This is a genomic window from Streptomyces callyspongiae, assembly GCF_047200695.1.
GTDB lineage: Bacteria > Actinomycetota > Actinomycetes > Streptomycetales > Streptomycetaceae > Streptomyces.
This window is the reverse complement of the sequence record NZ_JBJZOM010000001.1, coordinates 280927-337670: the sequence shown is the minus strand read 5'-3', so window position 1 is coordinate 337670 and position 56744 is coordinate 280927. Positions and strand designations below refer to the sequence as shown.

At 72.9% G+C, this 56744-nt stretch carries 50 protein-coding genes, 1 tRNA gene and 2 pseudogenes (2 of these 53 only partly in view); 30 read left to right on the top strand and 23 right to left on the bottom strand.

The features are described from left to right. Positions 1 to 849 carry the 5' portion of a sigma-70 family RNA polymerase sigma factor gene (locus ACL06G_RS01650; RefSeq protein WP_412787957.1) on the bottom strand. 90 nt of this gene lie to the left of the window's left edge, so only the first 849 of its 939 coding nucleotides appear in the window; it begins with the start codon at positions 847 to 849; its stop codon lies off the left edge, out of view. A 10-nt stretch (positions 850 to 859) separates the two neighbouring features. Then, the gene (locus tag ACL06G_RS01645; RefSeq protein ID WP_412835231.1) at positions 860 to 2050 is read right to left on the bottom strand and encodes an NAD(P)/FAD-dependent oxidoreductase; all 1191 of its coding nucleotides are present in this window, start codon (positions 2048 to 2050) and stop codon (positions 860 to 862) included. A 70-nt stretch (positions 2051 to 2120) separates the two neighbouring features. Here ACL06G_RS01645 and ACL06G_RS01640 point away from each other — a divergent pair, with 70 nt between their 5' ends. The 3 genes and pseudogenes from ACL06G_RS01640 to ACL06G_RS01630 all read left to right on the top strand — a co-directional run bounded on the left by ACL06G_RS01640 (position 2121) and on the right by ACL06G_RS01630 (position 4343). Then, positions 2121 to 2744, top strand: a complete 624-nt coding sequence (locus ACL06G_RS01640; protein ID WP_412835230.1) for a 2'-5' RNA ligase family protein — start codon at positions 2121 to 2123, stop codon at positions 2742 to 2744. A gap of 166 nt (positions 2745 to 2910) precedes the next feature. Further along, positions 2911 to 3589 (top strand): annotated as a pseudogene (locus tag ACL06G_RS01635) (IS701 family transposase); the annotation flags it as partial. A 91-nt stretch (positions 3590 to 3680) separates the two neighbouring features. Then, positions 3681 to 4343 (top strand): hypothetical protein, encoded by a 663-nt coding sequence (locus ACL06G_RS01630; RefSeq protein ID WP_412835229.1) that lies wholly within the window; start codon positions 3681 to 3683, stop codon positions 4341 to 4343. 324 nt (positions 4344 to 4667) lie between these two features. Here ACL06G_RS01630 and ACL06G_RS01625 read toward each other — a convergent pair. Next, positions 4668 to 4754: transfer RNA gene (locus ACL06G_RS01625), tRNA-Ser, on the bottom strand. A gap of 88 nt (positions 4755 to 4842) precedes the next feature. Beyond that, positions 4843 to 6621 (bottom strand): S1C family serine protease, encoded by a 1779-nt coding sequence (locus ACL06G_RS01620; protein ID WP_412787783.1) that lies wholly within the window; start codon positions 6619 to 6621, stop codon positions 4843 to 4845. Positions 6622 to 6820: 199 nt separating this feature from the next. Here ACL06G_RS01620 and ACL06G_RS01615 point away from each other — a divergent pair, with 199 nt between their 5' ends. From ACL06G_RS01615 to ACL06G_RS01605, 3 genes are all read left to right on the top strand, one after another. Continuing rightward, positions 6821 to 7681, top strand: coding sequence for a glycerophosphodiester phosphodiesterase (locus tag ACL06G_RS01615; protein WP_412787782.1), 861 nt, complete (start codon positions 6821 to 6823; stop codon positions 7679 to 7681). 140 nt (positions 7682 to 7821) lie between these two features. After that, on the top strand, positions 7822 to 8439 hold the full coding sequence (locus tag ACL06G_RS01610) for an ATP-binding protein (protein ID WP_412787781.1): 618 nt from the start codon (positions 7822 to 7824) through the stop codon (positions 8437 to 8439). Positions 8440 to 8571: 132 nt separating this feature from the next. Continuing rightward, positions 8572 to 9540, top strand: coding sequence for a DUF5926 family protein (locus ACL06G_RS01605; protein WP_412787780.1), 969 nt, complete (start codon positions 8572 to 8574; stop codon positions 9538 to 9540). A 285-nt stretch (positions 9541 to 9825) separates the two neighbouring features. Here ACL06G_RS01605 and ACL06G_RS01600 read toward each other — a convergent pair whose 3' ends face one another. Next, positions 9826 to 10506, bottom strand: a complete 681-nt coding sequence (locus tag ACL06G_RS01600) for a bifunctional DNA primase/polymerase (protein ID WP_412787779.1) — start codon at positions 10504 to 10506, stop codon at positions 9826 to 9828. A gap of 607 nt (positions 10507 to 11113) precedes the next feature. Here ACL06G_RS01600 and ACL06G_RS01595 point away from each other — a divergent pair. The 6 genes from ACL06G_RS01595 (at position 11114) to ACL06G_RS01570 (ending at position 17868) form a co-directional block, all read left to right on the top strand. After that, the gene (locus tag ACL06G_RS01595) at positions 11114 to 12580 is read left to right on the top strand and encodes a PP2C family protein-serine/threonine phosphatase (protein ID WP_412835228.1); all 1467 of its coding nucleotides are present in this window, start codon (positions 11114 to 11116) and stop codon (positions 12578 to 12580) included. A gap of 117 nt (positions 12581 to 12697) precedes the next feature. Continuing rightward, on the top strand, positions 12698 to 14164 hold the full coding sequence (locus tag ACL06G_RS01590) for an aminopeptidase P family protein (RefSeq protein WP_412787777.1): 1467 nt from the start codon (positions 12698 to 12700) through the stop codon (positions 14162 to 14164). Between the two features lie 309 nt (positions 14165 to 14473). Next, the gene (locus tag ACL06G_RS01585) at positions 14474 to 14959 is read left to right on the top strand and encodes a cation:proton antiporter regulatory subunit (protein ID WP_412787776.1); all 486 of its coding nucleotides are present in this window, start codon (positions 14474 to 14476) and stop codon (positions 14957 to 14959) included. Positions 14960 to 14966: 7 nt separating this feature from the next. After that, on the top strand, positions 14967 to 16214 hold the full coding sequence (locus ACL06G_RS01580; protein ID WP_412787775.1) for a cation:proton antiporter: 1248 nt from the start codon (positions 14967 to 14969) through the stop codon (positions 16212 to 16214). 386 nt (positions 16215 to 16600) lie between these two features. Continuing rightward, positions 16601 to 16846 carry a DUF397 domain-containing protein gene (locus ACL06G_RS01575; protein ID WP_412787774.1) on the top strand — a complete coding sequence of 82 codons (246 nt, stop codon included), beginning with the start codon at positions 16601 to 16603 and terminating at the stop codon, positions 16844 to 16846. 119 nt (positions 16847 to 16965) lie between these two features. After that, positions 16966 to 17868, top strand: a complete 903-nt coding sequence (locus ACL06G_RS01570; RefSeq protein WP_412787773.1) for a Sco1979 family transcriptional regulator — start codon at positions 16966 to 16968, stop codon at positions 17866 to 17868. A gap of 48 nt (positions 17869 to 17916) precedes the next feature. Here ACL06G_RS01570 and ACL06G_RS01565 read toward each other — a convergent pair whose 3' ends face one another. Then, on the bottom strand, positions 17917 to 18384 hold the full coding sequence (locus ACL06G_RS01565) for an ATP-binding protein (protein ID WP_412787772.1): 468 nt from the start codon (positions 18382 to 18384) through the stop codon (positions 17917 to 17919). A 214-nt stretch (positions 18385 to 18598) separates the two neighbouring features. On the opposite strand from ACL06G_RS01565, the gene ACL06G_RS01560 reads away from it, so the two are divergent. The 9 genes from ACL06G_RS01560 to ACL06G_RS01520 all read left to right on the top strand — a co-directional run bounded on the left by ACL06G_RS01560 (position 18599) and on the right by ACL06G_RS01520 (position 28544). Continuing rightward, the gene (locus ACL06G_RS01560) at positions 18599 to 19423 is read left to right on the top strand and encodes a hypothetical protein (protein WP_412835227.1); all 825 of its coding nucleotides are present in this window, start codon (positions 18599 to 18601) and stop codon (positions 19421 to 19423) included. 196 nt (positions 19424 to 19619) lie between these two features. After that, a complete protein-coding gene (locus tag ACL06G_RS01555; protein WP_412835226.1) occupies positions 19620 to 20384 on the top strand; it encodes a YcnI family copper-binding membrane protein in 765 nt (254 codons plus the stop codon). A gap of 38 nt (positions 20385 to 20422) precedes the next feature. After that, positions 20423 to 21085, top strand: coding sequence for an SCO family protein (locus ACL06G_RS01550; protein WP_412835225.1), 663 nt, complete (start codon positions 20423 to 20425; stop codon positions 21083 to 21085). Further along, positions 21082 to 21561: a copper chaperone PCu(A)C gene (locus ACL06G_RS01545; protein ID WP_412835224.1), complete on the top strand. Its 480-nt coding sequence runs from the start codon at positions 21082 to 21084 to the stop codon at positions 21559 to 21561. The genes ACL06G_RS01550 and ACL06G_RS01545 overlap by 4 nt, the downstream gene beginning before the upstream one ends. Positions 21562 to 21573: 12 nt before the next feature. Beyond that, the gene (locus ACL06G_RS01540) at positions 21574 to 23598 is read left to right on the top strand and encodes a copper resistance CopC/CopD family protein (RefSeq protein ID WP_412835223.1); all 2025 of its coding nucleotides are present in this window, start codon (positions 21574 to 21576) and stop codon (positions 23596 to 23598) included. A 20-nt stretch (positions 23599 to 23618) separates the two neighbouring features. Next, entirely contained in the window at positions 23619 to 24860 is a 1242-nt protein-coding gene (efeB, locus tag ACL06G_RS01535) for an iron uptake transporter deferrochelatase/peroxidase subunit (protein ID WP_412787766.1), read from the top strand. A gap of 119 nt (positions 24861 to 24979) precedes the next feature. Next, positions 24980 to 25909, top strand: coding sequence for a prephenate dehydratase (gene pheA, locus ACL06G_RS01530; RefSeq protein ID WP_412835222.1), 930 nt, complete (start codon positions 24980 to 24982; stop codon positions 25907 to 25909). A gap of 530 nt (positions 25910 to 26439) precedes the next feature. Then, entirely contained in the window at positions 26440 to 27717 is a 1278-nt protein-coding gene (gene serS / locus ACL06G_RS01525; protein WP_412835221.1) for a serine--tRNA ligase, read from the top strand. Next, on the top strand, positions 27714 to 28544 hold the full coding sequence (locus ACL06G_RS01520) for an HAD family hydrolase (RefSeq protein WP_412835220.1): 831 nt from the start codon (positions 27714 to 27716) through the stop codon (positions 28542 to 28544). The genes serS and ACL06G_RS01520 overlap by 4 nt, the downstream gene beginning before the upstream one ends. Positions 28545 to 28547: 3 nt before the next feature. Here ACL06G_RS01520 and ACL06G_RS01515 read toward each other — a convergent pair whose 3' ends face one another. Further along, positions 28548 to 28748, bottom strand: a complete 201-nt coding sequence (locus ACL06G_RS01515; protein ID WP_412787762.1) for a DUF397 domain-containing protein — start codon at positions 28746 to 28748, stop codon at positions 28548 to 28550. Further along, positions 28745 to 29560 (bottom strand): helix-turn-helix domain-containing protein, encoded by an 816-nt coding sequence (locus ACL06G_RS01510; RefSeq protein WP_412787761.1) that lies wholly within the window; start codon positions 29558 to 29560, stop codon positions 28745 to 28747. The genes ACL06G_RS01515 and ACL06G_RS01510 overlap by 4 nt, the downstream gene beginning before the upstream one ends. A 143-nt stretch (positions 29561 to 29703) precedes the next feature. Here ACL06G_RS01510 and ACL06G_RS01505 point away from each other — a divergent pair, with 143 nt between their 5' ends. Next, positions 29704 to 30207 carry an ATP-binding protein gene (locus ACL06G_RS01505; protein WP_412835219.1) on the top strand — a complete coding sequence of 168 codons (504 nt, stop codon included), beginning with the start codon at positions 29704 to 29706 and terminating at the stop codon, positions 30205 to 30207. Between the two features lie 254 nt (positions 30208 to 30461). Next, positions 30462 to 31529: a hypothetical protein gene (locus ACL06G_RS01500; RefSeq protein ID WP_412835218.1), complete on the top strand. Its 1068-nt coding sequence runs from the start codon at positions 30462 to 30464 to the stop codon at positions 31527 to 31529. Positions 31530 to 31555: 26 nt separating this feature from the next. Here ACL06G_RS01500 and ACL06G_RS01495 read toward each other — a convergent pair whose 3' ends face one another. From ACL06G_RS01495 to ACL06G_RS01480, 4 genes are read right to left on the bottom strand one after another with little or no spacing between them, the layout of a single operon-like run. Then, positions 31556 to 32275 carry an ABC-2 transporter permease gene (locus ACL06G_RS01495; protein ID WP_412787792.1) on the bottom strand — a complete coding sequence of 240 codons (720 nt, stop codon included), beginning with the start codon at positions 32273 to 32275 and terminating at the stop codon, positions 31556 to 31558. A 23-nt stretch (positions 32276 to 32298) separates the two neighbouring features. Then, positions 32299 to 33216 carry an ABC transporter ATP-binding protein gene (locus ACL06G_RS01490; protein ID WP_412787758.1) on the bottom strand — a complete coding sequence of 306 codons (918 nt, stop codon included), beginning with the start codon at positions 33214 to 33216 and terminating at the stop codon, positions 32299 to 32301. Then, positions 33213 to 34136, bottom strand: coding sequence for an ABC transporter permease subunit (locus tag ACL06G_RS01485; RefSeq protein WP_412787757.1), 924 nt, complete (start codon positions 34134 to 34136; stop codon positions 33213 to 33215). The genes ACL06G_RS01490 and ACL06G_RS01485 overlap by 4 nt, the downstream gene beginning before the upstream one ends. Then, positions 34126 to 35136, bottom strand: coding sequence for an ABC transporter ATP-binding protein (locus ACL06G_RS01480; RefSeq protein WP_412787756.1), 1011 nt, complete (start codon positions 35134 to 35136; stop codon positions 34126 to 34128). Before ACL06G_RS01480 ends, ACL06G_RS01485 begins: the two co-directional genes overlap by 11 nt. Positions 35137 to 35294: 158 nt before the next feature. Here ACL06G_RS01480 and ACL06G_RS01475 point away from each other — a divergent pair. Continuing rightward, a pseudogene (locus tag ACL06G_RS01475) lies at positions 35295 to 36239 on the top strand (alpha/beta fold hydrolase); the annotation flags it as partial. 203 nt (positions 36240 to 36442) lie between these two features. On the opposite strand, the gene ACL06G_RS01470 reads toward ACL06G_RS01475, so the two are convergent. Continuing rightward, positions 36443 to 37108 carry a class I SAM-dependent methyltransferase gene (locus ACL06G_RS01470; protein ID WP_412787755.1) on the bottom strand — a complete coding sequence of 222 codons (666 nt, stop codon included), beginning with the start codon at positions 37106 to 37108 and terminating at the stop codon, positions 36443 to 36445. Positions 37109 to 37308: 200 nt separating this feature from the next. On the opposite strand from ACL06G_RS01470, the gene ACL06G_RS01465 reads away from it, so the two are divergent. Continuing rightward, complete coding sequence (locus ACL06G_RS01465; RefSeq protein WP_412835217.1) at positions 37309 to 38343, top strand: ion channel; 1035 nt, start codon at positions 37309 to 37311, stop codon at positions 38341 to 38343. A gap of 60 nt (positions 38344 to 38403) precedes the next feature. Here the strand turns inward: ACL06G_RS01465 and ACL06G_RS01460 are convergent, their stop codons facing one another. Continuing rightward, positions 38404 to 39306, bottom strand: a complete 903-nt coding sequence (locus tag ACL06G_RS01460) for an LLM class flavin-dependent oxidoreductase (RefSeq protein WP_412835216.1) — start codon at positions 39304 to 39306, stop codon at positions 38404 to 38406. A gap of 94 nt (positions 39307 to 39400) precedes the next feature. On the opposite strand from ACL06G_RS01460, the gene ACL06G_RS01455 reads away from it, so the two are divergent. Continuing rightward, the gene (locus tag ACL06G_RS01455; RefSeq protein ID WP_412835215.1) at positions 39401 to 39592 is read left to right on the top strand and encodes a hypothetical protein; all 192 of its coding nucleotides are present in this window, start codon (positions 39401 to 39403) and stop codon (positions 39590 to 39592) included. A 648-nt stretch (positions 39593 to 40240) separates the two neighbouring features. Then, entirely contained in the window at positions 40241 to 41119 is an 879-nt protein-coding gene (locus ACL06G_RS01450; protein ID WP_412787791.1) for a Cof-type HAD-IIB family hydrolase, read from the top strand. An 18-nt stretch (positions 41120 to 41137) separates the two neighbouring features. On the opposite strand, the gene cydD is transcribed toward ACL06G_RS01450, so the two are convergent. The 4 genes from cydD to hisC form a co-directional block, all read right to left on the bottom strand. Beyond that, positions 41138 to 44770 carry a thiol reductant ABC exporter subunit CydD gene (cydD, locus tag ACL06G_RS01445; protein ID WP_412835214.1) on the bottom strand — a complete coding sequence of 1211 codons (3633 nt, stop codon included), beginning with the start codon at positions 44768 to 44770 and terminating at the stop codon, positions 41138 to 41140. 8 nt (positions 44771 to 44778) lie between these two features. Beyond that, on the bottom strand, positions 44779 to 45783 hold the full coding sequence (cydB, locus tag ACL06G_RS01440) for a cytochrome d ubiquinol oxidase subunit II (protein ID WP_412787750.1): 1005 nt from the start codon (positions 45781 to 45783) through the stop codon (positions 44779 to 44781). 11 nt (positions 45784 to 45794) lie between these two features. Then, positions 45795 to 47312: a cytochrome ubiquinol oxidase subunit I gene (locus tag ACL06G_RS01435; RefSeq protein ID WP_412787749.1), complete on the bottom strand. Its 1518-nt coding sequence runs from the start codon at positions 47310 to 47312 to the stop codon at positions 45795 to 45797. 187 nt (positions 47313 to 47499) lie between these two features. Then, positions 47500 to 48579, bottom strand: coding sequence for a histidinol-phosphate transaminase (hisC, locus tag ACL06G_RS01430; protein ID WP_412787748.1), 1080 nt, complete (start codon positions 48577 to 48579; stop codon positions 47500 to 47502). A 397-nt stretch (positions 48580 to 48976) separates the two neighbouring features. Between hisC and ACL06G_RS01425 the strand changes: the two genes are divergently transcribed. From ACL06G_RS01425 to ACL06G_RS01415, 3 genes are all read left to right on the top strand, one after another. Continuing rightward, the gene (locus ACL06G_RS01425) at positions 48977 to 50101 is read left to right on the top strand and encodes a LacI family DNA-binding transcriptional regulator (RefSeq protein WP_412787747.1); all 1125 of its coding nucleotides are present in this window, start codon (positions 48977 to 48979) and stop codon (positions 50099 to 50101) included. A gap of 253 nt (positions 50102 to 50354) precedes the next feature. Next, positions 50355 to 51455 carry a metallophosphoesterase gene (locus tag ACL06G_RS01420; protein ID WP_412787746.1) on the top strand — a complete coding sequence of 367 codons (1101 nt, stop codon included), beginning with the start codon at positions 50355 to 50357 and terminating at the stop codon, positions 51453 to 51455. A 222-nt stretch (positions 51456 to 51677) separates the two neighbouring features. Then, on the top strand, positions 51678 to 52409 hold the full coding sequence (locus tag ACL06G_RS01415) for a hypothetical protein (RefSeq protein WP_412787745.1): 732 nt from the start codon (positions 51678 to 51680) through the stop codon (positions 52407 to 52409). A gap of 74 nt (positions 52410 to 52483) precedes the next feature. Here ACL06G_RS01415 and ACL06G_RS01410 read toward each other — a convergent pair whose 3' ends face one another. The 5 genes from ACL06G_RS01410 to ACL06G_RS01390 form a co-directional block, all read right to left on the bottom strand. Continuing rightward, a complete protein-coding gene (locus ACL06G_RS01410) occupies positions 52484 to 53626 on the bottom strand; it encodes an LCP family protein (protein WP_412835213.1) in 1143 nt (380 codons plus the stop codon). Positions 53627 to 53739: 113 nt separating this feature from the next. Next, positions 53740 to 54924 carry a cystathionine gamma-lyase gene (locus tag ACL06G_RS01405; RefSeq protein ID WP_412835212.1) on the bottom strand — a complete coding sequence of 395 codons (1185 nt, stop codon included), beginning with the start codon at positions 54922 to 54924 and terminating at the stop codon, positions 53740 to 53742. An 18-nt stretch (positions 54925 to 54942) separates the two neighbouring features. Continuing rightward, positions 54943 to 55842: a fructosamine kinase family protein gene (locus ACL06G_RS01400; protein ID WP_412784670.1), complete on the bottom strand. Its 900-nt coding sequence runs from the start codon at positions 55840 to 55842 to the stop codon at positions 54943 to 54945. Next, the gene (locus ACL06G_RS01395; protein WP_412784671.1) at positions 55839 to 56384 is read right to left on the bottom strand and encodes a low molecular weight protein-tyrosine-phosphatase; all 546 of its coding nucleotides are present in this window, start codon (positions 56382 to 56384) and stop codon (positions 55839 to 55841) included. Before ACL06G_RS01395 ends, ACL06G_RS01400 begins: the two co-directional genes overlap by 4 nt. After that, positions 56384 to 56744: the 3' portion of a phage holin family protein gene (locus ACL06G_RS01390; protein WP_412784672.1), read on the bottom strand. Its footprint extends 17 nt past the window's final position; only the last 361 of its 378 coding nucleotides appear in the window; the start codon falls outside the window, past its right edge — the gene reads right to left on this strand; it ends in the stop codon at positions 56384 to 56386. Before ACL06G_RS01390 ends, ACL06G_RS01395 begins: the two co-directional genes overlap by 1 nt.

Below are 56744 nucleotides of genomic sequence, written 5' to 3'. Positions count from 1 at the left end.
CACGACAGCGACCCTGCCGTCGCCCACGTCGAACATCACGGCACCCACCACCCGTCCGCCGACCACGGCGAGGACAGCCGGAGAGCCGTTGACCGGCGCGATGTGCAGCGCGGGGGTGCCGCCGGCCAGCCGACGCTTGGCCGGAGTGGGCGTGAAGCCGGCCCGCACGAAGGTGGCGACCCGCTCGCGCGTCCCGTACCGCAGCAGCCCCCTGGCCCGTCCGGCGCCGTCCGAGACCGCGGTGGCGTCGGCGGTGAGCATCTCCACCAGCCGGTCGGTGCGCCCCGAGACGGCGGCGGCGAGGAACTCCTCGACGACCCGGCGCGCGGACGCGGGGTCCACGTCACCGCCGCCGCGGCGCTCGGCGGCGACCCGGCGCCGGGCGCGGTGGACGTGCTGCTGACTCGCCGCCTCGGTGATGTCGAGGATCCCGGCGATCTCTGCGTGGGGGTAGGAGAAGGCCTCGCGCAGCACGTAGGCGGCCCGTTCGACCGGCGACAGGCGCTCCATGAGCGTCAGCACGGCCAGGGACACCGAGGCGCGCTGCTCGACGGTCTCGGCAGGGCCGAGCATCGGGTCGCCGTCGAGGAGCGGCTCGGGAAGCCAGTCCCCGACGGCGCGCTCGTGCCGGGCCTGCGCCGAACGGAGCCGGTCGAGGCAGAGGTTGGTGACGACTTTCGTCAGCCACGCCTCCGGTACCTCGATGCGTTCCCGGTCCGCGGCCTGCCAGCGCAGGAACGCGTCCTGCACGGCGTCCTCGGCGTCGGCCGCCGAGCCGAGCAGACGGTAGGCGAGCGAGGCCAGCCGGTTCCGTCCGGCCTCGAACCGTTCGACGGCTGCGCTGTCCATGCCCTGCACCCTAGGCGGAGGCCCGCGCACCGGCCCGGTCGCGCGCGGTGGTCAGGCGGCGCCTGCGCTTGGGCAGGCCGAAGGTCGGATGGGTGATGCCCCATCCGGCCCCGGTGAGCACGCCCGCCTTGAGCCACGCCGCCGTTCGGCCGCCCAGGTACCACGAGACCGACCGGACGTCGCCGTCCACCCTCTGGATGATGGCGTCGCACCGCCCCAGACTGATGTGGTTCCCGTGGTACTTCAGGCCCGCTTCCGGGACCTCGCTGCCCGTCAGGCGCGCGACGATCGCGGCCGTCGCCTGCATGGTGGTCATACCGGCCGAGGCGCAGGACATCGGCAGCGGCCGGCCGTTACCGCCGATCGCATAGGCGCTGTCGCCGGCGGCGTAGACGTCCGGGTGCGAGACCGAGCGCATGCTGCGGTCCACGGCGATCTGGCCGGTCGCGGCGACGTCGAGGCCGCTCGCGGCCGCGATGGGGTGCACGGCGAACCCTGCCGCCCACACCGTCACGTCGGCCGGGAGGGCCGTCCCGTCGGCGGCGAGCACCCGTGCCGGCTCGACGGCTTCGATGCGGGTGTGCGCGTGGACGGCGATACCGAACCGGTCGAAGGCCCGGTGCAGATGCCGGCGCGCCCTCGGGGAGAGCCAGGCACCCGGTTCGCCGCGGGCGGCGAGCGCGACCGAGAGGTCGGGCCGCGATTCGGCGAACTCGGTGGCGGCCTCGATACCCGTCAGGCCCTCGCCGACGACCAGCACCCGGCCACCCGCACCCAGACCGGCCAGGCGCTCGCGCAGGCGCAGCGCCGAGGACAGGCCGGTCACATCGAAAGCGTGCTCGGCGACGCCGGGGACGCCGTGCTGTGCCACGGAGCTGCCGAGGGCGTAGAGGAGGGTGTCGTACGCGAGCTCGTCGTCGCCGTCCACGCCGGTGACGGCGACGATCCGGCGTTCCGGGTCCACGCCGGTGACGCGCGCGAGCCGCAGCCGCACCCCGGTACCCGCGAAGACGTCGGCGAGCTGGCGGAACGCGAGGTCCTGGCCGATCGCGAGCTGGTGGAGCCGCATCCGCTCGACGAATTCGGGCGCGGCGTTGACGACGGTGATCTCGGTGTCGGCGGGGGAGAGCCGGCGCGCCAGGCTTCCGGCGGCGAAGGCGCCGGCGTATCCGGCGCCGAGGACGACGATGCGATGCTTCATGGCGGTGCTCCCGTCTCGTTCGCGTGCCCCTTGAACGAGACGGCGCCCCGATTACTGACAGGGGCCGGATGTGACCTGGGTCACTGCGCCTGTCGCGGAGGTGGGAGGTGCACGGGCCTGCCCGCATGCCACGGTCCGCTATCCGTTCGTCGCACCGAACCGCCTCGCGGAGCACGTGATCGAGGACGTGCGGGCCTGCTTGAGCACAGCACCTGCCTTCACCTGCGCGTCCTCGCGCAGGGGGTGGTTCGGGCAGGAGGTGGTGTGGCTGGCCCCCGAGCCTGACGCGCCCTTCCGTGCGCTCACGAAGCAGGTGGCACGGCAGTTCCCCGAGTGCCCGCCGTACCGGGGGAAAGTGCTCGACCCAGCCCCGCATCTCACAGTGGGCAGTGCGCACCTGGCAGATCTTGCCGGAAATGCGGGAGGCAGCTGCCGAGCTGCAGGCGCACCTGCCGATCCGTTCCCGGGGCGACCGCGTTCACCTGATGGTCGGCAGCGACACTCCAGGTTCTTGGCACACGGCGAGGGAGTTCGTACTGCCGTCCGCCTGAAAGCGGTGCCCCACGTACCGGCTCCGACAGCGCGACCCAGGTGCGCTCCCCGGCCCACGACCACAGGTCCAGCCCACCTCGACCGGCCTCTGCATCGGGCATGGCCGCAGCGCCAGTCCAGGGTGCTAGTACTCCAGCTGTAGATCGTGATCTTGCTGGTCGGGGGCGGTCTGGGTACGCGTACGGCCACCAGTGATCATCGGTGTGTGAAGACAGAAGAACAGCTGGTGGCCGCACGTTCGAGCTCTTGATGGACCGGATCGCTCCCGGTTCGCCCGGGTTGAACCACGCAGGCACGCCCGGGAGTTCGTGTCCGGTCTGCTCGCGGGCCTGCCCCGCAAGAACTGCTGGACGCTCGCCGAGCACGCCGGCCACGCGACGCCGGACAGCCTGCAACACCTGCTGTCCAGGGCGAAGTGGGACGCGGACGCCGTCCGGGACGACCTGCGAGACTTCGTCATCGACCACCTCGGCGCCGACGACGTGGTCCTGGTCGTCGACGAGACCGGGTGATCTGAAGAAGGGCACCCACACCGTCGGTGTCCAGCGTCAGGACACCGGGACCGCCGAACGTATCGAGAACTGCCAGGTCGCCGTCTACCTCGCCTACTCCACCCAGCGCGGACACGCGGCGATCGACCGGGACCTCTACATCCCCCGCTCCTGGACCGATGACCCCGACCGTTGCGCGGCGGCCGGTATCCCCGACACCGTTTCCTTCGCCACGAAACCCCAGCTCGCCACCCGCATGATCCACCGGGCCCTGGACGCCGGCATCACCGCGACCTGGGTCACTGGAGACGAGGCCTACGACGGCAACACCCACCTGCGTGACGTGCTCGAAGAACGCGGGCAGAACTACGTCCTGGCGGTGGCCCGAGACCACCACATCACGACCCCGGCAGGCCAGATCCGGGCCGACGCCCTGGTCAAGAAACTTCCGAAGCGGGCGTGGCAGAAGCTCTCAGCCGGACCGGGCGCCAAGGGCCTGGCCAGCCTGGATAACGCAAGATCGAGGTTAAACGTCAAGCTAAGGTGACGACTGATATGCCATCAGCTCAGTAGGCAATGGGGGCCCAGTGAGTAGCTACAGCGACGATCAGGCCAGCGGCTGGGAACGTGATGTCAGCGAGATCAGCGGTATACCCGTCGGAACCGCCGAGTTCGAAGAGAGCTACGGCAGCCTCCTCGGCCGAAGGTGGGAAATCGGTCGAAAGCCGCAGTCAGAGGCTGACTGGCTGACTGAGTACAAGCTGGTCAAGGAGACCATCGCGGCCGTAGTGCGCGGCAGTTCTCAGGAGAAGGAACGAGGCCAGAGCTTCCAGCTCGGCAAGCGGCCAGAGACCCCCGAAGAAGTCGAAGCCGAGAAGCAGCTGCGCGACACGGAGCGTCGTTGGGAAGTCGAGCTCGAAGATCGTAAGCACCGTGCCGACCTAGAGTCTGATGATCGTAAGCACCGTGCCGACCTAGCCTCGAACCAGGCGATGCTCCTCCGGCGCGCGGAAGGCATACGCGGGTGGGCGCTTGTCGCCGTGGTGATCACCATTGTCATCTCACCATGGGGCGCCATCTTCGCTGGCGTCCCCCCAGAGGAATTCGGGCTCTACATGATCCCCGTAACCGGAATCGCTGGAACGATCATTGGCTACTGGTTTGGTCAGGGAGGGCGCACAACAGCGCCCTCGCATTCCCTGATCCAGGCGTCCGGCAGCAACGCATCTGCGCATCAACCCGCACGGTGATGCTGCCTACTTATCCCGGGCCGTGGTGGGGCCGCCCAAGGACGGCCAACGGTGACAGATGACGACACCTGGCTGAGTGATCAGCGCAGGAGAACGGTGTGACGAGGCAGCACCACAGGAGGCAGACTCGGATCACGACTTCCAGGACAAGAAGCAACACAGGTACCGAAATCAAGGGCAAGGCCCAGAACTGGCAGTGCTCCGGAGGTCGTGCCACTTCCGTGCCAGATCGAGCGGGGAGCCACGGGGATGCGCGGAGGCTCGCGGGCACGAGACACGACAACGGCCCCTGACCGTTCTCGCTGGTCAGAGGCCGTTGATCTGCGGAGGCGGTGGGATTTGAACCCACGGTGACATCGCTGCCACGACGGTTTTCAAGACCGTTCCCTTAGGCCGCTCGGGCACACCTCCCGGTGCCGCCGTCCGTCGGACGGCGGCACCGGGACAGCGTATCCGTTCGCGCCGCTCCGCGCGGGAACGGGTGCGGGGGGACGTGCGGTCAGCCGTCGCCCTTGCGGGCGCCGAGGGTGATGTCGGTGGTCTGCCGTTCGCCGTTGCGGACGTAGCTGATCTTGACGGTCTCGCCGGGCTTGTGAGCCCAGATGGACGCGATCAGCGTCGGGCTGCTGTCGATCGTCGAGCCGTCGAACTCGACGATGCGGTCGCCGGGTTTGAGGCCGGCCTTGTCGGCCGGGCCGCCGGGGGCCACGGGTTCGCCGTCGCTGACCCGCTCCGCGATGACCGCGCCGTTGCCCTGCTGTCCTGTGGAGACACGGACGCCGATCACCGGGTACACCGGCACGCCGGTCTCGATCAGCTGCTTGGCCACGCGCTCGGCCTGGTTGATCGGGATGGCGAAGCCGAGGCCGATGCTGCCCGCCTGGCCGCCGCCGAGACCGCCGCCTCCGCCGGACTGGATGGCGGAGTTGACGCCGATCACCGCGCCCTTGCCGTCGAGCAGCGGGCCTCCGGAGTTTCCGGGGTTGATGGAGGCGTCGGTCTGCAGCGCGTTCATGTAGGACGCCTCGCTGCCCTGCCCGTCGCTGGAGGCGACGGGACGGTTCTTCGCACTGATGATCCCGGTCGTCACGGTGCCGGACAGGCCGAACGGCGCCCCGATGGCGATGGTGCTGTCGCCGATCTGCATGTTCGCGGAGTCGCCGAGCGGGAGGGGCTTGAGCTCGCGCCCGCTGGTGTCCACGAGTTTGATGACGGCGATGTCGTACCCCTGGGCGCGGCCGACGATCTCCGCGTCGTAGCTCTTGCCGTCGGAGAAGGTGGCGGTGAGGCGGCCTCCGCTGGCAGCGCTGGCGACGACGTGGTTGTTGGTGAGGATGTGGCCTTCCTTGTCGAAGACGAAGCCGGTGCCGGTGCCGCCTTCGCCGCCGCCGGACGTCTCGATGGTCACGACGCTGGGCAGCGCCTTCGCCGCGATGCCCGCGATGGATTCGGGGCTGCGGCTGGAGGACCCGCCGTCCGCGGAAACCGTGGTGGACGAGGAGGAGGTGACGCCGTTCGTGCCCTGTGCTGCCCAGTAGCCGACGCCTCCTCCGACGCCGCCGGCGACGAGTGCCGCCGCGAGGACGGCTGCCACGACGCCACCGGTGCGGCGCTTGGCTCCGGGCGGCGGGGGCGGTACGGGCGGTGCACCCCAGGGGCTCTGCGGCCCGCCCGGGCTGCCCGGCCCTCCGTGTCCCGTGGGGCCGCCGTGTCCTCCGGGGCCGCCCGGGCTTCCCGGGCCGTACGGCGTGCCGTACCCGCCGGGCGGCGGGGGCGGCGGGGCTCCGGCGTCGCCGTGCGCGCCGGTGCCGCCCGGGCCGGCCTCGCCCGTGGGCGAGGGGTGCCCGGCGGGTGCCGCCGGGCGCTGCGCGGGCAGTGCACCGGGGGCGGCGGATTCCGGTGCGTCCTTCGCGCCGGGCACGACGGGCGGCAGTTGGGTGGTGGCGGTGTCGGTTCCGCCGGCCGAGGGGCCCGGCCCCCCGGGTACAGGGTCGTCGGGGTCGATGCGCGGCAGCCGCGTCGTGTGCTCGGTGTCCGTGGCCGCTGCCGGCCCGCCCTGTGCGGCGGCCGGTGCGGGGGAGGTCTCCGCGGCGGGCGCCTGCGTGCGCTCCGGTCGGGCGAGGGGGAAGTCCTCTTCCTCCGACGGGTTCGGGACCGCGGGAGGTGCCGAGGGTTCCGGCGGGCTTCCGACCGGGGCGCCGGGCGCGGCCGCGTCCTGCGCGGGGGAGGGCCCCGCCGCTGGTGTGCCGGCGGCAGCGCCTTCGTTCTCGGTGCTCACAGCTCTCTCCTCAGGTACACGACATCGCCGGGGTGCACGTTCCTGTTCTCCGGTATCCCGGACAGCATCGCCCATGGCTCGTCAACAGGACGTAAATCGCCGTACCCGCCTCGGGCCGCTTTCTTTACAGCGGACAAAGTGGACCCTCCCGGGGTGCCGCGACCGCCGCCCGCGTGCGAGGCGGTGGCACGATAACCCGGTGAGCCATGAGATCCGCCGCGGGGCACGGCCCTTGGCAGCACGCTCGCCAGACCGTATCGCGGTCGTCGCCCACCGCGGTTCGTCGGAGGATGCGCCGGAGCACACGCTGACCGCCTACCGCAAGGCGATCGAGGACGGGGCCGACGCGCTGGAGTGCGACGTCCGGCTCACCGCGGACGGTCATCTGGTCTGCGTGCACGACCGCAGGATCGACCGCACGTCCGACGGCCGCGGGGCGGTGTCGCGGCTGGAGTTGGCCGACCTGGCGGAGCTGGACTTCGGCTCCTGGAAGGTGCGGCGCGGCGAGGCGCGCGCCGGGGAGGAGCCCGGTACGGACGCGTTCGAGTCGCCGGACACCGAGAACGGCCCGGACCGCACCTCGGTGCTCACCCTGGACCGGCTGCTGCGCCTGGTGGCGGAGGCCGAGCGGCCGGTGGGGCTGGCGATCGAGACGAAGCATCCGAGTCGCTGGGCGGGTCAGGTGGAGGAGCGGCTGCTGGAGCTGCTGTCCGCCCACCGGCTCGACTCCCCCGTACGCGTGATGAGTTTCTCGACGCGTTCGCTCCAGCGGGTGCGCCTCGAGGCTCCCGGCATGCCGACCGTGCAGCTGATGCAGCTGCTCCGGCCGCGGTTGCGCGACGGGCGGCTGCCCGCCGGTGTGCGCATCGCGGGCCCCAGCCTGCGCCTGCTGCGTGCCCACCCGGAGTACGTGCGGCGTGCCCACGGGGCGGGCCACGAGGTGCACGTGTGGACGGTCGACGCTCCCGACGACGTCGAGTGGTGCGCGCGGCTCGGCGTGGACGCGCTGATCACCAACCGGCCCCGGAGGGTGCGGGAGCAGCTGGCCGCGCTGGCCTGAACCGGGCCGGCGCGGCGGCCGGATGTCGGCACCCGCTGTGCACCGGCGCGTTCGGGGCGTAGGGGATCGCCACAAAATCGTCAAGAGAGGTGGAACGTCCGGTTTCCTGCTGTGACGGCATGGGCATCCATCCTTCTGGCATGGCAGAGGAGGTCTCGGGGGTGGCGTTGGTGGTGGCACAGGAGGTGCCTACTTCGTCGACCATGGCCGTGCCGCACGGTCCGGTCGGTGTGGGGCCGGCTCGGCGCCGCATGCGCACGGAGTTGCGCGCGTGCGGGACGCCGGAGGGGCTGGTCGACGATGCCGTTCTGGTGCTCTCGGAGTTGCTCAGCAACGCCTCCCGGCATGCGCGTCCGCTCAGTGTCGGTACGCGGGGGAGTTTCGTGCACGCGGCGTGGACCTGCACGGACGAGGGCGAGGTGACGATCGCCGTGACGGACGGCGGCGGTTCCACGCAGCCGTGCACCGCGAACCCCTCCGTCACCGCACGCGGGGGCCGCGGGCTGGCGATCATCACGTCGCTGACGGAGGAGTGGGGCGTGGAGCAGCACGTGACGGCTGCCGGCGGGGCGGCGCAGCGCGCGGGGCAGGTCGGGGACGGGCAGGTCGAGGGCGGCGAGGCCGTGGTGGGGGTGACCGTCTGGGCGGTGCTTGCGCCCGGCGGGGGCGGTTTCTCGGGTGCCCTGGCCGGGTTGGACATCGCGGAGTCGGTGCCCGGTGCGCTGGACGGGGAGGGTGCCGACGGGTTCGGGCACTGAGGCTCGGGGCGTCCGGTTCCGTGGGCGTGACACCTCTTCGCCGGAGGGCGGCGCTGAGGTGTTGAGCCGATAGGCTCGCGGCGGAAGCATTCTGACCGCTCAGCCGTCCGCAGACCGGGAGTACCGCACGCCATGGCCAAGAAGCGCCGTCCCCAGAGAGAAGCCCGGACACCGCAGCGCGCCGACGGGGAGATTCCCGTCGTGGGTGCCCGGGAGCCGTGCCCGTGCGGCTCGGGCCGCCGATACAAGGCGTGCCACGGGCGGGCCGCCGCGCACGCCGCCGCCGAGTTGGTGCAGCGCCCGTTCGAGGGTCTGCCCGGCGAGGCGGACTGGGTCGCGCTGCGGGAGCTTGTTCCCGCGGCGACGGCCGAACTGACGTTGAAGGGCGGTCTGCCGGAGGGTGTTCCGTCGGTGCGGCTGGCGACGGTGCTGCCGATGGCCTGGCCCGCGTTGCGGCGTGATGACGGCCGGGTGCTGCTGGGGCTGCAGAACGACACCGCGTCGGGCGATCTGAGCCGCGACCTGGCGGACGTGCTGCAGCGGGCGCTGGAGGCGGAGCCGGGTACGCCGGTTGGTGCGGGTCGTGCCGCGCCGGACGGTCCGCGGCTGCAGGATCTGCTGGACGACGAGGCGCCGTTCGCTCCGCAGGTGCACGACGGTTTCGAGTTCTGGCTGGAGGACGCGGAGCAGGCGGCGGGCGAGGTGGCGGCGTCGCTGGAGCGTGCGAACGCGGCGGCGATCCCGACTGCGCGGCTGTCGTCGGTCGAGGGCGCCTACTGGTGCGAGACGCCGGAGAAGAACCATCTGCGCTGGGTGATGGCGCATCCGGAGGAGAAGTTGCTCGACGCGCTGGCGCGGCTGCATGCGGCGGGTTCGTCCTCGCTGGGTGAAGGGACGCGCCTGGTGGGCTCGTTCCGGGCGCACGGCCTCACCGTCCCGGTGTGGGACCTGCCGAGTTCCATGACGGCGGAGGACTGCGAGAAGCCGGCGGAGGTGTTCGCCGAGCGGCTGGCGCAGGCGTTGACGTCGTCCGAGCCGCTGACGCCGCAGGAGCGGCGGGCGCGCAGCGGACTCACCAACCGCCAGGTGACGTTGAGCTGAGACGGCGCGTCACGGCACGCCGCCGTGGCGGGTACCGGCGAGTAAATTCTTGCGGGGATTTCGGGCGTTCGAATTTGCGAACGCCCGATCTCTTGTTACGGTTCTAAGTGCCCGGTCGCTGGTGCATCCCCCGTCGCCAGCGACCGGGTTTTCGTGTGTCCGGAGGTGGTGTGCCGTTCGGCGCTTTTCCGTCGCCCGCGGGATCCGTCAGCCGCAGCTCCGTCACCGGGAGGCCCAGTAAGTATCCGCCCGTTGCCGTGAATCCTCCGCCGGGCACCGCGCGGTTCAGTACGCCAGCCGGCTGCCGCTGTCGGGAGCGTCCACGCTGGCCTCGATGAGGGTTTCCAGCAGGTCCTCCATGCGGGGAAGCCAGGGCGTTCCCTGCTCGGCGTCGTCCTGGGGAGGGCGTTCCCAGCGCACGCCGCCGGTGACCACCGGGCTGGGAGGCAGTACGACGTAGCCGCCGTCGCCGTGGAAGCGCAGTGAACTGGGCACCCTGTCCTGGGCGTAGAGGATCTCGCCGAGTTCGGCCAGCTCGTACGGCTCCACGAGCAGTGCGTAGCGGGTGGGGGTGGCGACGACCGGGCCGAGGCGGACGCCGAGTCGGTCGAAGCGGGCCAGGGCGCTCGCGCCCGCGGTGGCGGGCACGCTCAGCGCACAGGGGGCGCGGCGGCCGTCGACGGCGGTGCCGGTCGCCAGGAGGAGCGAGGCGTCGGGGCGCCGGGTCCACCACCAGCGGACCATGCGTGCGTCGGTGGTCGCGGCGAGGAGTACGGGGTCGAGCGGGTGGGCTCCGGGCACCACGCACTCCGGGTCGGCGCAGGAGCAGGAGAGGTGCGGGGAGCCGTCGCCGGAGCGGACGGACGCGCCGGGGAGCACCGGCCAGCGCCGGTGCGTGGCACAGGTGAGCGCCGCGTTCCGCAGCGTCGACCGGGTCATGCGTCGCCTTCCGAGGATCTCGCGCATGAGCGCTCGTTCCTTTCCGTAAACGCCGATTCTGTCGATTCGGAGATCGTCCGGCCCCTGACACGCGCGGTGCCGGCAACACTTGCGCTCCTGCGCGGTGCGCAGGCGGTGGGACTGCTGCTGCGGCGACACTGGATCACATCGCCGGTCGAGCGTGGTACCTGGCGGGGGGTGGCGCGCACGAGCGCGTTCCACTTCAGTGCTGCCCGTTGCTTCTTCGATGGGGCTCGATGGGGCAAGGCCGTCGCGCTGGGTGTGACGCGCGGGCTCCCTCTCGGGTTCCGTACCCGCAACGGCCGGGGTGACTCTCCGCCCGGGCCTGTTCGTCGCCCGATGTGGCTGGGCTTCGACCGTGGCCGGGTTGTCCTACTGCGCACAGTCGACCGTAAAACATTCCACCCGGGGTTGTTTTTCGGCCATTCTGGAACACACGCGGCCTGCCCGCTGTGGACGAGCGCCTCCGGGCGACACCATCGAACCCCTCACAGCAGTGCTGGACATCGTCACAGCAGTGCGTGTACATCTGGATGCATTCATAGCGGCGCAACACGACATGGGGGTTTGCGATGCTATTGAGAAGAGCGAACTCGGCCGAAAGCCGTCGCCGATGAGTACCCCACATCCGCCGAAAGTGGCCGGTTTCAGCCCCACCCTCTCTCCGCCTTCGCAAACTGCGCCGGCCGATCGGCTCGCCGCCGTCCAGGGCCGTCTGACCGACTGGATCGCGGATCTCACCGCTCTGCACGACCTCACCGGACGCCTCTCCCGCGCCGACGCACTGGACCCGGCGCTCCGGGAGACGCTGGCGGCCGGTGCGGCGCTGATCGGGGCACGTCGCGGGGTGATCACCCTTGCCTCCCGCGACGCCGGCGGCGCCGAGCACACCGTGGGGTTCGGTCTCGCGGCCGCGGAGCTGGGCGCGATCGAGACCGTCCCGCGCGACTCCTCCTCGCTCAGCAGGCTCCTCGACGGCCACGCGGCGCCGGACATCCCGCCGCCCTCCGCCGCCGGCACCACCGGACCGTGCGACCCGGTCGAGGAACGCCCGCGTGCGGGGATCACGCACGCCGACATCCCGGGCGACGAGACGCTCCACCCGCGGCACCGCGAGGTGGCCGCCCGGCTCGGCTTCGGCGCCAGCTACGCCCTGCCCCTCACCGCCCACGACGGCACCCGACTCGGCGCGGCGGTGTGGCTCTACGACGAGCCGGCGGAACCCACCGCCCGGCAGGGCCACCTGCTGGAGCTCTACACCCGTGACGCCACGGAGTGCCTCGCCCGCCACCTCGAACTCGCCCGCGCTCGGGCAGAGGTGGCCGCGCTGCGGGAGGGGCTGCTCCCCAGCAGGCTGCCGCGCGTGCCGGGGGTGCGGCTCGCGGTGCGGCACCGGAGCGGTCCGCGCGGCGGTGGCGACTGGTACGACGCGCTGCCGCTGCCGGAGGGGGCGCTGGGGCTCGCGGTCGGCGGGGTGACGGGCGCCGGTGCGGGCGCGACGGCCGCGATGGGCCGACTGCGTGCATCACTGCGGGCCTACGCCGTGATGGAGGGCGAGGACCCGGTCGCGGTGCTCTCCGATCTCGAACTGCTGCTGCGGCTGACGGAGCCGGCGCGCTCGGCCACCGCGCTGTTCGCGTACGCCGAACCGGCGACCCGCAGAATCGTTCTCGCAGGTGCGGGGCACTGTCCTCCGCTGCTCACCGGTCCGTTCCGCACCGAGTGGGTGGAGACCACGCTGTCCGCCCCGCTGGGCATGCTCGCCTATTGGGAGGCGCCGAGCGTCGAGCTGACCGTACGGCCGGGCGAGACGGTGCTCCTCTACAGCGACGGGCTGCTCCACCGCACCGGCGAGTCGACGGACCGGGCCTACGCCCGGCTCCACACCGCGGTCTCGACGGCGCCCCCGGAGGCGGCGGACGACCCGGAACTGCTGGTGGACCACGTCCTGTCCGCTCTGCTGCCGGAGGGGACGACCCGGCCCGACGGTCCGGCGGGCCGGGAGAATCCGGAAGGCCCGGAAAACCTGGAAGACCCGGAAGACCCGGAAGACGTCGTCCTCCTCGCCGCCCGCTTCTGAGCCTTCGACCTGCACTTCTCGCGGCTGACACAAACGTCACAGCATTTTGCCCCTGTACATCGCTCCGGGGCCCATACGATGGACAGCGGTCCGAGCACCCGCACGAGGAGGAGCGACGTGGCAGACGCCGCCGAGGAGCAGTCCGCAGAGCAGGCTGCCGACGAGAAGCCGATCAAGCAGCGGAAGAACGGCCTCTACCCGGGCGTCTCCGAGGAGCTCGCGGAGAGCATGCGGACGGGCTGGGCCGACACCGAGCGGACCGACCTGGAGCCGATCGCGCAGGCGCGGCAGACCGCCGCGCGGCGTGCCGCACTGTCCGAGCACTTCCCCGGGGAGCGCCTCGTGGTCCCCGCGGGCAACCTGAAGGTCCGCTCCAACGACACCGACTACCCGTTCCGCGCCTCCGTCGAGTACGCCTACCTCACCGGCAACCAGACCGAGGACGGCGTCCTGGTCATGGAGCCGAAGGAGTCCGGCGGCCACGACGCCACGCTGTACCTGCTGCCGCGGTCCGACCGCGAGAACGGCGAGTTCTGGCTGGACGGGCAGGGCGAGCTGTGGGTCGGCCGCCGCAACAGCCTCACCGAGAGCGAGAAGCTGTACGGCCTCCCCTGCAAGGACGTCCGGCAGGTCGCCGCATCGCTGCGCGAGGCCACCGGCCCGGTGCGCGTGGTGCGCGGGCACGACTCCGGTATCGAGGCCGCGCTCACCGACAAGGTGACGGCCGAGCGCGACGCGGAACTGCGGCGCTACCTGTCCGAGGCGCGCCTGGTCAAGGACGACTTCGAGGTCGGCGAGCTGCAGAAAGCCGTGGACTCCACGGTGCGCGGCTTCGAGGACGTCGTGCGGGTGCTGGACCGCGCGGAGGCCACCTCCGAGCGCTACATCGAGGGCACGTTCTTCCTGCGCGCCCGGGTCGAGGGCAACGACGTCGGCTACGGCTCCATCTGCGCCGCAGGCCCGCATGCCACGACGCTGCACTGGGTGCGCAACGACGGCGCGGTGCGCTCCGGCGACCTGCTGCTGCTCGACGCCGGCGTGGAGACGGACACCTACTACACCGCCGACGTCACGCGGACGCTCCCGATCAACGGCAGCTTCACCGAGCTGCAGCGGAAGATCTACGACGCGGTGTACGAGGCGCAGGAGGCCGGGATCGCCGCGGTGCGTCCCGGCGCCAAGTACCTCGACTTCCACCACGCCGCGCAGCAGGTGCTGGCCACGCGTCTCGTCGAGTGGGGTCTGCTGGAGGGACCGGTCGAGCGGGTGCTGGAGCTGGGCCTGCAGCGCCGCTGGACCCTGCACGGCACCGGCCACATGCTCGGCATGGACGTGCACGACTGCGCGGCGGCGCGGCGGGAGTTCTACGCCGAGGGCACGCTGGAGCCGGGCATGTGCCTGACGGTCGAGCCGGGGCTCTACTTTCAGCCCGACGACCTGACGGTGCCGGAGGAGTACCGGGGCATCGGCGTCCGTATCGAGGACGACATCCTGGTGACCGCGGACGGCAACCGGAACCTCTCCGCAGGCCTGCCGCGCACCAGCGCCGACGTCGAGGAGTGGATGGCCCGCCTGAAGGGCTGATCGCACCCGGGCGCGGGGATGCTCCGTCGCCCGCCCGGCAAGCACTTCCCGCCGCCCGTTCCGCGCCCTGCCGCGGGGCGGGCGGCGGTCGTTCCGGCGCCCGCGGGCCGGTGCCGGGCGTCGCGAGGCCCCCGGGACCGGAACGCCGTCGGGTAATGTGTTGGTCAAGGAACGGGACGCGCCGCGGCACGAAGGGGTGTGCACGCCTCGTTTCCGCAACGCCCGGGCGGCGCCATACTCGTCCGGCACGGCGGCCCGGCAGCGAGCCGCCGTGACCACGAACGGCACACCGTCCTCTGGAGCCCGCCCATGGAGCCCACCGCCCACCCCCGCAAGACCGTCCTCCCCGGGGTCGGCGCACGCTACGACCTGGACACCGATGCCGGGCACCACCTGTCTGTCGTGGCGCACCAGGACGGCCGGCGCATCCTCGCGTTCCACGACCCCCAGGACGACGACGCCTGCAAGGACTCGGCTCCGCTGGAGCCCAACGAGGCGACGGCACTCGCCCGGCTCCTCGTACCGGACCCGGTGGCGCACCTGTACCAGCACCTCGAACTGGACCTGGTCACCGAGCACATCGAGGTGACCCACCGGTCGCCGTACTGCGGCCGCACCCTCGGGGACGCACAGGTCAGATCGCGCACGGGCGCATCCGTCGTCGCCGTGCTGCGCCGCACCGCCGCGGAGCCCTCGCCCGCACCGGCCTTCCGGTTCGCGCGCGGAGACGTCCTCGTCGTCGTCGGCACCCGCGAGGGTGTGGACGCCGTCGCCGAACTGATCGCCGGAGGATGACACGCCCGTGCACGACACCACCGCCATGCTCATCGAACTGGGCGCCATCATCCTCGGTCTCGGCATCCTGGGCCGGCTGGCGGGGCGCATCGGCTTCTCCCCGATCCCGCTCTACCTGCTCGCCGGTCTCGCGTTCGGGCAGGGCGGTGTGTTCGAGCTGGGCGCGAGCGAGGAGTTCGTGGCGACGGGTGCCGAGATCGGTGTGATCCTGCTGCTGCTCCTGCTCGGCCTGGAGTACACCGCGAGCGAGCTGGTCTCCAACCTGCGGACGCAGTACCCCTCGGGGCTGGTGGACTTCGTGCTCAACGCGCTGCCCGGAGCCGCTGCGGCGCTGCTGCTGGGCTGGGGGCCGGTCGCCGCGGTGGCGTTGGCGGGGGTCACCTGGATCTCGTCCTCGGGCGTCATCGCCAAGGTGCTGGGGGATCTGGGGCGGTTGGGGAACCGGGAGACGCCGGTCGTCCTGGGGGTGCTCGTCATCGAGGACCTCGCGATGGCGGTGTACCTGCCGATCCTGACGGCGCTGCTGGCCGGTGTGGGCCTCGCCGGGGGCAGTCTGACGCTGCTCGTCTCGCTCGGAACGGTCGGCGCCGTGCTGTACCTGGCGGTGCGGCACGGCCGACTCATCAGCAAGGCGGTGTCCTCCGACAATCCGGAGATGCTGCTCCTCGTCGTGCTCGGACTGACGCTGCTGGTGGCGGGCGTGGCGCAGGAGTTGCAGGTCTCGGCGGCGGTGGGGGCGTTCCTGGTGGGCATCGCGCTGTCGGGGGAGGTCGCCGAGGGGGCGCACAACCTTCTGACGCCGCTGCGGGACCTGTTCGCGGCGGTGTTCTTCGTGTTCTTCGGGCTGAGCACCGATCCGTCGCGGATCCCCCACGTGCTGCTGCCCGCGCTGCTGCTGGCCGTGGTGACGGCCGGCACCAAGATCGCCACGGGCTGGTACGCGGCCCGGCGCGCCGGCATCAAGCGGGCCGGACGGTGGCGGGCAGGCGGAACGCTCGTGGTGCGGGGCGAGTTCTCCATCGTCATCGCCGGGCTCGCTGTCGGGGTGGAGCCACGCATCGGCCCGCTGGCGACGGCGTACGTGCTGCTGCTGGTGCTCGTCGGGCCCCTTGCCGCGCGGTGGACGGAGCCGCTGGCGCGGCGGCTCACGCGGCAGCCCCGTCCGGGGCCGGCCGGGGTCGCGCCGACCGCGGGGCGGAGGGCCGCCGCCGGGGACGCGGAGCTTCCGGTGGATTCGCCGGCCTCGGGCGGCTGACCGGTCGGGCGCGGACGGCGGTTGGGGGCACCGGCCCGTGGCCGTACGGCGGCCAGCGCTTGACGGCGACACCCGCCCAAAGGCTGACGGCCGCATCGTCGAGGCTGCCGAACCTCACCACCCGCGGGCCCAGCGAGGGTCCGCACCAGGTCCTTGTGACCGCCCGACTTCCCTGCAGGAAGGGAAGTTTGACGACCCACCGCTTTCAAACTTCCGGGCACACCCCATAGCCGTGCAAGCGCGTCTGCAATTACAGTTGTACTCACATCGGTAAGCACAGATGTACTTGCAGTCGACCGTCCAACGACGCCCCGCCGGCCCGCGGCCACCCCTCCCCAATCCGGCGGCGGCGCAGTACGGGCCAGCACCCCACGAAGGAGAGCCGGATGCAGCAGATCGCCAACGGAGTTCGGGCCGACCTGATCGCCGGTGCGAACTGGCGCAAGAGCGGCCGCAGCGCCCCCGGCGGGAACTGCGTGGAGATGACCGCTCTGGCCTCCGGCGGGGTCGCCGTCCGCAACTCCCGCTTCCCCTCCGGGCCCGCGCTGGTGTACAACCGGGCCGACCTCGCGTCCTTCCTGGAGGGCGTCAAGGAAGGCGAGTTCGACGAGCTGGCCACCGAGGCCCTCTGAGGTGAAGCTTTCGTCCCAGGTCCGTACCGAACCGGACGAAGAGGCGGACGAGAGCTGTACCTGACACCCCGACAGGTGCCAGACTGGTGCGTCCTTACGACGCGCTGGGGAGTTGGGGAATGTCCGCGAAGTCGCTGCCGATCGGTGAGACCCGCGCCATGCAGGGGTCCTCGCACCAGGAGAACGGCCCGACCGCACTCCGGATCCTGCTGGGAGGCCGCCTGCGCAGGCTGCGCCAGCAGTGCGACATCACGCGCGAGGAGGCCGGCAGCCACATCCGGGGCTCCCACGCCAAGATCAGCCGCCTGGAACGCGGGCAGGTGGGCTCGAAGGAGCGCGACCTCGCGGACCTGCTGACGCTCTACGGCGTCACCGATCCCGACCAGCGCGCCGAGTTCTTCGACCTCCGCATCAAGGCCAACGCCCCCGGCTGGTGGCACCAGTACAACGACGTCCTCGAGGACTGGTTCGAGCTCCACATCGGCCTGGAGGAGGCGGCCTCCCTCATCCGCACCTACGAGGTGCAGTTCCTCCCCGGCCTGCTCCAGACCGAGGGGTACGCCTACGCGGTCAGCCGCCTCGGCTACCCGGACGCCTCGGAGAACAAGCTGGAGCGGCTCGTCGAACTCCGCCTGCGCCGCCAGCAGCTCCTCACCCGCGAGGACGCCCCCAAGCTGTGGGCCGTCGTCGACGAGGCCGTGCTGCGCCGCCGCTTCGGCAGCCGGGAGGTGATGCGGGACCAGATCGAGCACCTGCTGCGGGTGACCGAACTGCCCAACGTCACCCTCCAGGTCGCGCCCTTCGAGGTGAGTGCCGCCGCGGCCGGGTCGCCCATCACCATCCTCCGGTTCCAGGAGCCGACCCTGCCGGACAAGGTGTACCTGGAGCACCTGACCAGCGCCGTCTACCTGGACCGGCAGGCAGAGATCGACCAGTACTCGCTGATCATGAACCGGCTGGCGGCCGAGGCCGACACCCCGGAACGGTCCCGCGCCTTCCTGCGGAGCCTGCTCGGCGACTGACGCGTACGGCAGGGCGGGATCCGACGGCCCCGCTGCGCATGCGGTGGGTCAGCCCGCGCGGACCAGGGCGTCGTCCCGCCACTTGAGGATCTTGTCGAAGCTGACCACCGCGCCGCCGCGGCGGCTGCGGTTGGCGAACCGGACGTGGTCCGCGAGGGATTCGATGAGGAACAGGCCCCGGCCGTGCTCCTCGTCGAGCCGTTGCGCCGCCCCTTCCCCCACGGGCACCGTCGTCGCCGGCAGGTCCGCCCGCACACCGGGGAACCCGGGACCGGCATCGGTCACCTCGACGTGGCAGGTGTCGCCGTCGATGCAGGCCGTGACCCGGTAGCCGTCCGCCGGTGAGCCGCTGCCGTGCTCCACCGCGTTCGCGCAGGCCTCCGACACCGCGACGGCGAGATCGTAGGAGATCTCCGGGTCCACCCCCGCCGAATCCATCGCGCCGAGCAGCATGCGCCGTGCGAGCGGCACTGTGGCCGCCTCTCGGCGCAGATGCAGAGACCACCAGATGCTCATGCTCAGCCTCCAGGCGCGCGGCTCGACTCGGGCTCCGCAGGGAGCCCTCCGGCCATACCGCTACCTATTGCCGACCGTGACGAGCGGTAAGCGTCCCGACGCGCCCACTCCCCCCGATCGGCGGACGCGCGGTGCCCGCCACCCGGCGCAACGGCGCCGACGGGCGCCCCCGGGCCGGGCCTCGCCGACGGCCGGTGAGAAGATGGGCGGCGCCATGACTGTCGGCGCGGATCTCAGACTCCTGCGGGCCGCGGTGTTCACCGCGGTCTGCGTGCTGTTGTCCGCGGGCGGCCACGCACTCGCGGCCGGGGCGCCGCTGCCCCTGTGGGCGCTGGGCCTCGGATGCGCCCTGGTGTTCGCCGTCGCCGCACCGCTGGCAGGACGCGAACGCTCGCTCCCCGGCATCGCCGCGCTGCTCACCGTCGGCCAGGTGGCGCTGCACACCGTCTTCTCCGTGGCGCACAGCCCGTCCGCCGCAGCCGCCACGGCCGGCGCGTCGCCCGCACCCGTATCGGGCGGTGCCGGGGCGCTGGCGCAGGACCTGGTCTGCAACGGCGCCGCCCGGAGTCCTCTCACTCCCGCCGAGGCGCAGCGCCTGGTGAACGATGCCGGGCTCTCCGGCCACGGTGCCGCCGTCGCGGGGGTGCCGGCAGGCACGCCGGTGGACGGGACGTCCGCCGTGATCGATGCCGCGCTGGCGCAGCTCTCCCTCTCCATGCTGCTCGGCCACGTGCTGGCCGCGGCCGCCGTCGGGTGGCTGCTGCGGCGCGGCGAGGTCGCCCTCTGGCGGCTGGTGCGCCTCTCCGCCGTCGCGGCCCGCGCCGTCCAGGAGCTGCTGACGGTCCGCGCGCTGCGCGCGGCCGCTCGCCTGCTGCGGGCCCTGCGCCACGCGCTGGGCGACGACGACTCCGCGCCGCGCCTGCGGCGCCGCGGCCCGGCGGCCGGGCACACGCCGCTGCCGGTCCCTCCTCCGCTGTCGGGTGGGGTGGCCCGGCGCGGTCCTCCCTCCGCGGCGGACCGGTTCGCCCTGGTCGCCTGACACCCACCCCGCCCCGGTACTCCGGCGCCTCGCGCCGCGCCGGGCGTGCGCGAGGTGCCGGGCGCCCTCCCCATCCACCCATGGCCCCTCCCGCATGCCCGCACACCGGCCGGTGCTCCTCGTGCGCCCCGCCCGATCCGGACATGCCGTACCCGTCACGGAGTGGGCCGCTTCGCGACAGGAAAGAACGCCCGTCATGACGACTGCGCACACCACGCGTCCCGCCACCCGCCGGCTCGCCGTCTCCGCCGCTCTCGCGGCGGCGACCGTGCTGACGTGTGCCGGTGCCGCCTCCGCCCACGTCGGCGTCGACCCCGGCGAGGCCGAGAAGGGCGGCTACAGCACCGTCACCTTCAAGGTCCCCAACGAGCGGGACGACGCCTCGACCGTGAAGCTCGAGGTCAACCTGCCCGCCAACCACCCGATCGGGTCGGCGATGCCGCAGCCGGTGCCCGGCTGGGACATCGACGTCACCACCAGCACGCTGGACGAGCCGATCGAGCAGCACGGCTCGACGCTCGAGAAGGCCGTCACCCGGATCACCTGGAGCGGCGGCACCATCGAGCCCGGCCGCTTCCAGCAGTTCCCCGTCTCCATGGGCCCGCTCCCGGAGGACACCGACCGGCTCGCCTTCAAGGCGCTGCAGCGCTACGACAGCGGCGAGGTCGTGCGGTGGATCGAGGTCCCCGAGGAGGGGGCCGCCGAGCCGGAGCACCCCGCCCCCGTGCTGGAGCTCACGGCCGCCGAAGGCGAGGGCCACCACAGCGGTGGGACGGCCGGTGACGCCACCCATGCGCCGGGGGCCGGAGCGGCCGAGGCCGGCGCACCGGACCACGACGACGCCCACGACGCGGCGGCCGACGCCACGGACAGCACCGCCCGCGCCCTGGGCGTCGTCGGCATCCTCGTCGGTGCGGCCGGCGTGGCCTTCGGCGTCCTCGCGAGGCGCCGCCGCACCTGACAGCCCGAATCCTCACCGAACCAGGATGTTGTGACCCCATGCAGACCTCACGCACGCTGACCGCGGCCGCCGCGCTGCTGGCAGCAGCAGCCACCCTCACCGCCTGCGCCGGGAGCGACCCGTCCGGCGGGAAGGACGGCTCCGTGGCGTCGGTCGAGGGCGGCCGGGAGAAGGGCGGCATCACGCTCGACCGCCCCTTCGCCAAGCCCGACCTGACCCTCACCGACACCCGCGGCGAGACGTACGACCTCGTGGAGGAGACCGCGGGCCGTCCCACGCTCCTCTACTTCGGCTACACCCACTGCCCCGACGTGTGCCCGCTGACGATGAGCAACATCGCCATCGCCCACTCCAAGCTCACCGAGGCGCAGCAGAAGAAGCTGCAGGTCGTGTTCGTCACCACCGACCCGAAGCGGGACACCCCGGAGCGGCTCGACAAGTGGCTGGGCATGAACGACCCCTCGTTCATCGGTCTGACCGGCGATTTCGACACCATCCAGGCCGGCGCACGCAGCGTCGGCGTCCACGTCGAACCGTCCTACGAGAAGAAGAACGGCGACATCGTCTCCACGCACGGAGCGCAGGTCCTCGCCTTCTCGCCGAAGGACGACAAGGCCCACGTGGTCTACACCGAACAGAACGTCACCGTGGAGACCCTCACCGAGGAACTCCCCGCGATCATCAAGGGAGAGCGCCCATGAGCGCCCGCACCACCCGCACCACCGCACTCGCCTCCGTCGCCGCACTCGCCGGCGCCCTGGCACTCGGCGCCTGCTCCTCGGAGCAGCCGAGCGACGACGCCCCCGCCCCGTCCGGGATCACGGTCTCCGGCGCCTACGTGCCGGAGCCGATGATGAAGGACATGGCCGCGGGCTTCTTCACCGTGAAGAACACCGGCGACACCGCGGACACCCTCACGAAGGTCACCACCGACGCCGCCGCCGAGGCCGAACTCCACGAGACCGTCGACCGGAAGATGCAGCAGGTCGACAGCTTCCGCGTGCCGGCCAACGGGACGCTGCGGCTCTCCCGCGGCGGCAACCACCTCATGCTCATGGGGCTCGACCACAAGCCGGCCGAGGGCGACTCCGTCACCCTGACCCTGCACTTCGAGCACCACAAGCCCGTCACGGTCACGGCACCGGTCAAGGCTTCCAACCACAACCCCAACCGGTAAGGACACCGCCGCGTGCAGTCCACCACCGCAGCCCGGCCACGGCCCGTCCGTGCCCTCGGCCTGATGCTCGCCGCGCTCACCGCGCTCGGCGCGCTCCTGCTGGGGGCCGCGGGTCCGGCCGTCGCGCACAGCTCCCTCACCGGCTCCAGCCCGGCCGCCGGCGCGGTGGTGGACCGCACGCCCGATGCCGTCACCCTCACCTTCTCCGAAGCGGTACGCCCGGACGACGACTCCTTCCGCGTCCTCGGACCCGACGGCAGCCGCGCCGACACCGGCGAACAGGTCAACCTGTGCAGCGGCGACACCATCCGCTTCGGCACCCTGCTGCGCCCCGGCCTGCCCGACGGCACCTACACCGTCGCCTGGCACGTCGTGTCGGCGGACGGCCATCCCGTCTCCGGCGCCTTCACCTTCTCCGTCGGCACCCCCTCCGCCACCGCCGTCGCGCTCCCCGAGCAGGCGGCCGGCGGGGGCACCGCGGGCGTCCTCCACGCCCTCGCCCGCTACGCCGCCTACGCGGGTTTCACCCTTCTCATCGGCACCACCACCCTGCTGCTCACCTGCTGGCGGGAGGGAACACGGCACCGCACGGTGCGCCGCCTGCTGCGCGCGAGCTGGCTCACCGCGGTGGCCGCCACCCTCGTGCGGCTGCTGCTGCGCCACCCCTACACCGGGTCGGGCGACCTCACCGACGCCCTCGACCCGGGCGGCCTGGCGGCCACGGTGCAGACCACGGTCGGCACCGCGCTCGTATGCCGGCTGCTGCTCCTCGGCGCGGCGGCCTTCTTCCTGGTGCTGCTCCTCAACCGCCCCCCTGCCGCACCCCTCCGGACGGACGACGGCCCCGGCGCGGGCCGCGAGGACGCGCACCGCCGCCTCTTCCTCCTCGCGGGGGCCGGGCTCGCGACCGCCCTCGCGGCCACCTGGGCGCTCGCCGAACACGCCCTGACGGGCCCGCAGTCCGCCGCCGCCCAGGTGTCGCACCTGGCGCACCTGCTGGCGGTGGCCGTCTGGCTCGGAGGGCTCACCACCGTGCTCGCCGTCCTCACGCGCCCGGCGGGCCTGCCGCTCCCGGCGTCGGCGGTGCGCCGCTTCTCCCGTTGTGCCGCCGCCTCCGTCGCGGTGCTGGCCGCCACCGGGCTGTACCAGTCGTGGCGGCAGACCGGCTCGGTGGACGCGCTCACCGGCACCGCATACGGCCGCCTGCTGCTGCTCAAGACCGGCCTCGTCCTGGTGCTGGTGCTGCTCGCGCTGCTCGCCCGGCGCTGGACCTTCCGCCTCATGTCCGCGGCCGACCGGGCGGCGCCCGCCGGGGAGGAGGCCGCGGCGACGGCTGCCCCGGCCCGCGCGGCCGCGCTCCCGACCGCCCACCCGGCCGGCACGGGCGGCACGGGCAGCACGGGCGGTGGGGACAGCCCGGACGCCGCGGACGGGCCGCCGGCCGCGGCGCCCGTGGAGGACCCGGTGCGCGCGGCGCAACTCGCCCGCCAGCAGGCGGCCGTGCGGAGGGCCCGGGTGCGCCGCGACCGCGACGCCGATCCGCGACGCGTCGGCCTGCGCCGCGCCGTCCTGGCCGAGGCTCTGGTCGGCGCGGTCGTGCTCGCCGTCACCGTGCAGCTGACCGGTACCGAGCCGGCCCGCACCGCTGCGGCCTCCGCCGCGCTGACCGCCCCATCGGCCGCGGTGCCCGACCGCCCCCTCGATCTGAGCCTCCCGTTCGACACCGGCGGCGCCCGCCGCGGCAAGGGCACCGTCGCGGTCGCCCTCGACCCGGGGCGCACCGGGAGGAACACCCTGCGGATCACCGCCACCGACCCCGGTGGGGCACCACTGGACCTGCCCGAGGTGCGTCTCGCCCTCACCCTCCCCTCCCAGGACCTCGGCCCGCTCCGGTACGCCCCGCAGCGCACCGGACCGGGCGCCTGGCGCAGCCGGAGGGTGGTCGTCCCCGCTCCGGGCGACTGGACGCTCGCCGTCACCGTGCGCTCCTCGGACATCGACCAGGTGACCCTCACCGAAACCGTCACTCTCGGCTGAAAGGAAAGGAGGCTCGCCCCATGGACGAGCCGCACGTCACCGTGTCCCGCCGACGTCTCCTCGGCACCGTCTCCGCGGCGGGCGCGGGAGGAATGCTGCTCGGCGGAGCCGGCGGCGCACTGACGCAGGACGCGATCGCAGGTGCCCCGCCGGACGCGCTCTCGCAACTGGGCTCGGCCACCGTGCCCTTCCACGGCACCCACCAGGCCGGCATCGTGCAGCGCGCGCAGGCCGTCGGGCACCTCGCCGCGTTCGACCTGCGTCCGGGCGCCGGACGCAAGCAGGCCGCCGCGCTGATGCGCCGCTGGTCGGCCGCCGCGGCGGCCCTGACCTCCGGACGCGAGGTGGACGACGACTCCGAGGTCGCCCGGGACGCGGGGCCCTCGTCGCTGACCGTCACCTTCGGCTTCGGCCGCACCTTCTTCACCCGCACCGGGCTGGAGGCGCAGCGCCCCGAGGCGCTGGCGCCGTTGCCGCGCTTCTCGCAGGACGCCCTCGACGCAGAGCGCTCCGACGGCGACCTGTGGGTGCAGATCGGCGCCGACGACGGCCCGGTCGCCTTCCACGCGCTGCGCACCCTGCAGAAGGCGGCGGCCGGCACGGCACGGCTGCGGTGGCAGCACACCGGCTTCAACCGGGCCCGAGGTGCTGCCACCGCGCCGCGGTCGCCCCGCAACCTCATGGGGCAGGTCGACGGCACGAACAACCCCAAGCCCTCGGAGCCGGACTTCGACGAGCGGATCTTCGTGCCGGGCGGCGGCAGCCCCGCGTGGATGGCGCACGGCTCCTACGCGGTGGTGCGCCGCATCCGGATGCTGCTCGACGACTGGGACGGCACGTCCCGCAGCGAGCAGGAGGAGGTCATCGGACGCCGCAAGTCGGATGGGGCGCCGCTGTCCGGCGGTCCGGACGCGACGGAGGAGACGAAGGTCGATCTGAACGCGCGCCGCGGCGGGGGCGTTGCCGTGCCCGCCGACGCCCACGTGCGGGTGGCGGCGCCGGAGACGAACGGCGGGGCGGCCATGCTGCGCCGCTCGTTCTCGTACCACGACGGGTTCCGCGAGGACGGTTCGCCGGACGCGGGGCTGCTGTTCATCGCCTGGCAGGCGGATCCGCTGACGGGTTTCGTGCCGGTGCAGCGGAAGCTGGACAGCGGCGACGCACTGTCCCGGTTCATCCGCCACGAGGCGAGCGGCCTGTTCGCGGTGCCCGGCGGCCCGGCGGAGGGCGAGTACGTGGGACAGCGGCTGCTCGAGGGCTGAGGGGCGGCTCCACCGGGCCCCGGGGAGGCGGAGGGCGAGCGGGGCCGGGCGGAGGGCGGGGCGGCCCGAGGGTTGGGACGCGGCAGGTCGCGGGTGCCCTGCGCACTACCCTGTGCAGCATGTCACCCGCGAGTCGTTTCGCCTATCTCGGTCCCGAGGGGACCTTCACCGAGGCCGCCCTGCGCACCCTTCCGGAGGCGGCGACCCGCGAACTGCTGCCGATGGTGTCGGTACCGGCCGCCCTGGACGCCGTCCGGGCCGGGGAGGCGGCGGCGGCCCTGGTGCCGATCGAGAACTCGGTGGAGGGCGGGGTGACCGCGACGCTGGACGAGCTGGCGAGCGGCGAACCGCTGATGATCTACCGCGAGGTGCTGCTGCCGATCGCCTTCGCGCTGCTGGTGCGGCCCGGTACCTCGCTCGACGCGGTGAAGACCGTGACCGGGCACCCGGTGGCGCAGCCGCAGGTGCGGAACTGGCTGGCCGGGCATCTTCCGGACGCCCGGTGGGAGTCGGCGGCGTCCAACGCGGACGGTGCCCGGCTGGTGCAGGAGGGCCGGTTCGACGGCGCGTTCGCCGGTGAGTTCGCGGCGGCGACATACGGCTTGGAGCCGCTGGTCACCGGCATCCACGACGCGGAGAACGCGCAGACCCGCTTCGTGCTGGTGGGCCGCCCGGCACGGCCCGCCGCCCCCACCGGCGCGGACAAGACGTCGGTGGTGATGTGGCTGCGCGAGGACCACCCGGGTGCGCTGCTGGAACTGCTCCAGGAGTACGCCTCGCGCGGGGTGAACATGATGCGCATCGAATCGCGGCCCACGGGTGAGGGCATCGGCCGGTACTGCTTCTCGGTCGACTGCGAGGGCCACGTGTCCGACCGCCGCGTGGGGGACGTCCTCATGGGACTGAAGCGGGCATGCCAGAAGGTGCGGTTCCTGGGCTCGTACCCGCGCGCGGACGAGGTGCCTCCCACGCTCCGCGCGGGAACCTCCGACGAGGACTTCGTGGCTGCCGCCGACTGGCTGACCAGGTGCTTGGACGGACGTCCGTAGCGCCTCACGGGCAGGTCGTGAAGTTGTCCACAGAGTTGTCCACAGGCGGAGGGGTGCCCTTCGCTTTGCCTGTGCACAACCGGTGGAACGAAACGGTCGTTGTCGACAAAGCTCCAAGGTGACGCGAGAGTCCCCCACATGGCCGCAGACCGGGTTACGTCACCCCAAGTCCCCTCATCAACCCTTTAGGGTGAGGCAATCCCGTTCGATCGAGGACGATTCGGGCACTCTCGGCGGAGCTTCGAGCCCCTCCCCATGCACCGTCAAAGGATCTTCAACGTTTCCACAGGCCCCGCCCCCGGCCTGTGGACAACACCGGGGAAGATCACTGGAGCTGTGGATAACTCGGTCGGAGCAACGTCCGCCAGACGGGTCCCGGCCACCGCGAACATCCCGGACACGCTTCCGCGGGGCACTCCGCCGCGGGTGTGGAGAAGGTCCGATCATGCGCCGCGCCCCGCGTGACGCGGCCGGGCGGAAAGGGGGGTTCGAGGTCGAACGGCGTGCACCGGTCCCGGTAGTGTGGCGGCGTGATTGACCTTCGCCTGCTCCGTGAGGACCCCGACCGTGTGCGCGCGTCGCAGCGCGCCCGAGGAGAGGACGTCGAACTCGTCGACGCCCTGCTCGCCGCCGACGAACGGCGCCGGTCGTCCGGTGTCCGCTTCGACGAGCTGCGGTCGGAGCAGAAGCAGCTCGGCAAGCAGGTCGCCAAGGCGCAGGGCGAGGAGAAGGCGAAGCTGCTGGAGCGGACCCGCGAACTCGCCGCGGCAGTCAAAGCCGCCGACGGGGAGCAGGACGAGGCCGCCGCGGAGGCACAGCGCCTGCTGCTCCAGCTGGGCAACGTCGTCCACCCGGACGTTCCGGTGGGCGGCGAGGAGGACTTCACCGTCCGGGAAACCCTCGGCGAGAAGCGCGACTTCGAGGCGGAGGGCTTCGAGCCGCGCGACCACCTCGAACTCGGCAGCATGCTCGGCGCGATCGACGTGGAGCGGGGCGCGAAGGTCTCCGGCTCCCGCTTCTACTACCTGACAGGCGTCGGGGCCCTCCTCGAACTCGCCCTCGTGAACGCCGCGATGGCCCAGGCCACCGAAGCCGGCTTCACCCCGATGCTCACCCCGGCGCTGGTCAAGCCCGCCTCCATGGAGGGCACCGGCTTCCTGGGCCAGGCGGCGCAGGACGTCTACCACCTGGAACAGGACGACCTGTACCTCGTCGGCACCTCCGAGGTACCGCTCGCCGCGTACCACATGGACGAGATCATCGAGGCGGACCGGCTGCCGCTGCGGTACGCCGGGTTCTCGCCCTGCTTCCGCCGCGAGGCCGGCAGCTACGGCAAGGACACCCGCGGCATCTTCCGCGTCCACCAGTTCGACAAGGTGGAGATGTTCGCCTTCGTGCACCCGGAGGAGGCCGAGGCCGAGCACACGCGGCTGCTGGAGTGGGAGAAGCAGTGGCTGACCTCCCTCGAACTGCCCTTCCAGGTCATCGACGTGGCCACCGGGGACCTCGGCGCCTCCGCCTCCCGCAAATTCGACTGCGAGGCGTGGATCCCCACCCAGGGCAAGTACCGCGAGCTGACCTCGGCGTCCAACTGCGACGAGTTCCAGGCCCGCCGCCTGTCCGTGCGGATGCGCGGCGACGGCAGGACCCGGCCGCTGGCAACCCTCAACGGCACGCTGTGCGCGGTGCCGCGCACCATCGTCGCGCTGCTGGAGAACCACCAGCGCGCGGACGGCTCGGTACGGGTGCCCGAGGTGCTGCGGCCCTACCTGGGCGGCCGTGAGGTGCTGGAACCGGTCGCGAAGTGAGCCAGGAGCCCGCGCCCACGCCCGGCCCCTTCCCGTACCGACTGATCGCCACCGACCTCGACGGGACGCTGCTGCGCCCCGACGACACCGTGTCGCCCCGCACCCGCACCGCGCTCCGTGCGGCGTGCGCGCGGGGCGCGGCACACCTGATCGTCACCGGCCGGTCGGTGCCCTGGACGCTGCCGGTGCTCGACCTGCTGGGCCACGAGGGCCTGGCGGTCTGCGGGCAGGGCGCGCAGGTGTACCACGCCGGCGAGCGGCGGATGCTGACGTCGGTGACGCTGGACCGGCAACTGGCACGGCTGGCACTGGCGAGGATCGAGGAGTCGGTCGGCCCGCTGGCCCTGGCCGTCTCCCGCGACGGCGTCGACGGCGAGGTGCTCGTGGCTCCCGAGTACCGGGAGCAGGACGGATCGCTGCCCTCCAGGCCGCTTCAGGACCGCGAACAGGTCTACGCGGAGCCGGTGAACAAGCTCTACATCCAGCACCCGCGGCTGGACAACGACGCACTCGGCCGGGCGGCGCGCGAGGCGGCGGGGGACCTGGTGAGCGTCACCGTCTCCGGCCCGGACATCGTCGAACTGCTGCCGCTCGGGCTCAGCAAGGCCAGGGGCCTGGCGATGGCCGCCCGGCGGCTGGGCGTGCGGGCTGCGGAGACCCTCGCCTTCGGCGACATGCCCAACGACATTCCGATGTTCGCCTGGGCGGCCCACGGCGTCGCCATGGACAACGCGCACCCCGAACTGCGCTCGGTCGCCGACGAGATCACCGCCTCGCACGAGGAGGACGGCATCGCGGTCGTGCTGGAGAAACTGCTGGCGCGGTGACCGTCAGGACGCCGGTGGCCCGGAGGCGTCCTCCCGCAACCGGGCCACGAAGCAGCGCCACGCAGCGCGCGGCACGCGGAGCACCGGGCCGGCTGTGTCCTTCGAGTCCCGCACGTGGACGGCACTGCGTGTGGGAGCCATTTCGAGGCATTCCCCGCCGCTGGAGTCGCTGTAGGTGCTCTTGCGCCAGACCAGATCGCTCATTCCCCACCCGCCAGCTCTTTGATCAGGTCGAAGGACTCCTCCGGACGAAGGGCCTGTTGGCCGATCATGGCACAGCGCCGAGCGTAGACACCCACCTCTTCCGGCCGAGCCACAAGAGTGCTGTTCCCGTTGCATTCCATGTACACCAGTCGATCGCACTCAGGCGTCTCGATGACGGTGAACGGACCTTCCAGACCTGCATGCACGCCCCGCGACACCGGCATGACCTGGACGACCACGTTGGGCAACTCACTGCAGGCCAGTAGATGATCGAACTGGTCCGTCATCGTCCGCGCCGTACCGACGTGCCGGCGGAGAACGGCCTCGTCGAGGACCACATTGATGACGCAGAAGGGCTTCCGGGTGAGCAACGCGGCGCGCTCCATCCGAGCAGCCGTGAGGGCTTCGAGGTCCGACTCGTCGAGCGGTGGAAAACCGGAGGCGAGGACCGCGCGCGCGTAGCCCTCGGTCTGCAGCAATCCGTGGATGACCTGGCTGCAGAACGACGTCAGACTCAACGCCTCCTGTTCGAGCTGGACGAAGCCCTGGAAGTGCTCCGGATAGCGCTCCAGCCGCAGGTAGCGCCTCGCGGCACGGAGCACGCCCCCGGCGTCGAGCGCCTTCTCGGCGGCGTCGACGAACTCGTCGGTCGCGGGCTTCGCACACGTCTCCACGGCGCTCACCGCCGCGCCCGTGTAGCTCATGCGGCTGCCGAGTTCGCTCTGGGAGAGGCCCGCTCTGCCACGTGTCAGCCGCAGGACCTCCGCGAAGTACTGCCCGGCCGGGGACACCACCCTCCTGCCCGGTGCCATCGCCGCCACCACCCTTCCCGCGCACCTCGGCCCGTCTCAACGCGCCTCAACCGATCTCAACGCCGCAGCGGTCCCGTTCACCCGTTGCGGCCGTTGACATGCCACTACTACCGAACGTAGCGATCCGTCACGATCCTGGCTCCATGAAACCGGAAAGTCATGAGACGTCTCCCGCCCTCGCCTCGGTGATCTGGTGGCGTCGGTACCCGGCCGTGCCGCGCAGTGTCCCCGTCGCCCGGCACCACGCGTCGCGCCTCCTCGCCGACCGGGGTGTGCCCGAGGCCGCGCGCAGCACGGCCGAACTGCTCGTGTCGGAACTGGTCACCAACGCCGTGCGGCACGGGCGCGTTCCCGGGCGGCTGCTCGAACTGCGGATGACCTACGGCCTGGAGAAGATCGTCACGGTCGAAGTGTCCGATGCCGGCGACCGGAGGCCGCCGGCAGCACCGCCGGACGACTCCGCCGACGACGTGGCGGAGTCCGGTCGAGGTCTTGCCCTCGTGGCCGCGTTCGCCGACTCCTGGGGGGTGCGGGACCGCGAGGTCGGCAAGACGGTGTGGGCCCGGCTCATCGTGGAACCGGTGCGGCCCGACCCCACCACGCAGCATTCGTCACCCCATGTCAGCGACGCGTCACGCCGAGCTTGACGCAGTGCAGTCATATGCACCGTCATTCGTGGTTTCTGAGCCGATCCTGGCACTTGATGACCGGCACAAGCATCAGCCGGGCCCGGGCCTGACCCTCACGCTCCGCAACCGGCGGTCGTCATACGGTCACAGGGGGTGTAGTGTGCCCCTCGACGAGGGTCGCCTCCTCCGGAACGAGGCGGTCCCCAACAGGTGTAGGAGCACCTGCCGGGGACCTGCACCCTCGAGGACTTACAGTGCAAGGAGTCCCCGGAATGCTTCGGCATGCTACCGCGCCTGCGCGCGCCTTCGCCCAGATTCCCCACGCCATCCTGCGGCACCCTCGACTTTCGGCCGCCGCCAAGACGCTGCTCACCTGGCAGCTGTCACTGCCCGCCGACGCCCGGCAGTGCCTGAGCGACACCGCTCGGCGCGCCCGCATCGGGAAGGCCGCGTTCCAGCGCGCCAAGGGCGAGTTGCTGGCCGAGGGCTACGTCCACGAGTGGCGGGTGCGGGTGGAGGGTGGCCGTTTCACCACCGTGCAGCTCGTCTCCAATGTGCCGCTGGAGCCCGCCGAGGCCGCGGCGCTGCGCGACGGCCGCTGCTCCGCGACGCCGGGTGCCGCCCCACCGGCCGCCGGTGGACCGGGAATCCGGTCCGTCGGTCGTCAACCAGGAAAGAACATCAAGGAGAACACCTCCCCACCGACCAGGCCCGTCCCGGAGGCGGCCGCGCCTGCGGCTGCGGCGGCCGTCGCCGCTTCAGCCGCCTCCCCGCAACTCCCCGAGACCCGGGCACCGGAGACGGTGGAAGCAGGGGAGACAGCGACGTCGACGGAAACGGTGGAGACGCCAGGGCGGGCGCTGCGGGCGGCGGAGACCTTCCTGCGGGCGCTCGTCGGCACCCATCCCCGTCTGGCACTGTCGCCGCGGACGCTGCGTGATGTCGCGCCGCTGGCCGTGCCCTGGCTGAGGACCGACCTGAGCGCCGCACAGATCGAGCACGCGCTCACCAGCGGCCTCGACGACGTCCGCTCCCCCGTGGGGGTGTTCCGCTGGCGGCTGCGGCACGCCCTGCCCGAGCAGCGGCCCGCGCCCGCTCCCGCCGCACCGCTGCCACCGCCACGCGTCGCGGGGATGCGGGAGTGCGTCGCCGCGCACACCCAGCCACGCTTGTTCACGCCGCCGCCCGGCAGCGACGCCGTCCTGTGCCCGGAGTGCCGGGCGGACGACGCGGCGCCACCGGTCCCCGCGCAGCCCGGCCCTCCCGGTGGCGGGTACGCGCTGTTCCGTGCGGCCCGCGGGCCACGTCCGGTTCCGGCCGGTTCCGCGACGGGCGGCTGAGTGCGGCCGAAGGGCCCGGACCTGCCCTACGCCTCGCCCGCGACCGTGAGGGTCTGCAGCTTCCGCCGGGCCCACACGGTTCCGGCCACGGTGACACCGACGAGCAGCAGGACGGCCGTGGAGAAGCTGACGGCGGAGGTGACCGTGCCGTCCGCGGCGAACTTCTCCGCGACGGCCAGCGACCACTGCTGGACGGACAACGCGCGGGCGCCCTCGATGACGTTGCTGATGACGGCTTCCCAGACCAGGGCGTAGAGCAGGCCGATGACGACCGCGTGCCGGGAGACGACGCCGAGCAGCAGGAACAGGGCGCTGTAGGTGACGGAGCCGACGGCCGCGGCCACCGCGTACGCGACGGCGAGCTGCCCGCTGTTGCCGTTGAGGACGAACCCGGCGAGCAGCGTGGGGACGGCGGAGAACGCGACGGTGACGCCGATGGCGACGTACAGCTTGGTGAGGACGATCGTGGACCGCTCGACCGGTTTGGAGAGGAGGTGGACCACGGAGCCGTCGTCGATCTCCGGTCCGATGGCGCCGGTTCCGGCGATCACGCCGATGAGCGGCACGATCGCGGAGAGCGCGAAGCCGCCGAGGAGGTCGGCGGTCATGCGGTCGTCGGCGCCGACGGTGACGCGGACGAACACGGCGACGGCGAGCAGCAGCAGCGGCAGGGCGGCGAGGACCAGGCCGCGGCGGCGGCCGAGCAGGGACCGGCGGGTGAGCCGGGCGACCGTGGGGTGGTACAGGGCGCTCATCACGCAGATTCCTTTCAGGCCGCGACGAGGTACGAGAAGACGCTTTCGAGGGACTCGTCGGAGGGCGAGACCGTGTGGAGCCGGATGCCGTGGTCGCGGGCGACGCGGGGAAGCAGCTCGGTGAAGCGGGTGAAGTCCACGGCCTGGACGAGCAGGGCGTGTTCGGTGTCGTCGAATTCGACGCCGGAGGTGCTGCCGTCGGCGATGAGCGCTGCGGCCAGCGCACGGTCGTCGCTGGAGCGGACGAGGTAGAGGTGCGGCCGGTCGGTCATCAGGCGGCGGATCTTGCGGAAGTCGCCGCCGGCAGCGTGGCGTCCCGCGACCACGACCTCGACGTGGGAGGCGAGTTGCTCGACCTCTTCGAGGATGTGGGAGGAGAACAGCACGGTGCGTCCTTCGGCGCCCCGCTCGCGCAGCAGGGCCATCAGCTGCATGCGCTGGCGGGGGTCCATGCCGTTGAACGGTTCGTCGAGGAGGAGCACGGAGGGGTCGTGGACGAGCGCGGAGGCCATCTTGACCCGCTGCCGCATGCCCTTGCTGTAGGTGGAGATGCGTCGGTCCGCGGCGTGTTCCATCTCGACGGTGGCGAGGGCGGTGCGGGCGGCGGCGCCGGGCTGGGCCAGGCCGTGCAGTTCGGCGGCGGCGGTCACGAACTCGCCGCCGGTGAGCTGGTCGTACATGCCTTCGTGTTCGGGGACGAGGCCGATCTCGCGGTAGACCTGCTCGTTCCGCCACACGGGCGCGTCGTCGAGGGTGACGCTGCCGGTGGAGGGGGCGAGGAAGCCGCTCATCATGTGGATGAGGGTGGACTTTCCGGCGCCGTTGGGCCCGAGGAGGCCGGTGACGCCGGGGCCGAGGGACATGGTGACGTCGTTGACGGCGACGACGTTGCCGTACCAGCAGGAGACGCGGTCGATCCTCAGGGTGGTCACAGCCCGGCCTTTCGGTAGCGGCGCAGCAGGAGGGCGTAGGTGCCGGCCACGAGGGCGGCGATGAGCAGGACGTAGGTGACGCCCTGGGGTGCGGTCAGGTGGGGGCTGCCGGGGAACAGCGAGGGTCCGTCGAGAACGATCTGCTGGTAGCCGGCCATCAGGGTGCCGGGGGAGCCGAGGCCGAGCCAGCCGACGAGGACGGTGTCGTACTGGCCGAAGGCGATGCCCTGCAGGACGGAGACCAGCATGTAGGGGATCGTCAGGGCGGCGATGACGGCGGCGACCCCGAAGCCGCGGCGCGGGGTGAGGGCGGCGACGGCGAGGCCGATGCCGGCGTGGAGGACGGCGAAGACGAGGGAGAAGATCAGGCCCTCGGCGAATCCGACGGTCTGGTCGACAACGTCGAACTTGGCGAGCAGCGCGCCCGTGTACAGCAGGACGACGGGTCCGGCGACGAAGACGAACAGTGCCGCGGCGAGGGCGGCGTACTTGGCGAGGACGTAGTCGCGGCGTTCGACGGGCCGGGAGAAGTACAGGGGTGTGGTGCCGAACCGCAGGTCGAGGGAGACGGCCTGGGGCGCGGCGGAGGCGACGAAGATACCGACGACGGGCTGCATGATCAGCGCGTACTCGGTGTAGCCCGAGGGCAGATCGGAGGCCCCGGAGACGACGGCCACGGCGACCATGACGAGCGCCGGCAGGTACATCACGGCGGTGAGGATCGCGGGGAGCACCTTGGAGCGGGCGGAACGGCCGATGCCGAAGACGCCGCGCAGGGTGTGCGTGAACAGGGAGCGGCGGGCGTAGGCGCGGCCCAGGCGGGGGCCGTCGTAGTGCCGGTACCCGATGTTGTGGATGACGTCGGGGGCGGGCTCGCCGGTCCCCGGGGCGTCGGTGGTGGCGCGGGTCTCAGGCGGCATCGCCGCTGCGTCCTTCCTGCGGGCCGGTTGCCGCGAGTTCGGGTGCGGGGGTGTCGGCGGTCCGGGCCGGTGTGCCGGTGAAGACCTCGGCGATGCGGTGGCGGCGCTGTTCCATGCGCACCAGGCCGAGTCCGAGGTCGGCGACGGCGTCGCGGACGGTGTCGTACGCGGCGTCGTCGGAGGCGTCGACGAGCAGCACCCTGCCGCCGGAGGTGGTGGGGTCGGAGGTGCGGACCTCGCACCCGGCCGCGGTGAGGGTCTCCAGGAGGGCGGCGGTGCCGTCGGGGTGGGAGTCGGTGTCGGTGACCTCGACGGCGAGGGAGGTGGTGCCGCGCGTGAAGTCGGCGGTGGTGGAGGAGTGGGTGAGGGCGCCGCCGTCGATGACGACAACGTGGTCGCAGGTGCGTTCCAGCTCGCCGAGGAGGTGGGAGGTGACCAGGACGGAGATGCCGAACTCGGTGTGGACGCGGCGGATGAGGCCGAGCATGTCGTCGCGCCCGGTGGGGTCCAGGCCGTTGGTGGGCTCGTCGAGCAGCACCAGCTCCGGGTCGTGGACAAGGGCCTGGGCGAGCTTGACGCGCTGCTTCATGCCGGTCGAGTAGCCACCCATCGGACGGTAGCGCTCCTCGTGGAGGCCGACATGGCGCAGGGTGTCGGCGGTGCGTTCGCGGGCGGCGTCCGCGGGCAGCCCGGACATGCGCGCCAGGTGGACGACGAACTCGGTGGCGGAGACGTCGGGCGGCAGGCAGTCGTGCTCGGGCATGTAGCCGACGCGTTCACGGATGGCGGTGCCGTCGGTGGAGACGTCGAGCCCGAGCACGTCGGCGGTGCCCTCGGTCGCGGGGGCGAGTCCGAGGAGGATCTTGACGAGGGTGGACTTCCCTGCGCCGTTGGACCCCACCAGGCCGGTCACGCCCGGCGCGATGTCCATGGTCAGCGAGTCGAGCGCGGTGACGTGCGCATAGCGCTTGGTCAGGCTCCGGGTGGCGATCACAGTCACCGTCCGACCGTATCGGCCGCGTGGCGCGCCCGGCGTCCCTCTGAGGAATCGGGCGGTGCTCGTCCCGGAGGATGAGGGGCACTGCGGCAGCCCTCCGGGGTTACCGTGGGTATCCCGGGGTGGTACCGGCCCGGGGACGGGCCACCGAGGAGGAGCCGATGAGCCAGGACGTGTGGGGAGAACACGCCGCCCACGTGCGGGAGCGGCGCGTACGGACGCGCGAGGGAGTGGAACTGGCCGTCGCCGAACTGGGCGACCCCTCGCTGCCGACGGTGGTGCTGGTGCACGGCTACCCCGACAGCAAGGAAGTGTGGGCGCAGGTCGCGGCGGCGCTGCGGGACCGGTTCCACGTGGTGCTGTACGACGTGCGCGGCTGCGGACGGTCCTCGACGCCCCTGCCGCTGCGCGGCGGGTTCACGCTGGAAAGGCTCACCGGCGACTTCCTGGCCGTCGCCGACGCCGTCAGCCCGCACGCCCCGGTGCACCTCGTCGGCCACGACTGGGGCTCGGTGCAGGGCTGGGAGATCGCGACGGTGGACCGCACCCGCGGCCGCCTCGCCTCCTTCACCTCGATCTCCGGTCCGTCGCTGGACCACTTCGGGCACTGGATCAAGCGCCGGCTGTCCCGGCCGACCGCGCGGGGCGTGCGCCAACTGATCGGCCAGGGCGCCAAATCCTGGTACATCTACCTGCTGCACACCCCCGCCCTGCCCGAACGCGCCTGGCGCGGACCGCTGGGGCGGGCGTGGCCGCGCATGCTGGCACGGATGGAAGGGGTGCCGAGCGGCGCCTACCCCACGCCGTCGCTGCCGGAGGACGCCGCCCACGGCGCCTGGCTCTACCGCGACAACGTGCGGTCCCGGCTGCGGCACCCGCGCCAGGACTGCTTCGCGCACGTACCGGTGCAGCTCGTCACGCCCACACGCGACGCCTTCCTCGACGAGGAGCTGTACGACGACCTCGACCGGTGGGTACCGGACCTGACCCGGCGCTCCCTCCCGGCCAAGCACTGGGTGCCCCGCACCCGTCCGCAGCAGCTCGCCGACTGGATCGGCGACTTCGCCTCCTCGCACCGCGCGGCGGGAGGAGCATCGACGGAGAAGGGGGACCCGGGCGCGGGGTAGTGCCGGCCCGGGCCGGGCTCGATGGTCGTGGCGACCGGACGGCCGGTGACGTCGGCCTCCGACCGCCGCAAGCGACTTCCGGTCAACGCGTCCGGTCGCGCCAAGGACCGTCCGGCACCAGGGCGGTCCCACGGGCTCCACCGTGCTCGGCCGCGTCACGCCGCCCCGGCGACCGCGTGCGGTCAGTACAACGAGCGACGGGCGACGAGGGCGTACCGCTCGTCGTGGACCGGGCGCCCCCACAGCGCCGAATCGTCGCCGAGCGGCACGACCTCCGTCTCGGACACCAACGGAGCGAGAGCCCGCTCCAGTTCGGCGGCGCGCACACCACCGCCCCACGGCAGGGCCCCGGCGCCCGCAACATAGGGCTCCGCATCGGCGGCGGTCTGCGCCCAGCGCCCTTCGATCAGCACCAGCCGCCCTCCCGGCCGCAGCAGCGACACCCAGCGGCGGAGCGCACGGTGCGGATCCGGCAGCGTCCACACCACGTGCCGCTCCACCACCGCATCGAACGGCCGGTCCCCCACCGGTGGTTCGGCGGCGTCCCCCACCAGGAAGCGTGCCCGCACCCCGGCCGCCTCCGCCTTGGCACGCGCCCGGTGCACCATCTGCGGCGCGGCGTCGACGCCCGTCACCACATGACCGGCCTCGCCCAGCAGCACCGAGAGGGAGCCCGTGCCGCACCCGGCGTCCAGCACCGAGCCGGCAGGCTGCGGCACCCACGCGGCCAGCCGCCGGGCCCACGCCGCGCGGGTCCCGGCGTCGCGCAGCCCGTGGTCGGGCTCCTCGTCGTACCGCGGAGCGGCGGTGTCCCAGTAGTCGGCGATCGCGGCGGCGGAGCTGTCCATGCCTGTCATCCTGGCAGCCGCCACCGACACTCGGCCCTGAACACCGGTGGTCGCAGAAGTGAGCACACCTTCCGGCGCACCGCGAACGGCGTGTGGCTGACCGACACCGTGCCGCCGCACCGCCCGGGGGCTCCCGGCCCGCCCGGAGGACGACCGGTAGGCTGCGGCTCCCTGTTCCGCGGAGTCGTTGGGAGCCGTACGTGCCGATCCTCCTCGCCCGCTTCGTGAGGGCCGTCCGCGCCCGCGTCCGCGGCTGGCGTGCGGCGCTCGCGGTGGGCCTGTTCGTCTTCGCCACCAGCTGGGTGGCGATGTGGCTGGCCGAACCGGTATCGAACCCGATCACCGAACCGCAGAACTTCTGGTGGTGGTTCCTCGTCACCGGCTCGACCGTCGGGTACGGGGACTACTTCCCCGAGACCGGCGCCGGGCACCTCGTGGGCGCGTACGTCGTCGTGGGCGGCATCGCCGCACTGACCATCCTGTTCACCGAACTGGCGAACCACATCCAGTCCGTCAAGGGGAAGCGAATGAAGGGCGCCGTCGACCTCGACATCGAGGACCACATCGTCATCCTGGGCTACACCGCGGGCCGCACCGAGCGGATCATCGGGGAGCTCCTCTCCGAGGACCGCACCCGCGACCTGGTGCTCTGCGCCTGGGACGACCTGGCCGAGCATCCGATGCCCGAACTGGAGCACGTGCTGTTCGTGCGGGGCGACCTGACAGCGGAGGGCGTGCTCCGCCGGGCCTGCGTGCACCGCGCCCGGACGGTCGTGATCGACGCCCGCGACGACAACGAGGCCCTGACCCTGTCCGTCGCCGTGGACCACCTGCAGCCCCGGGTCCACATGGTCGTCGCGCTGCGCGACATGAACCGCGCCGAGCACCTGCGGTACGTCAGCGCCCGCATCCAGTGCGTGCAGTGGCACATGCCGAACCTGGTGACGGAAGAGGCCCTGGACCCCGGACTCACGCAGGTCTACGCGGAGCTGATGAGCAACGTGCGGGGCAGCAACACCTATTCGCTGCGCCTGCCGTCCGCCCTGGCCGGTGAGGAGTTCGGCGTCTGCCAGGAGCGGTTCGGCCGCGTCTTCGGCGCGACCGTGATCGCCGTACGGCAGGACGACGCGATGACGGTCAGCCCCGCCTGGGACGCGCCGCTGCGCGAGGACACCGTGCTCTACTACCTCGCCGACGAGCGCATCGACGCCCGGCGGCTGCTCTCCGCCCGCTGACAGGAGTGTGCGGCGGCGTCCCGGGCGGGCTGCTACCGCCCGCCCGCGACGCGGCCGCCGTCAGAGCTGGGCGGGGGCCGCGGTGGCGATGCGTTCGAAGGTCTTGTGGTCGGCGGCGAAGACCGTGTCGGCGATCGGCCAGTGCAGCACGATCTCGTCGATGCCCAACTCCGCGTGCCGGCCCGCGAAGTCGACGAACGCGTCGACCGACTCCAGCAGCGGCTCCGGGGTGAAGCCGGTGAGCAGTACCTTGTGGAGTTCCGCGGCGTCGCGGCCCTCCTCCTCGCAGGCCGCGCCGAGCCGCTCGACCTGACGGGCGATCGCCGCGCGGGACGCGGCCGGAGTCGCGTCGGGCGCCGAGACGACCTTCGGATCACCGGTCGTGACCCAGGCCTGTCCGTGCCGGGCGGCCAACCGCATGCCGCGCGGGCCGGTCGCGGCGACGGCGAACGGCAGCCGGGGACGCTGCACGCAGCCGGGGATGCCGCGCGCCTCGTGCGCGGAGTAGTGGGTGCCGGAGTGCGTGGTGGCGTCCTCGGTGAGGAGCCGGTCGAGGAGCGGCACGAACTCGGCGAAGCGGTCGGCGCGCTCGCGGGGCGTCCACGGGTCCTGGCCGAGCACCGTGGCGTCGAACCCGTTGGTTCCGGCGCCGATGCCCAGGGTGACGCGGCCGCCACTGACGTCGTCGAGGGACAGCAGTTCCTTGGCGAGCGTCACCGGGTGCCGGAAGTTCGGCGAGGTGACCAGGGTGCCCAGCCGCAGGCGTTCGGTGGCCGTCGCCGCGGCGGTGAGGGTCGGCACCGCACCGAACCAGGGACCGTCCCGGAAGGGCTCCCGCCACGAGAGGTGGTCGTAGGTGTAGGCGGTGCGGAAGCCGAGCTCCTCGGCGCGCTGCCACTTCCTGCGGCCGCCCTCGTGCCAGCGGTCGACAGGCAGGATCACGGTACTCAGACGCAGACTCATGTCTCGACCCTACGTGCATCGAATAAATTTTCGATACTTTGAAACTGCTGCACCGGCTCCTCCTCGATCACTGGCGCGATCGAAAGGGCCTCGGATGACTGACCCACCAGGCGCCGTCACCATCGAAGCCGACCTCGCGGCCGGGCCGCTGGTGGACCTGCGGAACGTGTTGCTGGACCTGTCGGAAGCGATGCCGAGGGCGTGGTCTCCGCTCAGCGGACAAATGGTCTGCTGCATCGCTACGAGCGTGGCACAGCGCCGGGGCAACTGGTGGTGGACGTACTGACTCCGGACAATCTCGGTCCGCGAGTGAATCTGACGACCACCCCGCCGGGACGAACCCTGGAAGTCGGACCGAAGAAGGCCGGCTCTGGCCAAGGCGCTGCTCGACCCGCAGCACGCAGCGTGGCGGGAACTGCACGATGCCACGGCACGAGCCGACGGCCAAGCTGCCTACTCCTTCCTCTGCCGTCCGTAGGTGAAGATCCGCGCCGGTCCGTCCACGCGAAACTCGGTTGCGGAACCTCGTGGCCGCCGGGGACACCGGGGCCGCCGTCGGCGTGGGAATCGCGCCGAACCACGAACCCCCGCGGAACGGAGCGTTCCGGGCAGATGGCCCGGAGGTGCGGGCCGCGTGGAGGTCGGGCACGACGCCGCGCCTCTCGCGCACGCGCGCGCTCGCGACGATTCCGGTCCGGAGGGGAATCCGAGGCTCGGACTCGATACCCCCTGCCGTACCCGCGCTCCGGAACCCTCCGCACGCGGCACGGGACGACGGTCGGCGCGCGACGGAGCCGGGGAACCGGACCGGGGACAGAACCGACCGGCATCCGACGGCAACCGCCCGAAACGGACGAACCACTGCGACCGGAAGTGGCTCATACGTGCGCATCCGTGCACGCTTGTGCGAGACATGAGCGAAGATATGTGCGTGATGCATCATGCTGCGCCCTGCGCCTTCGCCGACACCGTCCGGCCACGGCCCCGGCTCATCGCCACCGACCTGGACGGCACCCTGCTCCGCGACGACAAGTCCGTGTCCGTCCGCACCGTCGAAGCCCTGGCCGCCGCCGAGGATGCCGGGATCGAGGTCTTCTTCGTCACCGGCCGCCCCGCCCGCTGGATGGGCGTCGTCAGCGACCACGTGCACGGGCACGGGCTCGCCATCTGCGCCAACGGCGCCGCCGTGGTGGACCTGCACCGCGGACGGCGGATCGTCCAGGTCCGCGAGTTGGCCCGGGAGGCCGCTCTGACCGTGGTGGAGGCGCTGCGGTCGGTCGCTCCGGAGGTGAACTTCGCCGTGGAGCGCACCGGCGGCATCCACTACGAGCCGGCCTACCCGCCCTTCCACCTGGACCCCGGAGCGATCGTCGCACCGGTGGACAAACTGCTCGCGGACGACACCATCGACAGTGAGGGGAAACCTTTCACCACCCAGCCGGTGCTCAAGCTGCTGGCGCAGCACCCGGAGCTGGACCCGGACGCGTTCCTCGCCCTCGGCCGGACGGCGGCAGGGGTCCACGCGGAGTTCACCCGCTCCAGCCCCTCGGCCCTGCTGGAGATCAGCGGTCCGGGGGTGAGCAAGGCCAGCACGCTGGCCCTCGCCTGCGCCGAGCGCGGCATCTCCGCCGACGAGGTGGTCGCCTTCGGCGACATGCCCAACGACCTGGAGATGCTGACCTGGGCCGGGACGTCGTTCGCCATGTCCAACGCGCACCCCGACGTGCTGGCGGCGACCACGGCCCGGACGGCGTCCAACGAGGAGGACGGCGTCGCCGCCGCCATCGAGGACCTGCTGACGCGTCGGCCGTAGTCCACCCGGAGCGACGGTTCAGGCGGCGGCGCCGGCGGTCGGACTCCCGTCCCCGGCCGGGTCCCCCTCGTCGGCCGCCTCCCGCTCCAGCATGGTCCGGAACCGCCCGTGCGGGCGTGCCGCGAGCTCCGCGGGGGAGCCGCGTTCGGTGATGCGGCCCTCCTCGAGGACGAGCACCTCGTCGACCGCGTGCAGACCCCGCAGCCGGTGGGTGATGAGCACGGTGGTGCGTCCCTCGGCCGCCGCCAGCAGGTCGCGGGTCAGCGCGTCCGCGGTGGAGGTGTCCAGGTGCTCGGCGGGCTCGTCGAGGACGAGTACCGGGAAGTCGGCCAGCAGGGCGCGGGCCAGCGCGAGCCGCCGGCGCTGGCCGCCGGACAGCCGCGCGCCGTGCTCCCCGACCGGGGTGTCCAGCCCTTCGGGAAGGCTGCGCACCCAGGCGTCGAGGCGTGCCCGGGCGAGGGCCGTGTGCAGCAGGGCGTCGACGGCCGCGGGGTCGCCGTGGGCCGCGCTGCGGGACAGCGCGAGTCGGAGGTTCTCCCGGAGCGTGCTGTCGAACAGGTGGGCGTCCTGGGCGCAGAGTCCGACCAGGCGGCGCACCGCGTCGCTGTCGACGGCCGTGGCGTCCACCGATGTCCCGCCCGTGCCCTCGCCGCCCGCTGGGGTGCCCGCGGGCGTGCCCGCCGAGGTGAGCAGGAAGGTGCCGGCCTCCGGGTCCAGGAAGCGGAGCAGCACCTCGGCGAGGGTGGTCTTGCCGGAGCCGGAGGGCCCGACGACGGCGATCCGCCGCCCCGGCGGCAGGTCCAGGTCGATCCCCCGGAGCGCCGGGCGGTGCTGCCCGGGGTGGCGTGCGGTGACGCCCCGCAGCAGGAGACGGGGGCCTGAGCGCTCGCCGGTGCCGTCGGCCCGGAGCAGCAGGGTGTCGACGGCCGCGGGGTGGGTGCCGCGCCGGTCCCGCACCGGCAGCGGCGCGTCGAGGACCTCGTGGACCCGCTCCGCCGCCCGGCGGGTGCGCTGCCGGTACCGCACGGCGAGCGGCATCCCCGCCACGGCTTCGAAGGCGGCGAGCGAGGTCAGTACGACCACCGCGAGCAGGACGCCGTCCAGCGCGCCGCGGGTCACCGCCGCGGCGCCGGCCCAGGCGGCGAGCGTGACCGTGCCGGTGGTGCACAGCGCCGTCAGGGCGGCGCCGGTGCCGGTCAGGGCGGCGCTGCGGGACGCGAGCGCCGTGAGGTGCGCGTCGGCATCCCGTACGGCCGCGACGCGGGCGGGGAGTGCCCCGGCAACGGTCAGTTCGGCGGTGCCGCCGAGCAGGTCGACGGTGCGGACGGCGAGGGTGCTGCGGGCGGGTGCGAGGCGGCGCTCGGTGCGGCGGGCCAGGCTCGCGGTCAGCGCGGGGACGCCGACCCCGGCGACGGCCAGCCCTGCGGCGAGGGCCAGACCCGCCTGCGGCAGCAGCGCGGTGGTGACGGCCGTCGCCGCCAGGGACACCAGCGCGGCCACGGCGGCGGGCAGCAGCCAGCGCAGCAGGTGGTCCTGGAGTTCCTCGACGTCGGCGACGAGGCGGGAGAGCAAGTCGCCGCGGCGGGCCTTCCGCAGACCCGCCGGTGCCAGCCGCTCCAGTCGCGCGTACACCGCGACCCGCAGCGCCGACAGCAGGCGCAGCACCGCGTCGTGCGCGACGAGACGTTCGGCATAGCGGAAGACAGCGCGGCCGAGGCCGAAGGCGCGGGTGGCGGTGACGGCCACCATGAGGTGGAGGACGGGTGGCTGCTGGGCGGCGCGGGAGATGAGCCAGCCGGAGGTGGCGGCCAGTCCGACGGCGCTGCCCACGGCGAGGGTGCCGAGGAGCAGGGCGAGGGCGAACCGGGGGCGCAGCGGCCGGGCCGCCGCCCTGAGGCGTGCGAGGGGGGTGCCGCCGGGTGCCGGACGTTCCGTCAGGGCATCGGGGGAAGCGGTGGGGTCGGGTGTCGGCTCCGCCACGGCTCCGGACGGGACGCCTTCGGCCGGGGCGGCAGCGGGCGCGCCGCGCGGGGACGGTACCGGGTGCTCGACGGGCGCGGGCAGGGCCACCGTGCGGTCCGCGAGCCGCCGCAGCGCCGGACGGTGGGCGACCAGCAGCGTGGTCCGGCCCCGGGCGAGTCGCCCGATCGCCCGCACCACGGCCTCCTCGGTGCCGAGGTCGAGCGCGGCGGTCGGTTCGTCGAGCAGCAGCACGGGCCGGTCGGCGAGGAAGGCCCGGGCCAGGGCGACGCGTTGCCGCTGCCCGGCGGAGAGCCCGGCGCCGCCCTCGCCGAGGACGGTCGACGGATCGAGGTCCCCGGCCTCCGCCGCGGCCAGGGCGTCGCGCACCTGGGCGGGGGTGGCGTCCGGACGGGTGAGGCGGACGTTGTCGGCGAGGGTGCCGGCGTACAGGTGCGGGTGCTGCGGGACCCAGGCCACCGCATCGTGCCAGCTGCGCAGGTCCACCTCGCGGAGGTCCGTCCCGTCGAGGAGGACGCGTCCCGTGGTGGGCGGGGTCAGGCCGAGCACGCTGTGCAGCAGGGTGGTCTTCCCGGATCCCGACGGGCCGGTCAGGGCGACCGTCTCGCCGGGGGCGAGGGTCAGCGAGGTGGCGGGCAGGCCGTCCGCGGCGCGACCGGCGCGCCGTACCCGGACGGCCTCCAGGGTGAGGACGGGCCGCCGGGGGGCGGGTCGGGCGCCCGGCACGGGCGCCTCGGTGCCCAGCACGCGGAAAACGCGGTCGGCGGCGGCGAGCCCCTCCGCGGCAGCGTGGTACTGGGCACCGGCCTGACGCAGCGGCAGATAGGCCTCGGGGGCGAGGATCAGCACCACCAGGCCGGTGTGCAGGTCGAGTTCGCCGTGGACCAGCCGCATGCCGACGCCCACCGCGACGAGCGCGACGGAGAGGGTGGAGAGCAGCTCCAGGACGAAGGAGGACAGGAAGGCGAGGCGCAGTGTGCGCAGCGTCGCGCGCCGGTAGTCGTCGGTCAGGGCGCGGATGTGCTCCGCCTGCGCCCGCGCCCGCCCGAAGACCTTGAGCGTGGGGAGGCCGGTGACGATGTCGAGGAAATGGTGGGAGAGCCGGGAGAGCCTGCCCCACTGCCGGTCCATCCGCTCCTGCGTGGCCCAGCCGACGAGGATCATGAAGACCGGGACGAGCGGCAGGGTGACGGCGATGACGAGGGCGGAGACCCAGTCGGCCACGAGGATGCGGGCGAGTACGGCGGCGGGCACCACCACGGCCAGGCAGAGCTGCGGGAGGTAGCGCGCGAAGTAGTCGTCGAGTGCGTCGATGCCGCGGGTGGCGAGGGTGGTCAGTTCGCCGGTGTTCGGGGCACGGTCCGGGCCGAGGGCGCAGGCGTGTTCGAGCAGGCGGAGCCGCAGTTCGGAGGTGACGGCCGCCCCCGCGCGGTGGGCGGCGCGTTCGGTGAGCCAGGCGACGAGGGCGCGTCCGGCGGCGGTGACCGCGAGCAGCAGCAGTGCGGTGCGGTCGATCCGGTGGTCGTGCAGGGCCGTGACGACGACGTCGGCGATCAGCACGGCCTGCGCGAGGACCAGTCCGGCCCCCGTCAGGCCGAGGGCGACGGCGGCGAGCAGGAACGGGCGGGTCGCGCGGGCGTGGCGGAGGAGGCGCGGGTCGACGGGTTTCACGTGAAACCTCAGTGCGCGTTCCGGCCGATGTGCCGGGTGCCGATGCGCTTGCGGAAGACCCAGTACGTCCAGCCCTGGTAGAGGAGGACGAGGGGTGTCGCCAGGACCGCGAGCCAGGTCATGATCCGCAGCGTGTACGGGCTGGAAGCCGCGTCCGCCGCCGTGAGGCTCCACCGGGGGTCGAGGCTGGAGGGCATCACGTCGGGGAACAGGCTGAGGAAGAGCACGGCCGTGGTGGCGGCGACGGCGACGCCCGACCAGCCGAACGCCCAGCCCTCGCGGCCGCGCCCGTTGGCCGCCACCGCCGCGCACAGCGCCACCACCGCGAGGGCTCCGACCGCGAGGGCCGCCGGAGCGCCGTGCCGGACCTGGGTCCAGCCGAGGAAGCCGGCGACGGCCGCCGTGGCGGCGGCACCGAGCCCGAGGGCCAGCCGGCGAGCGCGCCGGCGGATGTCGCCGAGCGTCTTCAGGGCGGCGAAGACGGCTCCGTGGAAGGTGAAGAGGGTCAGCGTGGCGAGGCCGCCGAGCAGCGTGTAGGGCGTGAAGAGGTCCAGGAGGGTGCCGGCGTACTCCTTGTCGGGGCCGATCGGCAGCCCCCGGACGAGGTTGGCGAAGAGCACGCCCCACAGCAGTGCGGGGAGCAGGCTGCACCAGAAGATCGCGCGTTCCCAGGAGCGCTGCCAGCGCTCGTCCTCGCGCTTGGCGCGGTACTCGAAGGCGACGCCGCGCAGGATCAGGCAGACCAGCACGAGCAGTACCGGCAGGTAGAAGCCGGAGAGCAGGGTGGCGTACCAGTCGGGGAAGGCGGCGAACGTACCGCCGACGGCGGTGAGGAGCCATACCTCGTTGCCGTCCCAGACGGGACCGATGGTGTTGATCAGGACGCGCCGCTCGGGCCGGTCGCGGGCGAGCAGCCGGGTGAGGACGCCGATGCCGAAGTCGAAACCCTCCAGGAAGAAGTAGCCGGTCCACAGGACGGCGATGAGGAGGAACCAGAGGTCGTGGAGTGCCATCGCGGGGCTCCTCAGTAGGAGAAGGCCATCGGCCGGTCGGGGTCGTCCGGATCGCCGCCGACGCGGGTGGGCGGGTTGCGGTCGGTGTCGGTGAGTGCGGGTGGGCCGGCGGTGACGTACTTCGCCAACAGCCGGATCTCGACGACGGCGAGCGCGGCGTAGAGCAGGGTGAACACCGTCATGGAGAGCAGGACCTCGGTCTGGGAGACGCCGGGTGAGACGGCGTCGCGGGTGCGCAGCACGCCGTAGACGACCCAGGGCTGCCGGCCCGCCTCGGTGAAGATCCAGCCCCAGGCGTTGGCGACCAGCGGGAATCCGAGGGTGAGGAAGGCGAGGCGCCAGTAGCCGTCGGTGAGTGCCGGGCCGAGGGTTCGGCGGCGGGTGAGGGCGAGCAGCGGCACCTCGTCGCTTCCGGTGCGCAGCTCCGGCGCGAGCAGGAAGCGGCGGCGGGTGAGCCAGAGACCGGCGGCGCCCAGGGCGGTCGACGCCATGCCGAAGCCGATCATCCAGCGGAACCCCCAGTAGGTGACGGGGATGTTGGGCCGGTAGTCGCCGGGGCCGTACTGCTGCTGCTCGGCGGCGACCACGTCGTTGATGCCGGGGACGGTGGTGGAGAAGTCGCTGTGGGCCAGGAACGAGAGGAGCCCGGGGATCTCGACCGCGACGGTGTTGTGGCCCTGCTGTCCTTCGCCCACGTCGCCGTAGGCGAAGAGGGAGAACGGTGCCGGGGACTCCGACTCCCACAGGGCCTCGGCCGCCGCCATCTTCATGGGCTGCTGTTCGAACATCACCTTGGCGAGCTGGTCGCCGCTGACGGCGGTGAGGGCGCCGCCGGCGACGAGGGTGACCAGCCCGAGCCGCAGGGAGGTGCGCATCACCGGTACGTGGCGGCCGCGGCGCAGGTGCCAGGCGGCGATCCCCGCGACGAAGGCGCCGCCGGTGAGGAAGGCCGCGGTGAGGGTGTGGAAGACGACGACGAGCGTGGTGTTCTGGGTGAGGACGGCCAGGAAGTCGGTGAGTTCGGCGCGTCCGGTGCCGGGGTCGATGCGGTAGCCGACGGGGTGCTGCATCCAGGAGTTGGCGGCCAGGATGAAGTACGAGGAGAGGATCGTTCCGGCGGCGACGGTCCACATGCAGGCCGCGTGGATCCTCGGCGGCAGCTTGTCCCAGCCGAAGATCCACAGTCCGATGAAGGTCGACTCGAAGAAGAAGGCGATGAGGGCCTCGAAGGCCAGCGGGGCACCGAAGACGTCGCCGACGAAGCGGGAGTAGTCCGACCAGTTCATGCCGAACTGGAACTCCTGCACGATGCCGGTGACGACCCCCATGGCGATGTTGATCAGGAAGAGCTTGCCCCAGAACTTGGTGGCTCTCAGGTAGGTCTCGTTCCGGGTGCGGACCCAGGCGGTCTCGAGCCCGGCGGTGAGCGCGGCCAGCGAGATCGTCAGGGGGACGAAGAGGAAGTGGTAGACGGTGGTGATCCCGAACTGCCAACGGGCCAGCGTCTCCGGGGCCAGGGCGAGGTCCACGCCGCCGCCTCCTTCGGTCGCGCAAGGAATAGCTTGTGAATGAGTTCACATTCACAAGCTATTATCCCCCGTTCCGACCTGTGGTTTTGCACCCGGCGGACGTGAGAGCAGCCACATCCGGGCTGCGCGGAGGCAACGCCGACGGTCGCGGGCCCGCCCCGGCTCCTGCTCGGGGCGGGCCCGGGCGTCACAGGTCCTTGCGGAAGGCGGCCGCCGCCTGCAGAAACAGGTCGTTCGCCTCGGTCTCGCCGATCGTGACCCGCGCCCCCTCGCCCGGGAAGGGCCGGACGACGACCCCCGCCTTCTCGCAGGCGGCGGCGAAGTCGACGGTGCGCTCCCCCAGCCGCAGCCACACGAAGTTCGCCTGCGACCGCGGGACGGTCCACCCCTGGGCGACCAGCTCGCGGGAGACCCGGGCCCGTTCGGCGACCAGGCCCTCCACCCGCTCCAGCAGCGCGTCCTCGCTGTCCAGCGAGGCGACGGCAGCGTCCTGCGCGAGCTGGCTCACGCCGAAGGGCACCGCGGTCTTGCGCAGCGCGGCGGCGACCTGCGGGTGGGCGACGGCGAAGCCGACGCGGAGCCCCGCCAGGCCGTACGCCTTGGAGAAGGTGCGCAGCACGCAGACGTTCGGACGGTCGCGGTAGAGCTCCAGCCCGTCGACGACGTCCTCGTCCCGCACGAACTCGCGGTAGGCCTCGTCCAGCACCACCAGTACCTCGCGCGGCACCCGGTCCAGGAAACGTTCCAGCTTCCCGCGCGGGATGGCGACACCGGTGGGGTTGTTGGGGTTGCAGACGAAGATCAGCCGGGTGCGGTCGGTGATCGCGTCCGCCATCGCGTCGAGATCGTGCTCCTCGCCCGCGGTCAGCGGCACCTGGACCGAGGCGGCCCCGGAGATCCGCGTGATGATCGGGTACGCCTCGAAGGAGCGCCAGGCGTAGATCACCTCGTCGCCCGGGCCGGCGGTGGCCTGCAGCAACTGCTGGGCCACACCGACCGAGCCGGTGCCCGTGGCGAGGTGGTCGGCGGGGACGCCGAACCGCTGGGAGAGGGCCTCCATGAGCCCGGTGCAGGCCATGTCCGGGTAGCGGTTGAACGAGCCCGCCGCCTTGGTCACGGCCTCCATGACACCGGGAAGCGGCGAGTGCGGGTTCTCGTTCGAGGAGAGCTTGTAGCTCACCGGACCACCGGCCGCGCCCGGCTTGCCGGGCTTGTAGGTCGGGATGTCGTCGAGCACGGCACGCAGCCTGGGCGTCGTCTCGTTCACCGCAGGTCCTCCTTGACCCTCTCGGGGATGGCTCCGCCGGCGCCGCCGGCGCGAGGGGGTCGCCGTCGCCCACCGCGGCGCGGCCTGGCGTCCCCAAGCCTATGCGGCACCTCGTCCGGGGTACGCCGAACCGTCCGCCCGGCGCACTTGCACCGTCGCACGCCGGTGGCGCGAGCTGTGGCGCGCGTCCCTCGTACGGGTGAGTTGCAACCGCATCGCAACCTTCCGCAAGGTGCGGGGGCAACGAGTCCGAAAAGCAGTGATCTCCTTGTCTGCAAGGTCAACTACCCTTGTTTCCAAGGGGGTTCGGGGCCGACCGTCGTGCAGAATCGTGACTTCCACCCCCTCGACGTTCGCTCCCGTCGACGCAGGGTCGCGGGCCTACGATCGGGGCGCCATGACAGCAGCAGAGAAGCATCAGGTGAGTCGGGCATCAGGCTCACGCACGGAACGCCGACGGCAGGTGCGCGCGGGCATCCGCGACGTCGCGGCCGCAGCCGGTGTCTCCATCACGACTGTCTCCGACGCGCTGAACGGCAAGGGCCGGCTGCCCGACGCCACCCGCAGCCACGTCCGCGCCGTCGCCGAACGCCTCGGCTACCGGCCGTCCGCCGCCGCCCGCACCCTGCGCACCGGTAAATCCGGCCTGATCGGCCTGACCGTCACGACGTACGGCGAAGAACCCTTCACCTTCACCGAGTTCGCCTACTTCGCGGAGATGGCCCGCGCCGCAACGTCCGCCGCGCTGGCCCGCGGATACGCCCTCGTCATCCTCCCCGCCACCTCCCGGCACAGCGCCTTCGACATCTGGTCCAACGTCGCGCTCGACGGCACCGTCGTGATCGACCCCTCCGACCAGGACCCGGTGGTGACCGAACTGGTGCGCTCCGGAATCCCCGTCGTCTCCGACGGACGGCCCGCCGAGACCCTCCCCGTCACCGCCTGGGTCGACAACGACCACGAGGCGGCCGTGCACGGCCTGCTCGACCACCTCGCCGAGTCGGGCGCGCGCCGCATCGGCCTGCTCACCGGCACCAGCACCGACACCTACACCCGACTGTCCACCCGCGCCTACCTCGACTGGTGCGGGCGCGTGGACCAGGAACCCGTCGTCGAGGCCTACCCCGCGCACGACCCGGCAGCGGGCGCCGTCGCCGCCGACCGACTACTCGCCAGACCGGACCGGCCCGACGCCGTGTACGGGCTGTTCGACCCCAACGGCACCGACCTGCTGGCCGCCGCCCGCCGCTACGGACTCCGCGTCCCCGACGACCTGCTGCTGGTCTGCTGCAGCGAGTCCGCCGTCTACGCCTCCACCGAGCCGCCGATCACCACGCTGTCCCTCAAGCCCGGACGTATCGGCAACACCGTGGTCCAGCTGCTCATCGACGCCATCGAGAACGGCGGCTCCGCCCGGCCCGTCGAGCAGGTGATGCCCACCGACCTCATCGTGCGGACCAGTTCCCACCGGCGCCCTCCCCGCACCACCATCAGCGCACCGAGGAGCCCCACCGTCGAATGAGACCGGGACGGCACACGCACCCCTCAGCGGGCGCGGCACGAGAAATCGGGAGGAATGCGCACAGCCGGACGGGTCGGCCGCGATCCACCGCGCAAATGCCGACCCAGGTGTGTCCCACGGCACCCGCCTCGTTCCTATGATGGGCCCACGACACCGGGACCGGTGCGCGACCCGGAACACCACCGGGCCGCGGGCGCCCGCCAGGGGCAGGAGTCCGGCAGGTGCACGGCGGCGCGCGATGGTGGAGGGATCGATGGTCCAGAGGGCCGGACAGGCACCCGGTGGCTGGCAGGGTGCGGCGCACGCGACTCGCGGCGGTACGGCCCCGCCGTACGCGGCCGCAGCCCCGGCGACGGGAGGCTCCGCACCGGCCCGCGGCCCGCACGCCACCTCCGGCCCCGACCTCCGCACCCGCCCACGGCACGACCTGCCCCCACCCCACTCCGGAACGACGGCACCCGGACAGGAACCCACGCTGATCGACATGCCCTCCCCCGCCGGCGATCCCGCAACCGACGGGACGTCACCGCTGTACGTCGTCGGTGACGTCCACGGCTACCTCGACGAACTGCGCGGCGCACTGCGCGCCGCCGACCTCGTCGACGCCGACGACCACTGGAGCGGCGGCACCGCGCGGCTGTGGTTCCTCGGCGACTTCACCGACCGAGGCCCCGACGGCATCGGCGTCATCGAACTCGTCATGCAGCTCTCGGCGGAGGCCGCCGCCGCGGGCGGCTACTGCAAAGCCCTGCTGGGCAACCACGAACTCCTGCTTCTCGGGGCCAAGCGGTTCGGCGACACGCCGGTCAACTCGACAGCCGGAACAGCCTCGTTCCAGGCCGCCTGGCTCCTCAACGGCGGCCAGCAGGGAGACATGGAACGCCTGCAGGAACACCACATCCAGTGGATGTCCCGGCTGGACGCCATGGCCGTCACCGACGACCACCTGCTGCTGCACTCCGACGCGACCTGCTACCTCGACTACGGCACCACGGTGGAGGAGGTCAACGACGCGGTCACCCAGGCCATCCAGCGCGCCGACGCCGACGAGACCTGGGACCTCTTCCGCCGCTTCACCAAGCGCTTCGCGTTCCGCGACGAGGACTCCGGCAGCGGCGTCGCCCGCGAGTTCCTCGACACCTTCGGCGGCAACCGCATCGTGCACGGCCACAGCCCCATCCCCTACCTGCTCGGCGAGCCGGGAGCGGAGGAGACGGAACCGGTTGAGGTCACCGGCCCCCACGTCTACGCGGACGGACTGGCCGTGGCGATGGACGGCGGCGTCACCATGGACGGCACGCTGCTGGTCACCCGCCTCCCCGTGGCACCCGCCCCGCTCTCCGGCCGCGCCTGAGCCCGTTCCAGGGCGGCGCCGACGGCCCCGGCGGACAGGCCACGACACCGCGGGCGGAGCGGACATACCCGGCCGGATTCGGTGAACTCCCTGTCACCGACGGCGGTGTCCGCTCTACCATCGGTTTCCGACCGTAGCTCTCCTCGGGTCGGTGCCGGACACACGCGGCACACCGGCACCGCACCGCGGTACCCACGGACCTACGGAGCACCGGGGGACGCCATGGACAGCACTCCGCACCTCCTCAGGGAGGACCGCCCGGAATTCGAGCGGCTCCTCGACGACGCGCTGCGCACCGCGCACACCTTCCCGGACCCCTCCGCAGGCGGCGGCCGGCGACCGGGCCGGGCGCAGCTGCGCAGCATGGCGCTGAGCGCGGCCGAGCCCATCGCCGCCTGCGCGGGCGCCGAGTACCGGCACTTCGTGTCGCTGCGCGCGGAGTTCCGGCGCCCGGGCAACGCTCCTCCGCCGGCGGGGCCGGCACCGGCGGGCCCCACCACCCGGGAGCGGCTCGCCGACCGCAGCGGCGCCGGAATGGTCGCCGTGGTGTCGGTGCTGGCACCCATGCTCGCGGGAGCGGCGGCCGTGGTCCTCCTGCTGCTGGGCTACGGCCTGCACCTGCTCCGTCCGGAACCGGCCCTCGCCGCCCCGGTGCGGGACACGGGGTGGATCTTCGTCGTTCTCGCCGCGGCCACGGCACTCCTCGGCATGTGCGGGATCCTGCTGGCCGCGCTGCGCAACGGCCCACGGGCCGCGGCCCGCCGGACGCCCGGCCCGGGCGACCCGGACCCGGCCGAGCAGGTGGCGGCGGCGCGGGCCGCCTGGCGCGCGGCGCTGCTGGAGAACGGCATCCTGCCGTTCCTGCGGGAAGCCGGCGCCGGCCTCGAGAAGGCCGGGTACCGGCCGGACGACGGCGAGGGAGGCGGTGCGGGCGACGGCGGGACGACGGCGTGAGCGTCCCCCGCCGCCCTTCCGGCGCCCGCCGGAGCCGGCGGCACCCGCGGCAGGGCGGGGTGCCGCGCGGCGGCTCACCGTACGGAGTCCGGGCCGCCGAGTCCGTCCGTCCGGTGTGCCGCCAGGTACTCCGGCAGGGCATCGTTGCGCATCGCCCGCCACAGCGGCTCCGCACGCCCGCGGTCCAGCAGCACCACCGACTGGCCGTCGATCGTGTCGAGCCCGGACACGGGCGCGTTGAGGAACCGGACGTCGGAGGACCGCAGTCCGCGCATGCTCCACGCCAGGTCGTACATGTCGCCGTTGCTGAGCTCCTCGTCCACGCCCACGACCCGGCCCACGGAGTCGAGCAGTCCGCTCACCCGTGACGGGCTCGACAGGGTGTCGGCGCTGAGGACCTGCTGCATCAGGGCGCGCAGGAAGTTCTGCTGACGCTTCGTCCGGTCCAGGTCGCCGCGGGGCAGCCCCTTGCGCTCCCGTACGTAGGCCAGCGCCTCCTCACCGTCGAAATGGTGCCTGCCGGCACGCCGGGCGGGTGCGCCGCCCAGCCCCGGGACGTCGCGCGCTACGGTGACGTCCACCCCGCCGACGGCGTCGGTGAGGCTGCGGAAGCCGTTCCAGTCGACGACGGCCAGGTGGTCGACCCTGACGCCCGTGAGGTCCTGCACGGTGCGCACGGCCAGCGCCGGACCGCCCCAGGAGTAGGCGGCGTTGAGCTTGGCGCGGCCGTGCCCGGGTATGTCGGTCCAGGTGTCGCGCGGCAGCGACACCACGGTGGCGTCCGACCGGTCGCCGGACAGGTGGAACAGCATCATGGTGTCGCTGCGGGAGGCACCCACCCGCCATGCGGGGGCCTGCGCCGCCTCACCGGTGGTCGGCACCGGTGAGCGGGTGTCGAGCCCGACGAGCAGGAAGGTCACCCCGTCGGCCGGCGGCGGCTGCTGCCGCTCCGGCAGGTCGGGCAGCGCGTGGGGGATGCGGGCGACCGAGTCGGCCGCGCGATCGGCCCGCCACCAGCCGTACCCCGCGCTCGCGCCGAGCAGGAGCAGCGCCGCGGCGAGAGTCCACACCAGCACCTTCCGCAGCCGCGGCGCCCTGCGGCGCCCCGGCTGCGGCGTGCCGGCGCCGCCCCGGCCGCCCGTGGTCCCCGTCGCGCCGTCCTCATCCCCCGGGAGGGCACCTGTTCGTTCCTCGACCGTGTTTCCGGTACGCGTCATGCGCGCATTCTTGCGCCGATCCGTGTTGTCCGCCCCGGATTCCGGCGCATCCGCCGAATGCCGGGAATCGGCGCAACGGGCCGGTTCGGACGCCGCCCGCGGACGGGTCCGCCTCAGGCCGCGGCCGCGTCCAGGGCGCCGAGCACGTCGGCGACCAGGTCCGTGGCGTCCTCGACGCCCACCGAGAGCCGTACGAAGCCCTCCGGGACGTCGTCGCCGCCCCAGCGGCCCCGCCGTTCGGCGGTGGTGCGCACGCCGCCGAAGCTGGTGGCGTCGTCGACCAGCCGCAGTGCCGCCAGGAACCGTTCGGCGAAGGCCCGGTCGGGCAGCGTGAACGACACCACGCAGCCGTACCGGACCATCTGACGGGACGCCACTGGGTGTGCGGCGTCCTCCGGCAGGCCCGGGTGCCGCACACCCGCCACCTCGCGGCGGCCCCGCAGGGCCCGGGCGACGGCCTGCGCGTTCTCCGCCTGCCGCGCCGTCCGCACGTCCAGCGTCGCCAGTGAACGGTGCGCCAGCCAGGCCTCCATGGGGCCCGGAACGGCGCCGACCGTCTTCCGCCACAGCCGGATGTCGTCCGCGAGTGCGGCGTCCCGGCAGGCGACATAGCCGAGGAGGAGGTCGCCGTGCCCGGTCAGCGCCTTGGTGCCGGACGCGACGGAGAAGTCCGCTCCCAGTTCGAGCGGGCGCTGCCCCAGCGGCGTGGCGAGCGTGTTGTCGACGGCGACCAGTGCGCCCCCGCGGTGCGCCTCGGCCGCCAGCGCCCGGATGTCGCAGACGTCCAGCCCCGGGTTCGAAGGGGATTCGATCCACAGCATCCGTGCACCGTCGAGGAGTGCGCGCTGCCCGTCCCCGCCGGTCGGTGCGGTACGCACCTCCACGCCGAAGCCTTCGAGCCGCTCACCCACGGGACGCAGCAGGTTGTAGCCGTCCGAGGGGAACACGACGGCGTCACCGGGCCGGAGCTGGGATAGCAGCGTGGCGGAGATCGCGGCCATGCCGGAGGCGAACGCGAGGGTGTGGACCGGGAGTCGGGACGTGTCCTCGGCGTCGGGGCGGGGCGCCGCGTCGGGCGCGGTGTCCGTGCGGCTGCCGGGTGCCTCGAGTGCGCCGATCGCCCGTTCCAGCGCCGTCCATGTCGGGTTGGCGTCCCGGCCGTAGGCGTACGGGGCGCCGGTGACGTCGCCGGGCAGGTGGTAGTGCGCGGCGAAGACGGGGCCGGGGAGCGGGGGCGCGTACGGCTCCTCGTCCGGCAGCCCGGCCCGCACGACCCTGGTCGCGTCGCTGTCGTTCATCCGGTGGGTCCTCCCTGGTCAGCCGAGTGCGGCACGCGCGGCCGCCCCGCACCGGGCACCGTATCCGCCGCCGAACAGCACGGCGTGCACCAGGAGGTGCTGGAGCTGGTGCAGCGGTACGCGTGCGGCGCGGCCGGGCACCGGCCGGGCCTCGTCGTAGGCGGCGAGGACCCGCTCCAGGAACGGGCAGCCGAAGAGCTGCAGCATCGCGGTGTCGGTCTCCGGGTGGCCGCCCTGCGCCGCGGGGTCGAGCAGGCGGGCCCGTCCGGGCTGCGGGGAGCCGGCCGGGGCGTCCGCGGCCCAGTGCACGTTGCCCGACCACAGGTCGCCGTGGATGACGGCCGGAGGTTGCGGCGGTCCCGCCACCTCGTCGAGCCGGTCGCAGAGCCGCTCCACGGCCCGTACGTCGTCCCCGGCCAGGTTGCCGCGGTCGACGGCCTGCCGGACGAACGGCAGCAGCCGGTGCTCGGCGTGGAAGGCCGGCCAGTCCCCGGCGGAGGTGAGCGGCTGCGGGGGAGAGGGCAGAGGAAGCGGCCCCAGGTAGGCGGGACGGCCGGGAGTCCCCCACGCCTCGGCGGGCGTGCCGTGGAGTGCGGCCAGGTCCCGGCCCAGGCGTTCGGCGGCCTCCGGGCCCGGTCGTCCCGGCTCGACCCATTCCAGCACCAGCAGGTCGTCCGCGACGGCGAGGACCTCGGGGACGGCCACCGCGCCGGAGCCGCCGAGCAGGGCGAGGCCGGCCGCCTCCGCCCGGAAGAATCCGGGCGGAGGGGCCGTCAGCGTCTTGGCGAAGACGGCCCGGCCGCCGGCGTCGAGGCGGAATGCCTCGCAGATGTCGCCGCCGGGGACCGGGCGGGCGTCGCCCGCCGGGCCGCCGAGCAGTTCGGCGGCCCGCCGCGCGACGCGGGCCCCGGCACTCACCGGACGCCGGTCCCCGTAGCGCCGTCCCGGCCGGAGGCGCGGTCCTCCACGGCGGCGGTCACCTCGGCGAGCAGGCCCGTCACGGCGGACTCGACCATCTCCAGGCAGGTGGCGAAGCCGCTGTCGCCCCCGTAGTACGGGTCGGGGACGTCGAGGTCGCCGGACGCCGCGGCCCGGGGGTCGTAGGACCGGAGCAGCCGGACCTTGCCCGCCTCGCCGCTGTTCGGGGCGAGGCGGTGCAGGGCCCGGCGGTGCCCCTCGTCCAGCGCGACGACCAGATCGATCCCCGCGAACCAGTCGGCGTCGAACTGCCGGGCGCTGTGGTCGAGGACGTAGTCCGCCTCGTGCAGCACGGCCAGGGTGCGGGGGTCGGCGGGGTCGCCGACGTGCCAGCCCCCGGTGCCCGCGCTGTCGGTGCGGACCGCGTCCGCGAGGCCCGCTTCCTCGACCCGGGCGCGGAACACCGCCTCGGCCATGGGGGAGCGGCAGATGTTCCCGGTGCACACGAAGCACACCCGGTAGCGGTCGTCGCGCCGGGCCATCAGTCGTCGTCCGGAAGGATCACGTTGAGGGCCCAGGAGACGAGCGAGATGATCAGGGCGCCGAGCAGTGCCGCCCAGAAGCCGTCGACGTGGAAGCTCAGGTCGACGACGTCCGCGAGCCACGAGGTGAGCCACAGCATCAGTGCGTTGATCACCAGGGTGAACAGGCCGAGTGTGAGGATGAGCAGCGGGAGCGAGAACAGTTTCACGATCGGCTTGACCACGAAGTTCACGAGTCCGAAGATCAGCGCGACGAGGACCAGGGTCAGAGCCTGGCGGCCCGTGTTCTCGCCGGTGAGGGTGATCCCTGCGACCAGCCAGACGGCGACCAGCAGGGCAGCCGCATTGGCGGCGGTCTTG

Coding starts and splice junctions, on each gene's coding strand:
- ACL06G_RS01420 (WP_412787746.1), top strand. CDS start 50,355: ATGGTCCAGAGGGCCGGACAGGCACCCGGTGGCTGGCAGGGTGCGGCG.
- ACL06G_RS01550 (WP_412835225.1), top strand. CDS start 20,423: ATGCAGACCTCACGCACGCTGACCGCGGCCGCCGCGCTGCTGGCAGCA.
- ACL06G_RS01470 (WP_412787755.1), bottom strand. CDS start 37,108: ATGGACAGCTCCGCCGCCGCGATCGCCGACTACTGGGACACCGCCGCT.
- ACL06G_RS01575 (WP_412787774.1), top strand. CDS start 16,601: ATGCAGCAGATCGCCAACGGAGTTCGGGCCGACCTGATCGCCGGTGCG.
- ACL06G_RS01395 (WP_412784671.1), bottom strand. CDS start 56,384: ATGGCCCGGCGCGACGACCGCTACCGGGTGTGCTTCGTGTGCACCGGG.
- ACL06G_RS01560 (WP_412835227.1), top strand. CDS start 18,599: ATGACTGTCGGCGCGGATCTCAGACTCCTGCGGGCCGCGGTGTTCACC.
- ACL06G_RS01450 (WP_412787791.1), top strand. CDS start 40,241: ATGCATCATGCTGCGCCCTGCGCCTTCGCCGACACCGTCCGGCCACGG.
- efeB (WP_412787766.1), top strand. CDS start 23,619: ATGGACGAGCCGCACGTCACCGTGTCCCGCCGACGTCTCCTCGGCACC.
- ACL06G_RS01485 (WP_412787757.1), bottom strand. CDS start 34,136: ATGCCGCCTGAGACCCGCGCCACCACCGACGCCCCGGGGACCGGCGAG.
- ACL06G_RS01600 (WP_412787779.1), bottom strand. CDS start 10,506: ATGCGCGAGATCCTCGGAAGGCGACGCATGACCCGGTCGACGCTGCGG.
- ACL06G_RS01610 (WP_412787781.1), top strand. CDS start 7,822: ATGGCAGAGGAGGTCTCGGGGGTGGCGTTGGTGGTGGCACAGGAGGTG.
- ACL06G_RS01505 (WP_412835219.1), top strand. CDS start 29,704: ATGAAACCGGAAAGTCATGAGACGTCTCCCGCCCTCGCCTCGGTGATC.
- ACL06G_RS01460 (WP_412835216.1), bottom strand. CDS start 39,306: ATGAGTCTGCGTCTGAGTACCGTGATCCTGCCTGTCGACCGCTGGCAC.
- ACL06G_RS01570 (WP_412787773.1), top strand. CDS start 16,966: ATGTCCGCGAAGTCGCTGCCGATCGGTGAGACCCGCGCCATGCAGGGG.
- ACL06G_RS01585 (WP_412787776.1), top strand. CDS start 14,474: ATGGAGCCCACCGCCCACCCCCGCAAGACCGTCCTCCCCGGGGTCGGC.
- ACL06G_RS01500 (WP_412835218.1), top strand. CDS start 30,462: ATGCTTCGGCATGCTACCGCGCCTGCGCGCGCCTTCGCCCAGATTCCC.
- ACL06G_RS01455 (WP_412835215.1), top strand. CDS start 39,401: ATGACTGACCCACCAGGCGCCGTCACCATCGAAGCCGACCTCGCGGCC.
- cydB (WP_412787750.1), bottom strand. CDS start 45,783: ATGGCACTCCACGACCTCTGGTTCCTCCTCATCGCCGTCCTGTGGACC.
- ACL06G_RS01545 (WP_412835224.1), top strand. CDS start 21,082: ATGAGCGCCCGCACCACCCGCACCACCGCACTCGCCTCCGTCGCCGCA.
- ACL06G_RS01405 (WP_412835212.1), bottom strand. CDS start 54,924: ATGAACGACAGCGACGCGACCAGGGTCGTGCGGGCCGGGCTGCCGGAC.
- ACL06G_RS01515 (WP_412787762.1), bottom strand. CDS start 28,748: ATGAGCGATCTGGTCTGGCGCAAGAGCACCTACAGCGACTCCAGCGGC.
- ACL06G_RS01645 (WP_412835231.1), bottom strand. CDS start 2,050: ATGAAGCATCGCATCGTCGTCCTCGGCGCCGGATACGCCGGCGCCTTC.
- pheA (WP_412835222.1), top strand. CDS start 24,980: ATGTCACCCGCGAGTCGTTTCGCCTATCTCGGTCCCGAGGGGACCTTC.
- ACL06G_RS01410 (WP_412835213.1), bottom strand. CDS start 53,626: ATGACGCGTACCGGAAACACGGTCGAGGAACGAACAGGTGCCCTCCCG.
- ACL06G_RS01555 (WP_412835226.1), top strand. CDS start 19,620: ATGACGACTGCGCACACCACGCGTCCCGCCACCCGCCGGCTCGCCGTC.
- ACL06G_RS01510 (WP_412787761.1), bottom strand. CDS start 29,560: ATGGCACCGGGCAGGAGGGTGGTGTCCCCGGCCGGGCAGTACTTCGCG.
- ACL06G_RS01595 (WP_412835228.1), top strand. CDS start 11,114: ATGAGTACCCCACATCCGCCGAAAGTGGCCGGTTTCAGCCCCACCCTC.
- ACL06G_RS01565 (WP_412787772.1), bottom strand. CDS start 18,384: ATGAGCATCTGGTGGTCTCTGCATCTGCGCCGAGAGGCGGCCACAGTG.
- ACL06G_RS01425 (WP_412787747.1), top strand. CDS start 48,977: ATGACAGCAGCAGAGAAGCATCAGGTGAGTCGGGCATCAGGCTCACGC.
- ACL06G_RS01605 (WP_412787780.1), top strand. CDS start 8,572: ATGGCCAAGAAGCGCCGTCCCCAGAGAGAAGCCCGGACACCGCAGCGC.
- ACL06G_RS01415 (WP_412787745.1), top strand. CDS start 51,678: ATGGACAGCACTCCGCACCTCCTCAGGGAGGACCGCCCGGAATTCGAG.